This window comes from Magnetospirillum sp. LM-5 (assembly GCF_902729445.1).
Classification (GTDB): domain Bacteria; phylum Pseudomonadota; class Alphaproteobacteria; order Rhodospirillales; family Magnetospirillaceae; genus Magnetospirillum.
The window spans coordinates 1-56,042 of record NZ_CACVCE010000008.1 but is presented as its reverse complement, the minus strand read 5'-3'; the positions used below and the strand labels follow the sequence as shown (position 1 = coordinate 56,042).

Annotated in this window: 54 protein-coding genes and 1 other RNA gene (2 of these 55 only partly in view); 25 read left to right on the top strand and 30 right to left on the bottom strand. The window is 66.0% G+C overall.

The window, feature by feature from the left end; all coding sequences use genetic code 11:
- Window position 1, top strand: a 1-nt sliver of a protein-coding gene (gene cbiM, locus MTBLM5_RS18710; protein WP_217424974.1) for a cobalt transporter CbiM. Its footprint begins 1,115 nt before the window's first position; just 1 of its 1,116 coding nucleotides falls inside the window; its start codon lies beyond the left edge, outside the window; the stop codon is cut by the window's left edge — 1 of its three bases falls inside, at window position 1.
- Window positions 1-810: the 3' portion of a cobalt ECF transporter T component CbiQ gene (cbiQ, locus tag MTBLM5_RS05160; RefSeq protein WP_254430917.1), read on the top strand. 3 nt of this gene lie to the left of the window's left edge; the window shows 810 of its 813 coding nt (coding positions 4-813); the start codon falls outside the window, past its left edge; its stop codon occupies window positions 808-810. Before cbiM ends, cbiQ begins: the two co-directional genes overlap by 4 nt.
- Entirely contained in the window at window positions 807-1,448 is a 642-nt protein-coding gene (locus tag MTBLM5_RS05155; RefSeq protein WP_173974718.1) for an energy-coupling factor ABC transporter ATP-binding protein, read from the top strand. Before cbiQ ends, MTBLM5_RS05155 begins: the two co-directional genes overlap by 4 nt.
- On the opposite strand, the gene MTBLM5_RS05150 is transcribed toward MTBLM5_RS05155, so the two are convergent.
- The 3 genes from MTBLM5_RS05150 to MTBLM5_RS05140 form a co-directional block, all read right to left on the bottom strand.
- Window positions 1,443-1,946: a CYTH domain-containing protein gene (locus tag MTBLM5_RS05150; RefSeq protein WP_173974717.1), complete on the bottom strand. Its 504-nt coding sequence runs from the start codon at window positions 1,944-1,946 to the stop codon at window positions 1,443-1,445. The genes MTBLM5_RS05155 and MTBLM5_RS05150 overlap by 6 nt on opposite strands.
- A 121-nt stretch (window positions 1,947-2,067) precedes the next feature.
- Complete coding sequence (nikR, locus tag MTBLM5_RS05145; RefSeq protein ID WP_173974716.1) at window positions 2,068-2,592, bottom strand: nickel-responsive transcriptional regulator NikR; 525 nt, start codon at window positions 2,590-2,592, stop codon at window positions 2,068-2,070.
- A gap of 126 nt (window positions 2,593-2,718) precedes the next feature.
- Window positions 2,719-3,729 carry an endonuclease/exonuclease/phosphatase family protein gene (locus MTBLM5_RS05140; RefSeq protein ID WP_173974715.1) on the bottom strand — a complete coding sequence of 337 codons (1,011 nt, stop codon included), beginning with the start codon at window positions 3,727-3,729 and terminating at the stop codon, window positions 2,719-2,721.
- Window positions 3,730-3,912: 183 nt separating this feature from the next.
- Between MTBLM5_RS05140 and MTBLM5_RS05135 the strand changes: the two genes are divergently transcribed.
- From MTBLM5_RS05135 to MTBLM5_RS05125, 3 genes are all read left to right on the top strand, one after another.
- On the top strand, window positions 3,913-4,917 hold the full coding sequence (locus MTBLM5_RS05135; RefSeq protein WP_173974714.1) for a cysteine synthase A: 1,005 nt from the start codon (window positions 3,913-3,915) through the stop codon (window positions 4,915-4,917).
- 32 nt (window positions 4,918-4,949) lie between these two features.
- Entirely contained in the window at window positions 4,950-5,789 is an 840-nt protein-coding gene (gene sseA / locus MTBLM5_RS05130) for a 3-mercaptopyruvate sulfurtransferase (protein WP_173974713.1), read from the top strand.
- A gap of 136 nt (window positions 5,790-5,925) precedes the next feature.
- The gene (locus MTBLM5_RS05125) at window positions 5,926-7,944 is read left to right on the top strand and encodes a methyl-accepting chemotaxis protein (protein WP_173974712.1); all 2,019 of its coding nucleotides are present in this window, start codon (window positions 5,926-5,928) and stop codon (window positions 7,942-7,944) included.
- Between the two features lie 273 nt (window positions 7,945-8,217).
- Here MTBLM5_RS05125 and serA read toward each other — a convergent pair whose 3' ends face one another.
- The 6 genes from serA to MTBLM5_RS05095 all read right to left on the bottom strand — a co-directional run bounded on the left by serA (window position 8,218) and on the right by MTBLM5_RS05095 (window position 14,999).
- The gene (gene serA / locus MTBLM5_RS05120) at window positions 8,218-9,795 is read right to left on the bottom strand and encodes a phosphoglycerate dehydrogenase (RefSeq protein WP_173974711.1); all 1,578 of its coding nucleotides are present in this window, start codon (window positions 9,793-9,795) and stop codon (window positions 8,218-8,220) included.
- 66 nt (window positions 9,796-9,861) lie between these two features.
- Window positions 9,862-11,040 (bottom strand): phosphoserine transaminase, encoded by a 1,179-nt coding sequence (locus MTBLM5_RS05115; protein WP_173974710.1) that lies wholly within the window; start codon window positions 11,038-11,040, stop codon window positions 9,862-9,864.
- Between the two features lie 194 nt (window positions 11,041-11,234).
- Window positions 11,235-12,329, bottom strand: a complete 1,095-nt coding sequence (locus MTBLM5_RS05110; RefSeq protein ID WP_254430916.1) for an OmpA family protein — start codon at window positions 12,327-12,329, stop codon at window positions 11,235-11,237.
- Between the two features lie 127 nt (window positions 12,330-12,456).
- Window positions 12,457-13,254: an inositol monophosphatase family protein gene (locus MTBLM5_RS05105; protein WP_173974709.1), complete on the bottom strand. Its 798-nt coding sequence runs from the start codon at window positions 13,252-13,254 to the stop codon at window positions 12,457-12,459.
- Window positions 13,255-13,336: 82 nt separating this feature from the next.
- Window positions 13,337-13,900 (bottom strand): elongation factor P, encoded by a 564-nt coding sequence (efp, locus tag MTBLM5_RS05100; protein ID WP_173974708.1) that lies wholly within the window; start codon window positions 13,898-13,900, stop codon window positions 13,337-13,339.
- Between the two features lie 37 nt (window positions 13,901-13,937).
- On the bottom strand, window positions 13,938-14,999 hold the full coding sequence (locus MTBLM5_RS05095; protein ID WP_173974707.1) for a lysine-2,3-aminomutase-like protein: 1,062 nt from the start codon (window positions 14,997-14,999) through the stop codon (window positions 13,938-13,940).
- A 26-nt stretch (window positions 15,000-15,025) separates the two neighbouring features.
- Here MTBLM5_RS05095 and epmA point away from each other — a divergent pair, with 26 nt between their 5' ends.
- Window positions 15,026-16,069, top strand: a complete 1,044-nt coding sequence (epmA, locus tag MTBLM5_RS05090) for an EF-P lysine aminoacylase EpmA (RefSeq protein ID WP_173974706.1) — start codon at window positions 15,026-15,028, stop codon at window positions 16,067-16,069.
- A gap of 97 nt (window positions 16,070-16,166) precedes the next feature.
- On the top strand, window positions 16,167-17,318 hold the full coding sequence (locus tag MTBLM5_RS05085) for a PAS domain-containing sensor histidine kinase (RefSeq protein WP_173974705.1): 1,152 nt from the start codon (window positions 16,167-16,169) through the stop codon (window positions 17,316-17,318).
- On the opposite strand, the gene MTBLM5_RS05080 is transcribed toward MTBLM5_RS05085, so the two are convergent.
- From MTBLM5_RS05080 to MTBLM5_RS05065, 4 genes are all read right to left on the bottom strand, one after another.
- Window positions 17,296-17,592 (bottom strand): Hpt domain-containing protein, encoded by a 297-nt coding sequence (locus MTBLM5_RS05080; protein ID WP_173974704.1) that lies wholly within the window; start codon window positions 17,590-17,592, stop codon window positions 17,296-17,298. The two genes, MTBLM5_RS05085 and MTBLM5_RS05080, sit on opposite strands and share 23 nt — an antisense overlap.
- Window positions 17,589-19,316 carry a bifunctional diguanylate cyclase/phosphodiesterase gene (locus MTBLM5_RS05075; protein ID WP_173974703.1) on the bottom strand — a complete coding sequence of 576 codons (1,728 nt, stop codon included), beginning with the start codon at window positions 19,314-19,316 and terminating at the stop codon, window positions 17,589-17,591. The genes MTBLM5_RS05080 and MTBLM5_RS05075 overlap by 4 nt, the downstream gene beginning before the upstream one ends.
- A gap of 102 nt (window positions 19,317-19,418) precedes the next feature.
- Complete coding sequence (locus tag MTBLM5_RS05070; protein ID WP_173974702.1) at window positions 19,419-21,065, bottom strand: putative transporter; 1,647 nt, start codon at window positions 21,063-21,065, stop codon at window positions 19,419-19,421.
- Between the two features lie 67 nt (window positions 21,066-21,132).
- On the bottom strand, window positions 21,133-21,732 hold the full coding sequence (locus MTBLM5_RS05065) for a ribonuclease T2 (protein WP_173974701.1): 600 nt from the start codon (window positions 21,730-21,732) through the stop codon (window positions 21,133-21,135).
- 100 nt (window positions 21,733-21,832) lie between these two features.
- On the opposite strand from MTBLM5_RS05065, the gene MTBLM5_RS05060 reads away from it, so the two are divergent.
- A complete protein-coding gene (locus MTBLM5_RS05060) occupies window positions 21,833-23,032 on the top strand; it encodes an alanine--glyoxylate aminotransferase family protein (protein ID WP_173974700.1) in 1,200 nt (399 codons plus the stop codon).
- On the opposite strand, the gene MTBLM5_RS05055 is transcribed toward MTBLM5_RS05060, so the two are convergent.
- Both MTBLM5_RS05055 and MTBLM5_RS05050 read right to left on the bottom strand, forming a co-directional pair.
- Window positions 23,033-23,737, bottom strand: coding sequence for a cytochrome c biogenesis CcdA family protein (locus MTBLM5_RS05055; protein ID WP_173974699.1), 705 nt, complete (start codon window positions 23,735-23,737; stop codon window positions 23,033-23,035).
- 4 nt (window positions 23,738-23,741) lie between these two features.
- The gene (locus MTBLM5_RS05050) at window positions 23,742-24,101 is read right to left on the bottom strand and encodes a thioredoxin family protein (protein ID WP_173974698.1); all 360 of its coding nucleotides are present in this window, start codon (window positions 24,099-24,101) and stop codon (window positions 23,742-23,744) included.
- 110 nt (window positions 24,102-24,211) lie between these two features.
- Between MTBLM5_RS05050 and MTBLM5_RS05045 the strand changes: the two genes are divergently transcribed.
- Genes MTBLM5_RS05045 through MTBLM5_RS05035 form a run of 3 tightly spaced genes read left to right on the top strand, consistent with a single transcriptional unit; the run spans window position 24,212 to window position 25,763 of the window.
- A complete protein-coding gene (locus MTBLM5_RS05045; protein WP_217424973.1) occupies window positions 24,212-24,748 on the top strand; it encodes a sigma-70 family RNA polymerase sigma factor in 537 nt (178 codons plus the stop codon).
- The gene (locus tag MTBLM5_RS05040; protein ID WP_173974697.1) at window positions 24,745-25,395 is read left to right on the top strand and encodes an NrsF family protein; all 651 of its coding nucleotides are present in this window, start codon (window positions 24,745-24,747) and stop codon (window positions 25,393-25,395) included. Before MTBLM5_RS05045 ends, MTBLM5_RS05040 begins: the two co-directional genes overlap by 4 nt.
- A gap of 50 nt (window positions 25,396-25,445) precedes the next feature.
- Window positions 25,446-25,763 carry a HigA family addiction module antitoxin gene (locus tag MTBLM5_RS05035; protein ID WP_173974696.1) on the top strand — a complete coding sequence of 106 codons (318 nt, stop codon included), beginning with the start codon at window positions 25,446-25,448 and terminating at the stop codon, window positions 25,761-25,763.
- Window positions 25,764-25,765: 2 nt separating this feature from the next.
- Here the strand turns inward: MTBLM5_RS05035 and MTBLM5_RS05030 are convergent, their stop codons facing one another.
- From MTBLM5_RS05030 to MTBLM5_RS05010, 5 genes are all read right to left on the bottom strand, one after another.
- A complete protein-coding gene (locus MTBLM5_RS05030; protein WP_173974729.1) occupies window positions 25,766-26,584 on the bottom strand; it encodes a TIGR00282 family metallophosphoesterase in 819 nt (272 codons plus the stop codon).
- On the bottom strand, window positions 26,584-27,156 hold the full coding sequence (locus tag MTBLM5_RS05025) for a 5-formyltetrahydrofolate cyclo-ligase (protein WP_173974695.1): 573 nt from the start codon (window positions 27,154-27,156) through the stop codon (window positions 26,584-26,586). Before MTBLM5_RS05025 ends, MTBLM5_RS05030 begins: the two co-directional genes overlap by 1 nt.
- 7 nt (window positions 27,157-27,163) lie before the next feature.
- Window positions 27,164-27,319, bottom strand: a non-coding RNA gene (gene ssrS / locus MTBLM5_RS05020) — 6S RNA.
- Window positions 27,320-27,336: 17 nt separating this feature from the next.
- On the bottom strand, window positions 27,337-27,663 hold the full coding sequence (locus tag MTBLM5_RS05015; protein WP_173974694.1) for a cell division protein ZapA: 327 nt from the start codon (window positions 27,661-27,663) through the stop codon (window positions 27,337-27,339).
- Window positions 27,664-27,668: 5 nt separating this feature from the next.
- The gene (locus MTBLM5_RS05010; RefSeq protein WP_254430915.1) at window positions 27,669-27,896 is read right to left on the bottom strand and encodes a hypothetical protein; all 228 of its coding nucleotides are present in this window, start codon (window positions 27,894-27,896) and stop codon (window positions 27,669-27,671) included.
- Between the two features lie 147 nt (window positions 27,897-28,043).
- Between MTBLM5_RS05010 and MTBLM5_RS05005 the strand changes: the two genes are divergently transcribed.
- Entirely contained in the window at window positions 28,044-28,661 is a 618-nt protein-coding gene (locus tag MTBLM5_RS05005) for a GAF domain-containing protein (protein WP_173974693.1), read from the top strand.
- A 4-nt stretch (window positions 28,662-28,665) separates the two neighbouring features.
- On the opposite strand, the gene MTBLM5_RS05000 is transcribed toward MTBLM5_RS05005, so the two are convergent.
- Entirely contained in the window at window positions 28,666-31,827 is a 3,162-nt protein-coding gene (locus MTBLM5_RS05000) for an AsmA-like C-terminal domain-containing protein (RefSeq protein ID WP_254430914.1), read from the bottom strand.
- 156 nt (window positions 31,828-31,983) lie between these two features.
- Here MTBLM5_RS05000 and MTBLM5_RS04995 point away from each other — a divergent pair, with 156 nt between their 5' ends.
- The 7 genes from MTBLM5_RS04995 to MTBLM5_RS04965 all read left to right on the top strand — a co-directional run bounded on the left by MTBLM5_RS04995 (window position 31,984) and on the right by MTBLM5_RS04965 (window position 40,322).
- Complete coding sequence (locus MTBLM5_RS04995; protein WP_173974691.1) at window positions 31,984-34,959, top strand: bifunctional [glutamine synthetase] adenylyltransferase/[glutamine synthetase]-adenylyl-L-tyrosine phosphorylase; 2,976 nt, start codon at window positions 31,984-31,986, stop codon at window positions 34,957-34,959.
- A gap of 13 nt (window positions 34,960-34,972) precedes the next feature.
- Window positions 34,973-35,431 carry a peroxiredoxin gene (locus tag MTBLM5_RS04990; RefSeq protein ID WP_173974690.1) on the top strand — a complete coding sequence of 153 codons (459 nt, stop codon included), beginning with the start codon at window positions 34,973-34,975 and terminating at the stop codon, window positions 35,429-35,431.
- On the top strand, window positions 35,428-36,222 hold the full coding sequence (locus MTBLM5_RS04985) for a ferritin-like domain-containing protein (protein ID WP_173974689.1): 795 nt from the start codon (window positions 35,428-35,430) through the stop codon (window positions 36,220-36,222). Before MTBLM5_RS04990 ends, MTBLM5_RS04985 begins: the two co-directional genes overlap by 4 nt.
- Window positions 36,219-38,183 (top strand): tetratricopeptide repeat protein, encoded by a 1,965-nt coding sequence (locus tag MTBLM5_RS04980; RefSeq protein WP_173974688.1) that lies wholly within the window; start codon window positions 36,219-36,221, stop codon window positions 38,181-38,183. The genes MTBLM5_RS04985 and MTBLM5_RS04980 overlap by 4 nt, the downstream gene beginning before the upstream one ends.
- Window positions 38,184-38,318: 135 nt before the next feature.
- Complete coding sequence (locus tag MTBLM5_RS04975) at window positions 38,319-39,299, top strand: radical SAM/SPASM domain-containing protein (protein ID WP_173974687.1); 981 nt, start codon at window positions 38,319-38,321, stop codon at window positions 39,297-39,299.
- A gap of 112 nt (window positions 39,300-39,411) precedes the next feature.
- Complete coding sequence (locus MTBLM5_RS04970; protein ID WP_068501182.1) at window positions 39,412-39,915, top strand: GNAT family N-acetyltransferase; 504 nt, start codon at window positions 39,412-39,414, stop codon at window positions 39,913-39,915.
- Complete coding sequence (locus MTBLM5_RS04965) at window positions 39,912-40,322, top strand: Rrf2 family transcriptional regulator (RefSeq protein ID WP_173974686.1); 411 nt, start codon at window positions 39,912-39,914, stop codon at window positions 40,320-40,322. Before MTBLM5_RS04970 ends, MTBLM5_RS04965 begins: the two co-directional genes overlap by 4 nt.
- Here the strand turns inward: MTBLM5_RS04965 and MTBLM5_RS04960 are convergent.
- Window positions 40,313-40,969 carry a COQ9 family protein gene (locus MTBLM5_RS04960; RefSeq protein ID WP_173974685.1) on the bottom strand — a complete coding sequence of 219 codons (657 nt, stop codon included), beginning with the start codon at window positions 40,967-40,969 and terminating at the stop codon, window positions 40,313-40,315. The genes MTBLM5_RS04965 and MTBLM5_RS04960 overlap by 10 nt on opposite strands.
- Window positions 40,969-41,493 (bottom strand): peptide deformylase, encoded by a 525-nt coding sequence (gene def, locus MTBLM5_RS04955; protein ID WP_173974684.1) that lies wholly within the window; start codon window positions 41,491-41,493, stop codon window positions 40,969-40,971. Before def ends, MTBLM5_RS04960 begins: the two co-directional genes overlap by 1 nt.
- A gap of 118 nt (window positions 41,494-41,611) precedes the next feature.
- On the opposite strand from def, the gene rpsU reads away from it, so the two are divergent.
- Complete coding sequence (gene rpsU / locus MTBLM5_RS04950; RefSeq protein WP_002726599.1) at window positions 41,612-41,815, top strand: 30S ribosomal protein S21; 204 nt, start codon at window positions 41,612-41,614, stop codon at window positions 41,813-41,815.
- A gap of 322 nt (window positions 41,816-42,137) precedes the next feature.
- Window positions 42,138-43,172: a methyl-accepting chemotaxis protein gene (locus tag MTBLM5_RS19045; RefSeq protein ID WP_173974683.1), complete on the top strand. Its 1,035-nt coding sequence runs from the start codon at window positions 42,138-42,140 to the stop codon at window positions 43,170-43,172.
- Window positions 43,173-43,208: 36 nt separating this feature from the next.
- Here the strand turns inward: MTBLM5_RS19045 and MTBLM5_RS19040 are convergent, their stop codons facing one another.
- From MTBLM5_RS19040 to MTBLM5_RS04930, 4 genes are all read right to left on the bottom strand, one after another.
- Window positions 43,209-43,334 carry a hypothetical protein gene (locus MTBLM5_RS19040; protein ID WP_256367159.1) on the bottom strand — a complete coding sequence of 42 codons (126 nt, stop codon included), beginning with the start codon at window positions 43,332-43,334 and terminating at the stop codon, window positions 43,209-43,211.
- 116 nt (window positions 43,335-43,450) lie between these two features.
- Window positions 43,451-44,851, bottom strand: coding sequence for an NAD(P)(+) transhydrogenase (Re/Si-specific) subunit beta (locus tag MTBLM5_RS04940; RefSeq protein ID WP_173974682.1), 1,401 nt, complete (start codon window positions 44,849-44,851; stop codon window positions 43,451-43,453).
- A gap of 13 nt (window positions 44,852-44,864) precedes the next feature.
- Window positions 44,865-45,266, bottom strand: coding sequence for a proton-translocating transhydrogenase family protein (locus tag MTBLM5_RS04935; RefSeq protein WP_173974681.1), 402 nt, complete (start codon window positions 45,264-45,266; stop codon window positions 44,865-44,867).
- Between the two features lie 12 nt (window positions 45,267-45,278).
- Complete coding sequence (locus tag MTBLM5_RS04930; protein ID WP_173974680.1) at window positions 45,279-46,406, bottom strand: Re/Si-specific NAD(P)(+) transhydrogenase subunit alpha; 1,128 nt, start codon at window positions 46,404-46,406, stop codon at window positions 45,279-45,281.
- A 386-nt stretch (window positions 46,407-46,792) separates the two neighbouring features.
- Between MTBLM5_RS04930 and MTBLM5_RS04925 the strand changes: the two genes are divergently transcribed.
- Complete coding sequence (locus MTBLM5_RS04925) at window positions 46,793-47,932, top strand: porin (protein ID WP_173974679.1); 1,140 nt, start codon at window positions 46,793-46,795, stop codon at window positions 47,930-47,932.
- A 5-nt stretch (window positions 47,933-47,937) separates the two neighbouring features.
- On the top strand, window positions 47,938-49,278 hold the full coding sequence (locus tag MTBLM5_RS04920) for a diguanylate cyclase (protein WP_217424972.1): 1,341 nt from the start codon (window positions 47,938-47,940) through the stop codon (window positions 49,276-49,278).
- Window positions 49,279-49,294: 16 nt separating this feature from the next.
- On the opposite strand, the gene MTBLM5_RS04915 is transcribed toward MTBLM5_RS04920, so the two are convergent.
- The 3 genes from MTBLM5_RS04915 to MTBLM5_RS04905 all read right to left on the bottom strand — a co-directional run bounded on the left by MTBLM5_RS04915 (window position 49,295) and on the right by MTBLM5_RS04905 (window position 54,176).
- Window positions 49,295-50,833, bottom strand: a complete 1,539-nt coding sequence (locus MTBLM5_RS04915; protein ID WP_173974678.1) for a SpoVR family protein — start codon at window positions 50,831-50,833, stop codon at window positions 49,295-49,297.
- A complete protein-coding gene (locus tag MTBLM5_RS04910; protein WP_173974677.1) occupies window positions 50,820-52,112 on the bottom strand; it encodes a YeaH/YhbH family protein in 1,293 nt (430 codons plus the stop codon). Before MTBLM5_RS04910 ends, MTBLM5_RS04915 begins: the two co-directional genes overlap by 14 nt.
- 120 nt (window positions 52,113-52,232) lie before the next feature.
- Entirely contained in the window at window positions 52,233-54,176 is a 1,944-nt protein-coding gene (locus tag MTBLM5_RS04905) for a PrkA family serine protein kinase (protein WP_173974676.1), read from the bottom strand.
- A 329-nt stretch (window positions 54,177-54,505) separates the two neighbouring features.
- Here MTBLM5_RS04905 and MTBLM5_RS04900 point away from each other — a divergent pair, with 329 nt between their 5' ends.
- Window positions 54,506-55,834, top strand: coding sequence for an NAD(P)H-dependent oxidoreductase (locus MTBLM5_RS04900; RefSeq protein WP_173974675.1), 1,329 nt, complete (start codon window positions 54,506-54,508; stop codon window positions 55,832-55,834).
- Window positions 55,835-56,042: the final 208 nt, after the last annotated feature.

Below are 56,042 nucleotides of genomic sequence, written 5' to 3'. Positions count from 1 at the left end.
AGCCTGCCGCACGCCCATTCCCGAACGGCGCGCCCGATGCTGGGCGGCGAGGCGCACGGCCATGCCAGCCTGCACGACGATTGCGAAGGCCACGGAATAATCGGCCATCTTGATCCGCGCACCCGGCTGGTGGCGGCCGGGCTGTTCGCCCTGATGGTGGTCAGCCGCGATCAGATCTGGCCGCTGGTGCTGGCGGTTGGGCTGGCCCTGGCCGCCGCCCTGCTGGCCCGCCTGCGCGCACTGCCGACGCTTCGACGGATGCTGGCGATGGACGGCTTCATGGTGGTCGCGGTGGCGCTGCTGCCCTTCACCGTGCCGGGCGATCCCGCTTTCTCGGCGTTCGGCCTGACCGGTTCGAGCGAGGGACTGCACCAGGCGGCACTGATCCTGCTGAAGGCCAATGCGGTGGTGTTGATGCTGCTGGCCCTGGTCGGATCGATGAACACGATCGCCTTGGGCCATGCCTTGGCCCGGCTGGGCCTTCCCTGCAAGCTGGTGCAATTGTTCCTGTTCACCGTGCGCTATCTCGACCTGCTCCACCGCGAATATGCCCGCCTGCGCAATGCCATGAAGGCGCGCGCCTTCACCATGGGCACCAACCGCCACACCTGGCGATCGGTCGGCTATCTGTTCGGCATGCTGATGGTCCGCAGCCTGGAGCGCTCGGACCGCATCCTGGCGGCGATGCGGCTGCGCGGGTTCGACGGCCATTTCCCCTGCCTGGAGGAACCCAGCCGGTTCGGCCGACCCGACGGATTGTTCGCCCTGGCCTCGGCCGCGTCGGTAGTGCTGATGATGAGCCAGGGATGACCCTGTTCCGCCTGGACGACATTCATTTCAGCTATCCGTCCGGCGCCCCGGTGCTGAATGGCGCCCATTTCACCCTGGAAGCGGGCGAGCGTGTGGCCCTGGGCGGGGCCAACGGCTCGGGCAAGACCACGCTTTTCCATCTGATGGTCGGCCTGTTGCGGCCGCAGGCCGGCACAATCGAGGCCTTCGGCACGGCCCGAACCTCAGAGCGCGACTTCAAGGAAGTGCGGGCCAAGGCCGGCCTGTTGTTCCAAGACAGCGACGATCAATTGTTCTGCCCGACGGTGATCGAGGATGTGGCCTTCGGTCCCTTGAACCTGGGCGCCAGCCGCGCCGAGGCCCGGGCCGTCGCAATCCGCACCCTGGCCGAGCTGGGCCTGGCCGATTTCGAGGACCGCATCACCCACAAACTGTCGGGCGGCCAGAAGCGGCTGGTGGCACTGGCCACCGTGCTGGCGATGCAGCCCCAGGTGCTGCTGCTGGACGAGCCGACCAACGGGCTGGACCACGACACCCGCGCCCGTCTGACCGCCATCTTGCAGGGCCTGCCCCAGGCGATGGTGATCGTCTCGCACGATGGCGATTTCATCACCCGCCTCGCCACCCGCGCGGTGGCGCTGGAGGGCGGCAGATTATAGCCCCCGTGCCGCCACCGCCGCCCAGGCCGGCTCGAGCGACGGGGCCCGCGCCAGCCGGCTGTTGCTGAGCTCGGCGATACCCGTCACCTCCTGGCCCAGCCAGTCCGGCGACTGGAATTGCTGCAGCGGATGGGCCAATTCGACTTCGGCCACCACCAGGCCGGCATGGCGGCCCTGATATTCGTCGATTTCCCAGGTCAGGCCGTCATGCTCGACGACACGGCGCAGCTTCTCGATCGGCGGGTGCGGACACAAATCCAGCATGGCCAGGGCGACCGTCGGCAGTAATGGCCATTCGGTCTCCCACCGGCTGCCCAGCAGCGCCGGGGTCTTGACCGTCACCGTCCCCAGGTCCGGAGTCCAGCGGATGCGCAGCGTCAGCCCCGACAATGTCGGCAGGTAGCCCTGGCGAATCGCCTGGGGCCTCACATGGCAGGGCCAGGCCGAGCCAACCAGGAAACGACGTTCGGTTTCGGGGCTGCCGAAGGGGGACAACATGGCGGCATACTATCGCGCCAGGTGGAACAGCGCCAAGTCCGCTCGGGTGACGACCCGATGAAATCGAGTGTCCTGCCCCAGAAATTCGCATGCGAGTTCCTGGGATAGGCAGGCCACCACACTAAGTTTTCGGCCGGGAATGGACGTGCGGGGTGGCGTGCCCGTGGTCATGGCCATGGTCGTGCCCATGCCCATGGGAATGGTGGTCGTGACCATGGTGATGATGGTGGCCGTGGCCGACGCGGGTCTCGACCGGCACGGCGTTCAGCTTGCCGTGGCGCACCCCGGTCTCGGCGGTGATGGCATCGGCGAAATGTCGGACCTCGGCGGTCTGACCGCGCAGGATCGCCACCTCCATGCAATTCTCGTGATCGAGATGAACATGCAGGGTCGATAGGGTCAAATCGTGATGGTCGTGACTGGCCTGGGTCAGCCGACGCGACAATTCCCGTTCGTGGTGGTTGTAGATATAGGACAGGCAGGCGACGCAATCGCCGCCCTGATCCTCGGTCAGGCGCTCGGAATCCAGGGTCTGGCGCAGGATGTCGCGCACCGCCTCGGACCGGTTCTGATAGCCGCGGCGGCGGATGTAATCGTCGAACTGCGCCAGCAATTCCTCGTCCAACGAAACGGTGAAGCGGTCCATTTGCCCCTCGGGTCCGGTCTTGGCCTGGTGTGCGGCCTGCTTATCCCAGAAACTCGCATGCGAATTTCGGGGGCAGGACACTGGCGACAGGATACGTCGCCCCCTGCCCCAGGACCAGGAACAAGATCAGCCCCCGCCGGCCTTGCCGGGCTTGCCGGCCTTGGCGACCTTACCGCCATTGGCGATCCACTTTTCCATCAGGTCGGTCTTGATCTGAATCCACAAAGGCAGATGGTCGGACATCTGGAAGGTGAAATTCTTCTTGTCGGCGATGTCGGGAAACAGCGGCTTATGATCGCCGGCATAGAAATCCAGCACCCCGCCCATGCCGGTGACGGCGTTGGCGGCGCTGGGCGAATGCAGCAGCTGGTCGTAGGCCTGATCGCAATCGACGTTGGTGGCCAGTCCCAGCTTGGCTTTCTTGGCGGCGGACGACACGAAGCCCTTGGGCACGCCGAAGCCGCACTTCAGCAATTCGTCCATCATCGCTGTGCTTTCGATGTTGAAATCGCCCATGACGAACCAATCCTTCTCGGTCTCGGCCTCATCGTTCTGGCGCGTGGCGATCCAGTCGGCGAAGGCGCGGATCTCGGCGGTGCGGTTCTTCGCCGTCCCCCATTGCATGTGCACCGCGCACAAGATGAAATCGAAGCTGCCGGCCTTGAACGACGCCATGTAGGGCGATCGCCACCAGTCGGGATAATCGGAAACATAGGCCCCGGTGGCCGGGTCCTTGTGGCGCTGCGGGTTGGCCTCGGCGGCCAGGCCGGTGAAGCGGACCGAACGGGAATCGTACAGAAAGCCGATACGCTCGCGGTTGCCGGCATCGTCGGACCGGAAGTCGCAATAGACCACCTTCCAGTAATCCCCCAGCACCGCCATCAGCCGCCCCAGATCGCCTAGGCGGTCGCGCAATTCGACCAACGCCACCAGATCGAACTGGTTGACGATCTCGGCGATGAGATGGATCGCCACCGGGTCGCGATCTTCCTTGCCGAACTCGCGGACGTTCCAGGTGGCGATGTTCAGGCTCTGGTCGAGCACCGAGGGCGGAATCTTCGCCGCCGCGATGCGGTTTCGCAGCACGTCCAGCCGCCGCAGGAAGTCCGGATCATTGCCCAAAGCACCGTGAAACATCGCCCCCTCCTCGCCGCCACCGCCAGATGTCACTACCTTAACAAAAGTTTTCTACGATAATAAATACCTTTGATTGCAGCGCTGCCGACGCGCGGCGGGTATTTCACACTAATTCTGGCTTGAAGCAGTCACATTCCATCAGATATGATTGGTGAAAGTGTGAATTAACATGAAAGACCAGCCATGCCCGACATTCGCGACGGTTTCCTCGATTCCATCGGCAACACGCCCTTGATCAAGCTGAGGAAGGCCTCGGAACTGACCGGCTGCACCATCCTGGGCAAGGCGGAGTTCCTGAATCCGGGCGGCTCGGTCAAGGATCGCGCCGCGCTGGCGATCATCCAGGACGCCGAGGCCAAGGGCCTGCTGCGCCCCGGCGGCGTCATCGTCGAGGGCACCGCCGGCAATACCGGCATCGGCCTGACCCTGGTGGCCAACGCCCTGGGCTATCGTTCGGTGATCGTCATGCCCGAGACGCAAAGCCAGGAAAAGAAGGACATGCTGCGGCTGATCGGGGCCGATCTGCGGCTGGTGCCGGCGGTGCCCTATGCCAATCCCGGCAATTACGTCCGCTATTCCGAGACCTTGGCGCGCGAGCTGGAAACCACCGAGCCCAACGGCGTGCTGTGGGCCAACCAGTTCGACAACGTCGCCAACCGCCTGGGGCATTTCAACACCACCGGCCCGGAAATCTGGACCCAGACCGACGGCAAGGTCGATGCCTTCACCTGCGCGGTCGGGACCGGCGGCACCCTGGCCGGCATCGGCATGGCCTTGAAGGAACGCAACAAGGATATCCGCATCGTGCTGGCCGACCCGATGGGCTCGGCGCTGTACAATTACTATGCCCATGGCGAACTGAAGGCCGAGGGCGGCTCGATCACCGAGGGAATCGGCCAGGGCCGCATCACCAAGAACCTGGAAGGCGCGCCCATCGACGACCAGGTCCGCGTCACCGACGAGGAAGCCTTGCCGCTGATTTTCGATCTGGTCCGCCAGGAAGGCCTGGTGCTGGGCGGTTCCAGCGGGATCAACGTGATGGCGGCGATCAAGGTGGCCCAAACATTAGGCCCAGGTCATACGGTGGTGACAGTGCTGTGCGATTATGGTACCCGCTATCAGAGCAAGCTGTTCAACCCAGCCTTCCTGGCCGAGCGCAACCTGCCGGTTCCGGATTGGCTGACGTGAAGACCAAGAATCGACCATAAAGGGGGAGCCTCATGTCCAACGCGATCGTCACCACCGACTGGCTTGAGGCCCACCTGAAGGCTCCCGACGTCCGCGTCGTCGATGCCAGCTATTACCCCAAGATCGCCAATCGCAACCCGCGCGAAGAATACGATGCCGAGCACATTCCCGGCGCGGTGTTCTTCGACATCGACGACATCGCCGACCAGGCCAATCCGCTGCCGCACATGCTGCCGGCGCCCGAGAAGTTCGCGAGCCGGGTGCGCAAGCTGGGCCTGGGCAACGGCCACAAGATCGTCGTCTACGACACCACCGGCTTCGCCAGCGCCGCCTGCCGGGTGTGGTGGATGTTCCGCTATTTCGGCCACCGCGACGTCGCCATCCTGGATGGCGGCTTCCCCAAGTGGCTGCGCGAGCAGCGCGCCGTCGAGGACATGCCGCCGATGCCGCGCGACCGCCACTTCATCCCGCACGTCAACCACACCTTGCTGCGCGATTTCGACCAGGTGAAGGCCAATATCGAGCTGGGCCGCGAGCAGACCGTCGACGCCCGCGCCGCCGGCCGCTTCAACGGCACCGACCCGGAATTGTGGCCGGTGAAGAAGGGCGGCCACATCCCCGGTTCGGTCAACCTGCCCTTCGCCGACCTGATCGACGAACGCGAGCGCACGCTGAAGCCCCTGGACCAGATCAAGGCCCGCATCGATGCCGCCGGCATCGACATGCACAAGCCGGTCATCACCACCTGCGGCTCGGGCGTCACCGCCTGCGTGGTCGCCTTCGCCCTGCATCTGTTGGGCCACCAGGACGTGTCGGTCTATGACGGCTCGTGGGCCGAATGGGGCAACCGCGATGACGCCCCCGTGGCCTGAACCGATTCTGACGCGACCGTTCATCCTGCGGTCATCGTTGTTCCACCAAGGTACCTGCGGCTCCCGTCCTCGAGGCGGGAGCCGTTGCGTTTATGGCCCCCGCCATGGGGCTTGCCATATCCAGGGGGAACTCGACATGCGCCGTTTTCTGGACACGACCATTTCCGAACGACTTTACGCCCTGGCCGCCGTCGTGGTGCTGGGGACCTTCGTCAATCTGGCGATCTGGCTGCAAACCCGCGCCACCCAGGACCACGCCTTCGACACCCACCAGATCGAGACCGCCGACCTGCGCGACGCCGTCGCCATCGATTTCTGGCTGTTGAAGGCCCGCTATTTCGAAAAGGAATTCCTGATCCGCCCGGACGAGAAATACGATGCCGAGATGGCCGGCGCCCGGCGCAGCATCGAGTCCATCCTGGCCAGCGCCACCAAGGACGCCGCCACCGATGAGGAACGCGCCATCGTGGCGGCGATCGGGCAAGGCAGCAAAGCCTATTTCGCCGCCTGGGACGGCTTCGTGGCCGACTGGCGGACGCTGGGGATGGCCGCCGACCAGGGCCTGCGCCGCGCGCTGGCCGATGCCTTGGGCCAGCTCGAGCAGACCCATCACCAGATCGTCGCCGCCCGTCCCCAGTCCGAGGACGAAGCCATCGAGCGGGCCCTGACCGAGCTGTTGTGGCGCACCGCCGAATTGCGCAGCTCGGCCAGCGACAAGGCCTATGGCGCGACAATCGGGGCCGCCAAAGGTCTGGCCGCCGCCATCGCCCAGTCGCGCGAGCTTTCCACCCCCGAACGCGAGCGCCTGACCCAGGCCAACGCGACCTTCACCGCCGCCCTGCAGGGCGCGGGCGAGTTGATGCTGAAGGTGACCGGCCAGGCGCGGGCGTTCAAGGACCTGTACGCCCCGGCCAAACAGGGCCTGGACCAATTGATCGCCATTACCACCGAGACCCAGGCGCAATCGCGCCGGCAATATGACGAGGCCCACGATTTCGGCACGGTGGCCATGGCGGTGACCTCGGCGGCGACCCTGGTGGCGGTGATGGCGATGGTGATGATGATCATCCAAAGCGTCAGCGGCCGCATCCGCAGCCTGGCGGCCCGCATGCGCGACGTCGCCGACGGCCGCCTCGAGAGCGAGGTTCCCTTCACCCAAGGCCGCAGCGAAATCGCCGCCATGGCCCGTGCCCTGGTGGTGTTTCGCGCCAACGCCCAGGCCCTGGCCGAAGCGAGCGCCCAACGCGAGCGGGTCGAGCAGGACAATGCCGAACGGCGCCGCCGCGACATGGCCGCCCTGGCCGACCGTTTCCAGTCCACCGTCCAGGGCATCATCCAATCGCTGACCCGCATGGCCGACGACGTCCATAGCGGCGCCGGCACCCTGACCAGCGTCACCCAGCAGACCCGCATCATGTCGAGCGGGGCGGAAGGCTCGGCGCAACGGGCCACCTCGGGCGTCGAAACGGTGGCGGCGGCGGCCGAGCGCCTGTCGGCCTCGATCAATCAGGTGGCCCGCCAGGTCGATCAGACCGTGCTGGCCGCCGACCGCTCGCGCTCCAGCGCCGACGCCACCGCCGCCAAGATCGAATCCCTGGCGCAAACCGCCGAACGGATCGGCGACGTGGTCAAGCTGATCAGCGCCATCGCCAACCAGACCAACCTTCTGGCCCTGAACGCCACCATCGAAGCGGCGCGAGCGGGCGAGGCCGGCAAGGGCTTCGCGGTGGTGGCCGGCGAGGTCAAGAACCTGGCCAACCAGACCAGCCGGGCCACCGACGACATCACCGCCCAGGTTCGCGCCATCCAGGACGAGACCAACGCCGCCGTCGGCGAGATCGCCGCCTTCGTTCGGGAGATCGGCGAGGTCGATGCCATCGCCCGGTCGGTGGCCGAGGCGATGTGTCAGCAAGACGGCGCCACCAAGGAAATCGCCGACAGCATGCAGGTCGCCGCCCAAGGGACGTCCGAGGTATCGGGCCAGATGGCCACCCTGTCGGCGGCGGCTGACGACGCGGGCGTCGCCGCCGATCGCCTGTTCGGCCTGGCCGACACCTTGTCGACCACCGCGCGAGCCTTGAACAGCGAGGTTGACGGGTTCCTGGACGAAGTCCGCTCGGGCCAGATCGTGGGGCAGTCCATGGCGGCAGGGTGACCCATCGGGATTTCACCCCAGGCACCCGTTGACCTCTCGGTAACCTGTTCCCATGTAAGCTAGGAACGGATCAACCCAGGGACAGGAGCTCGCCATGCATCAGCACCGTAAGGCCATTGCCGTGGCCCGCCGCCAAGCCGATTGGCGCTCGCTTGCCCTGTCCCTGCTGGCAATGGGTGCCGCCCTGTTGAGCGCGATCATCTAGCCTTGCCTGCTTGCCCATGAAAAAGGCCGCCGAGGGTACCCCCCGGCGGCCTGTTTTCTTTTAGGGCTTTAGAACGACAGCGCCTTGGCCTGGACCACCTGCGGCAGCTTGCGCACTTCGTCCAGCACCTTGTCGCTGATCGGCTGGTCGACCTGGGTCAGCAAGATGGCGTCGCCGCCCGATTCCGACCGGCCCAGATGGAAGGTGGCGATGTTGATGCCGTGGCTGCCCAACAGCGTACCCAGGGCGCCGATGAAACCCGGCTTGTCCTGGTTGGTGACGAACAGCATGTGCTCGCCCAGTTCGGCCTCGATGGGGATGTCCTTGATCGACACCACGCGGGGCTTGTCGCCGCCGAACAACGTGCCGGCCACCGAACGGGTGCGGGCCTCGGTGACCACGGTGACGCGGACCAGGGTGTGGTAGTCGCCGTCACGCTCGTTGCGGCTTTCCGAGATGTCGATATCACGCTCGCGGGCCAGCACCGGCGCGTTGACCATGTTGACCGCTTCCACCATCGGCTTCAGCAGGCCTTCCAGGATGACGGCGGTCAGCGGCTTGGTGTTCAAGGTGGCGACATGGCCCTCGAACTCGATCCTGACCGCCTTCAGGGCGTGCTCGGTCAACTGGCCGGCGAAGCTGCCCAATTGCCCGGCTAGCTTCATGTAGGGGCGCAGCTTGGGCGCGTCCTCGGCCGACACCGACGGCATATTCAAGGCGTTGGTCACCGCCCCGGTCAGCAGATAGTCGGCCATCTGCTCGGCCACCTGCAGGGCCACGTTTTCCTGCGCTTCCGAGGTGGACGCCCCCAGATGCGGGGTGCACACCACCTTGTCCATGCCGAACAGGCCGTTTTCCTTGGCCGGCTCGACCTTGAACACGTCCAGGGCGGCGCCGCCGACCTGGCCGGATTCCAGCGCCACCTTCAGATCTTCCTCGACCACCAGGCCGCCACGGGCGCAATTGATGATGCGCACGCCCTTCTTCATCTTGGCGATGGCCTTGGCATCGATGACGTTGCGGGTGGCCTCGGTCAACGGCGTGTGCAGGGTGATGAAGTCGGCACGGGCGAACAAGGTGTCGAGATCGACCTTCTCGATCGACAGGTCGCGGGCGCGCTCGACCGACAGGAAGGGATCGTAGCCGACCACCTTCATCTTCAGGCCCAGGGCGCGGTCGGCGACGATGGCGCCGATATTGCCGCAGCCGATGATGCCCAGCGTCTTGCCGGTGAGTTCCACCCCCATGAACTTCGACTTTTCCCACTTGCCGGCATGGGTCGAGGCGTTGGCCTGCGGGATGTCGCGGGCCAGGGCGAACATCATGGCGATGGCGTGCTCGGCGGTGGTGACCGAATTGCCGAACGGCGTATTCATCACCACGATGCCACGCGCGGTGGCGGCCGGCACATCGACATTGTCGACGCCGATGCCGGCGCGACCGACCACCTTCAGGTTGGTGGCGGCGGCCAGGATGTCGGCGGTGACCTTGGTGTTCGAGCGGATCGCCAGACCGTCATACTGGCCGACAATGGCCTTCAACTCGTCGGGAGCGAGGCCGACCTTGACGTCGGTCTCGATGCCGCGATCCTTGAAGATCTGCACGGCGGCCGGGCTGAGCTTGTCGCTGATCAAAACCTTGGGCATGGATATTCTTCCCCGGATGTGGAGCGGGCGCCGCCGGTTGATCCGACGGCGCCCGTCTTCTTTGGATTATTGAGCCTTGGGCCCGAACTCGGCTTCGACTTGGGCGAAGGCCCAGTCCAGCCAGGGCAGCAGGGCCAGGATGTCGGCGGTTTCCACCGTGGCACCGCCCCAGATGCGCAATCCAGGGGGGGCGTCGCGATAGGCGCCGATATCGTAGGCCACCCCTTCCTTGTCCAGAAGGGTGACGATCTTCTTGGCGGCGGCCGCCTTGTCGTCGTCGGACAGCTTGGCGAAGAAGGCAGCCTTGATGGCGACGCAGATCGAGGTGCAGGACCGCACCTTGGGATCGGAAGCCAGGTTGGCGGCCCAGGACGATTTGTCCATCCAATCCTGCACGGCCTTGAAGTTGGCTTCCGAACGATTGATCAGCGCCTTGAGGCCACCGATGGATTCGGCCCACTTCAGGGCGTCCAGCTGGTCTTCGACGGCGATCATCGACGGGGTGTTGATGGTCTCGCCCTTGAAGATGCCGTCGATCAGCTTGCCGCCCTTGGTCATGCGGAAGATCTTCGGCAGCGGCCAGGCCGGCTTATAGCTTTCCAAGCGGGCGACAGCCCGGGGCGACAGGACCAGCATGCCGTGCGCGCCCTCGCCACCCAGCACCTTCTGCCAGGACCAGGTGACCACGTCCAGCTTGTCCCACGGCATGTCCATGGCGAACACCGCCGAGGTGGCGTCGCAGATGGTCAGGCCCTTGCGGTCGGCCTTGATCCAGTCGCCGTTGGGGATGCGCACGCCGCCGGTGGTGCCGTTCCAGGTGAACACGACGTCGCGGTCGCAATCGACCTGGGCAAGGTCAGGCAGTTGACCATAGGGCGCCTTGAAGACGCGCAGGTCTTCCAGCTTCAGCTGCTTGGCGACATCGGTCACCCAGCCTTCGCCGAAGCTTTCCCAGGCCAGCATGTCGATGCCGCGCTCGCCCAACAGCGACCACATGGCCATCTCGACCGCGCCGGTGTCGGACGCCGGCACGATGCCGATGCGGTAGTCGGCGGGAATGCCCAGCACCTTGCGCGACCGTTCGATCACGTCTTCCAGACGGGTCTTGCCGATCTTGGCACGATGCGACCGGCCGACCGGCGTGTCGGCCAGAGCCTGGACAGACCAGCCGGGACGCTTGGCGCAGGGACCAGAGGAGAAATTGGGATTGGCGGGCTTGGTAGCCGGCCGCGGAAGTTCGCTCATAAAAATAACCCTCCCTCGCAGAAGGGACGCGGCCCGTTGGGGGGCCTTGACCCGGCCGGGAGTGTAGCAGCCGTCCGTGCCCAGGCAAGGAGAGTCTTTTTGAACGATGCTAGGGTGGAGTGATTTAGGGCCGCGCCTCGCGCCCAAAGCCCGCCCGGCGTCTGAGGGGGCCCGGAACGGGCCGCGCTTCGCGCCTAACGCCCGACCAGCACCGCATCGACGCGATCGGGCGAGCCGCCGTCGGTCTTGTTGCCCAAGGCCCGCATCTCGACGCGGGTCGAGCGTACGCCCTGGTCCAGCAGGAACTTGCGCACCTCGATGGCCCGCGACAACGACAGGCGCCGCGCCTTCGAGGCATTGGCCTCGTCGCCCGAGGCATAGGCCAGCAATTGCAGGCTCAGTGCCTCGTCCTTTTCCATCCGCTTGGCCAGCGAGATCAATTCGGACTTGGCGGAATCGGGCAGTTTGAAATCCTCGCCGGCATAGCGCATCGACAAGGTGTCGCCCTTCAGGGCCACCGCCGGGCTGGTGACTGCGGCCACCTGCGGCACCACCGGAGCGGGCGCGGGCGCGGCCACCGGCGGGGTCAGAACCGACAGCGGCATCGGCGCAGGCACCGGAGCCGGCGCTTCGACTTTGGCGACCGGGGCAACGGGGGCGACCGGGGCGACGGGGACAACCGGCATCGGCGCGGCCACCTTGGGAGCCGGCACTTCCGGCAGCGAAATCTGCGGACCCGCCGGCTTGGCCGGCTCGAGTTTCACCTCCGGCTTGGCCGGTTCGGGCTTGACCACCGGAAGCTCGGCGACTTGCGGCTTGGGCGGCACCGCCGGCTTGGCGACGGGGGCCGGGGCCGGAGCCGGAGCCGGCTTGGTCTCGGCGACCTTGGGCTCGGGTTGCTTGATCTCGACCGGCTTCTGGGTCGCCTGAATCAGTTCGGCGATGGCGGGCTTTTCGACCTTGGCGGCAATCGGCTGCGCCTTCGGCTTGGCCGGCGCCGCCGGCTTGGCTGCGGCGGGCTTGGCTGCGGCTTGCTGGAACGGGCGGAACTGGGGCTGGGCCTTTTGCTGCTGGCCCGGCATCTTCAGCGCGGCCTGGGTGGCCGGGTGGTTCTCACGGCGCAGCATGGCGGCGAGATTGGGGTCCTGGCCCAGTTTTTCCAGCACCGTCCAGTTGACCTCGACACTGGGGCGGGCGTCGCCGCCGACGACATATTGGGCCGACGCCACCGGAGCCAGACCACCCATCAACGCCGAAAGCGCGAAAATCCGCCAAGTCGCCTTTGCCATCACAGAACAACCCCGCTTTGCACGCCAATCGCGCGACAGACTAACCGATGCCCAGCCGGCGTACAACAATACGATCACACTAGGCTAAGCGCGACCATGCACGGGAAATATTTATAATTTCCAAATATCAGCCACGAGCCTTGCGCAGCAACGAAACCAGTTTGGAATGCAATTGGTCGTTGGCGGCAACGATATCTCCGGTCGCCAGCATATCGCCCTTGCCGTCGAAGTCGCTGACATAGCCGCCCGCTTCCTTGACCAACACGATGCCGGCGGCGATGTCCCACGGCTTGATGCCGGATTCCCAATAGCCCTCGCAACGGCCGGCGGCGACATAGGCCAGGTCCAGGGCGGCCGAGCCGAAACGGCGCACGCCGGCGGTTTCCTGCATCACCGCGGTCAGTTCCTTGATGAAGACGTCCTGACCCGGGCGGCCGCGATGGGGAATGCCGGTGGCCAGCACCGATTCCTCGAGCTTGCGCCGGGCCGAGACGCGCAGGCGCCATTCGTTCAGATAGGCCCCGGCCCCCTTCTCGGCATGAAACAAGGAATCCGAGATCGGTTCATAGACCACGCCGGCGATCAGCTCGCCGTCGCGTTCCAGCCCGATCGATACCGCGAACTGGGGAATGCCGTGCAGGAAGTTGGTGGTGCCGTCGATGGGATCGACGATCCACCGGTGGCTTTTGTCGTCGCCGCCGACCTCGCCGCCTTCCTCCAACAGGAAACCAAAGGCCGGGCGGGCCTTGGACAGCTCGGCGCGGATGGTCTTTTCCGCCTTCAGGTCGGCCGAGGACACGAAGTCCGAGGTCCCCTTCATCGACACCTGCAGCTTCTCGACCTCGCCGAAGTCGCGCACCATGCCGCGGCCGGCCTTGCGGGCGGCGCCCATCATCACGTTGAGAACGGGGGAACGAACGATCACCGGCGGATCTCCTGAGGCTCGAAAAACAAGGCCGCTCCCCGGGGATGTACCCTGGGAGCGGCCAGAAAGACAACTGCGATGACTACTTGGCGCGCTCGACGTACGAGCAGTCGCCGGTCATCACCACGATCTTCTCGCCCTCGGCGATGAAGGGCGGCACCAGAATCTTCAGGCCGTTCTCCAGCTTGGCCGGCTTGTAGGACGACGACGCGGTCTGGCCCTTGACCACCGGGTCGGCCTCGACCACCGTCATGATCACCTTTTCCGGCAGCGCCACCGACACCGGCGAGCCTTCGATGAAGTCCACCGCGACCACCATGCCGTCCTGCAGGAAGGCCTTGGCCTCGCCCAGGATCTCGGCCGGCAGGTTGAACTGCTCGAAGTTTTCCTGGTCCATGAAGGTGATGGCGTCGCCGTCGGCGAACAGGAAGGTGCATTCCTTTTCTTCGACGTTGCACTTCTCGACGGTGTCGGCGGTGCGCCAGCGTTCATTGGTCTTGGTGCCGGTACGGATGTCGCGCATCTCGACGGTGATGAAGGCGCCGCCCTTGCCGGGCTGGACGATGGCGGTCTTCAGCACGGCCCACTGGCGGCCGTTATGCTCGATGATGTTGCCGACGCGAATCAGATTGGCATTGATCTTCATGATATATCCACGGCTTTCCGGAAAATTGGCGCGGACCCTAGCAGGTTGGCCCGCCCTTCGCAACCGGATAGGCATGGACGGCACCGTCGGCGTCGCGCACGCCTTCCTCGACCAGCCAGTCGGGGCCGATCGGCACCTTGCCGGCCCCGCCCGGTATGTCCAGCACATAGGTCGGCTGGGCGATGCCCGACAGGCGGCCGCGCAAGACCCGCATCAAGGCCTGGCCCTCGTTGATGGTCGGACGCAGGTGGCTGGTGCCCGGTACCAGATCGGGGTGATGCAGGTAATAGGGCCGCACCCGGGCGCGGATCAGGGCGCGGAACAGCGTCTCCAGCACCCCGGCATCGTCGTTGACCCCCTTCAGCAGCACGGTCTGGGCGATCAGCGGGATGCCGGCATCGGCCAACCGGGCCAGGGCCGCCCCCGCCCCGCCGGACAATTCGCGCGGATGGTTGACGTGAACCGACACCCAGGCGGGCGGCCCGGATCGCAAGGCGGCCACCAACTCGGCCGTCACCCGTTCCGGCGTGGCGATGGGAACGCGGGTGTGGAAGCGGATCAGCTCGACATGGCCGATGGCGGCCGCCCGCGCCGCCAGGTCGGCCAGGCGGGCGGCATTCAGCATCAAAGGGTCGCCGCCGGTGAAGATGATTTCCCGCAGGTCGGGCCGCGCCGCCACATAGGCGAAGGCGGCATCCAGCTCGGTGGCCGACAAGGTGGCGTCGGCATCACCGACGCGGTCCTTCCGGAAGCAGAAGCGGCAATAGACCGGGCAGACCAGGATCGGCTTGATCAGCACCCGGTCGGGATAGCGGTGCACCAGCCCCTTGACCGGACTATAGGCTTCGTCGCCGATCGGGTCGGCGCGGTCCTCGGCGCCGGTGACCAGCTCGTCCGGGCTGGGCACGAACTGGCGCGCGATGGGGTCGTTTTCCTCGCCCGCCACCATCAGCGCCGCCAGGGCCGGCGGCACCGCGATCGCCGTGGTTTCGGCCAGAAGGTCCAGCGCGGCCGACGGCCGGGCCAGGCCCGCCTCGACCAGCTCGGCGGCGGTACGCAGGGTGCGACGGTGACAGACAGGGGGCTTCGCTTGTAGCATCGCCGCCGGTTCTAAAGGATTTTGCCATGACAGGTAAAGAAAGCTGGCGCCCCGACATCTTCGCCGCTCGCCGCCCCGCCCTCGAGGTGCGCGGCCGGGTGATGCGGACGGTGCGCGCCCATTTCGAGGCGGCTGGCTTCACCGAGGTCGAAACCCCCTGCCTGCAGGTCAGCCCGGGGCTGGAACCGCACCTGAAGGCCTTCGCCACCCGGCTGGAAAGCCCGTGGGGCGAACCGGCCGCCCCGATGTACCTGCACACCAGCCCCGAATTCGCCATGAAGAAGCTGCTGGTGGCGGGGATGGAGCGCATCTTCCAGGTCGCCCGGGTGTTCCGGAACGGCGAACGCTCGGCCACCCACAGCCCGGAATTCACCATGCTGGAATGGTACCGGGCACCCGGCACCATCGCCGACATGATCGACGACACCACCGCCCTGGTGCGCGACTGCGCCAAGGCGGCCGGAACCGAGCGATTGGTGCGCGGCCAGCGCTGGTGCGACCCGTTCCAGCCGTGGCGGCTTCTGTCGCTGGCCGAAGCCTTCGAGCATTATTGCGGCATCGACCTTCTGGCCACCACCCCCGACCCGTGGGCGCCCGACACCGCCGCCCTGAAGGCCGAAGCCGGGCGCATCGGGGTGTCGGTGTCCGAGACGGATCGCTGGGACGACGTCTTCTTCAAGATCCTGCTGGACCGCATCGAGCCCCATCTGGGCGACGGCGTGCCGACCATCTTGCATTCCTATCCGGTGTCGCTGGCGGCGCTGGCCCGGCCCAGCCCGGCCGACCCACGGGTGGCCGAACGGTTCGAGGCCTATGCCTGCGGCGTCGAATTGTGCAACGCCTTCGGCGAACTGACCGATGCCGCCGAGCAACGCCGCCGCTTCCAGGCCGACATGGACCTGAAAGAGGCGCTGTACGGCGAACGCTACCCCATCGACGAGGACTTCCTGGCCGCCCTGGAAGCCGGCATGCCCCCATCGGCCGGCAACGCCCTGGGCCTTGACCGACTGATCCAACTGATCGCTGGGGTGGAACAACTGGACGGGGTCCTTTGGCTGCCGGTTGCATAGTCGAAAATAGTCCCGCCCCTGCGGAAATTTCATACCTTGGTATTACTAGAATCGGAATAAGATGATCGCGGGTCTTTCCTGGGGGGAGCGCCGGACATTGGACGATTCGTACCCGTTGTCGACCATCGATTTGTGGCAACAAGACGTTGCCGAAGAAATTCTGACCGACTTCCTGGAAGCCATGCCCGCCCATGCCGCGCTGCTGGACCAGAACGGCACCATCATCACCGTCAACAAGCCCTGGCGCGCCTTCGCCTCCAGTTACGGCGGCGCCGACGGCGCCTATGTCGGGGCCAATTACCTGACGGTGACCGGCGCCACCGACGACCCGGACGCCCTGATGGTCGCAGGCGGATTGGTCGCGGTCATGAAGGGCGGCCTGTCGAATTTCTCGCACGATTACCCCTGCCACGATGCCAACAATCAGCGCTGGTTCCGCTGCCTGATCTCGCCGTTGCGCCATGATGGCCGGGTGAAGGCGACGGTGGTGATGCATATCGACATCAGCGCGCAGAAGCGGGCCGAGGCCCTGGCCCAGGCGGCCAACCGGGCCAAGTCGGAGTTCCTCGCCAACCTGTCGCACGAATTGCGCACGCCGCTGAACGCCATCATCGGCTTCTCCGAGATCATGATGATGGGCAGCGACCATTACCGGGAATATGCCGGCGACGTCCACACCGCCGGCAAGCACCTGTTGTCGCTGATCAACGAGGTGCTGGACCTGTCGAAGGTCGAGGCCGGCAAGTACGTCTTGCGGGAAGAGCCGGTGATCTTGGCCGAAATCGTCGGCCAAAGCCTGCATCTGGTCGAGGCCAAGGCCACCGATGCCGGCCTGACCCTGGCGGCCCACGCCGAAGGCTCGCTGCCGGCGCTGGTGGCGGACGCCCGGCTGATCCGTCAGATCCTGCTGAATCTGCTCTCGAACGCCATCAAATTCACCCCGCCCGGCGGAATCGTGTCGACATCGGTGGCGGTCGCCGACGATGGCTGGATGGAGATCGCCGTCACCGACACCGGCATCGGCATCGATGCCGACGACATCGCCCGGGTGATGGAACCGTTCGGCCAGATCGATTCCGAATTGGCGCGTGCCCATGTCGGCGAAAGCACTGGCCTGGGCCTGCCTTTGGTGAAAAGCTTCGTCGAGTTGCACCAGGGCGAACTGGTCGTCAAAAGCGCGCGGGGACAGGGAACCCGGGTGATCGCGCGCTTCCCGCCGCGCCGGGTCAAGAGCCTGGGGTATCTCTGAGACTGGCAAGCTCGGCCACCCGGGCCGAAATCGCCGCCAGTTGCAAGGAATCGGGCCTTCCCCCCGCCTCGATCGCCGACAGTTCGGCGAACAAGATGTCCTCGCCGAACATCGCGCATTTGCCACGCATGGCGTGCAGATGTTCGGCCAACCCGTCGTCGCCGCTCTCGGCCAGGGCCAGCAGGCGCGCCAGGTCGCCTTGCATTTCTTCGATGAAGCGGCCCAGCAATCCTTCCAGCCCGGCCGGAATGGCCGGCGGCACCACCCGGCTCACCGATGGCCCTTCACGAATTCGCGGAAGCGATCGGCGGCCAGCGGCGGACTGAAACGGTAGCCCTGGACCAGGTCGCAGCCGCGCTCGGCCAGGAACACCATCTGGTCCAGCGATTCGACGCCCTCGCCCACCACCTTCATGTTCAGGGAATGGCCCAGTCCGATGATCGCCTCGATCAGGCGGGCGTCGTCGGGATTGGTCAGGGCGTCGGCGACGAAGGTGCGGTCGATCTTCAAGATATCGACCGGGAATTGCTTCAGGTAGGACAGCGAGGCATAGCCGGTGCCGAAATCATCGACGGCGATGTGGGCGCCCAAGTCGCGGATGCGCTGCAGCTTGGCCGCCACCTCGGCGCCCGAGGTCAGGATCAGGCTTTCGGTGATCTCGACCGTCAGCAATTCGGGCGCCAGGCCGCTATCGGCCAGGGCGGCGCGCACCAGTTCGGCGATGTCGGTCTGCTGGACCTGGCGGGCCGAGACATTGACCGCCACCTTCAAGGGCGCCTGGTCCAAATCCCGCCATCCCGCCGCCTCGCGGCACGCGGCCCCCAGCAGCCAGCGGCCGATGGGCAGGATCATGCCCATCTCTTCCGCCAGCGGCACGAACTGGTCGGGACCGACGGCGCCGATATAGCGGTTCTGCCAGCGCAGCAAGGCCTCGGCGCCGGCGACACGGCCGGACTCGACATCGATCATCGGCTGGTAGACCAGCGAGAATTCGTCGTGCGCCAACGCGTCGGACAATTCGCCGGCCAGGCGGGTGCGCGCCTGGGCACGGGCGTCCATGTCGGGGGTGAAGAACCGATAGGTGGCGCGGCCGGACTGCTTGGCCTGCTGCAGCGCGCTGGTGGCGTTGCGCTGCAGGGATTCGACGTCCTCGCCGTCGCCGGGCCACAGGCTGGCGCCGACCGAACAGGACAGCAGGATCTGGTGGCCTTCGACCATCAGCGGCTCGTGCAGGCATTCCATCAGGGCGCGCACCACCGTCTCGACCTGATCGACGCTGTCGATGCCGGGCAAGACCACGGTGAACTCGTCGCTGCCGAAGCGCCCCAGGGTGTCGCCGCGCCGCAACGCCATCTGGAGGCGGCGCGCCACTTCCTTCAGCACCATGTCGCCGATGGTGTGACCCAGGGTGTCGTTGATGGTCTTGAAACCGTCCAGTCCCAGGAACAGCAGGGCGGCGCGCCGGTTCTCGCGCCCGGCCACCACCAGCGACTGCAGCAGGCGATCAAGGATCAGGCTGCGATTGGGCAGTTCGGTCAACGGGTCGTAATTTTTCTGGCGCCACAGCCCCTCGGTCGCCTCGCGCATTTCGGTGACGTCGCGGGCGACATAAAGATGGCGGCTGACCTTGCCGGCCTCGTCCTTCAGCACCGAGATCCGCATCTGCTCGCTGAAAATCTCGCCGGAACTGCGGCGGTTCAACACCTCGCCTTCCCAGTGACCGTCCCTGGCCACGGTGCGGCAGACCTCTTCGAAGAATTCCGGAGGATGCAGGCCGGCCCGCAGGAAGTCCGGCACCCGACCGGCCACCTGGGCCAGGGTCAGGCCGGTGGCACGGGTGAAGCCGGCATTGACCGAGACGATGCGATGGTCGGCGTCGGCGACCGCGACCGAATCGCCCCCCAGGTCGATGGCGGCGGCATAGGCCCGAAGCTCGGCGTTCTCGCGCTCAAGATCCGCGATCCGACGGAAAAGGGTATCGTCGCCGCTGCTCACCATCACGCCCCATGGTCAAACGCCCTGGCCGAAAGGATGGCGTGTGCGCGAGCGGAATGCAAGAACCCTCTTAAGCGTATTTTTTATATTTATCACATCCTTAGATTACATCCACAGCGCCAGAGCCACCACTTGCGGGGCGACGATGCGCAGCACCATCACCAATGGGTAGACGGTGGCATAGGACAGGATCGCCGCCTCGGACGATGCCAACCCTTGCGCGAAGGCCAGGGCCGGCGGATCGGTCATCGAGCCGGCCAGCAGGCCGCACAAGGTCAAATAGTTCGTCTTCAACCACAGATGGCCGACCAAGGCGACGGTGGCCAGCGGCACCAAGGTCACCGCCGCGCCCCACATCAGCCAGGTCAGGCCCGGCCCGTGGACCAGGGTATCGACGAAGCCGCCCCCGGCCTTCACGCCGACGGCGGCCAGGAACAAGGTGATGCCCAGGTCGCGCATGACGTGGTTGGCGGCCGGCGTCATGAACCACACCACCGGTCCGAAATGGCCCAGCCGCGACAGCAAGATCGCCACCAGCAACGGCCCGCCGGCCAGGCCCAGCTTCACCGCCGACGGCAGGCCCGGCAGCATGATCGGCACCGACCCCAGCACCATCCCCAGCGCGATACCGACGAAGATCGGCACCATCTGGGTTTCCTGCAGGGCCTTGGCGCGGTTGCCCAGGATCTTGGACATGGCCGCCATGCCGGACGGCTCGCCGACCACGGTCAGGGCATCGGCGAATTGCAGACGCAGATGGGCGTCGGGGACCAGATCGTGGCCGGCACGGTTGACGCGGCTGACCACCATGCCGTGGCTGCCGCGAAAATCCAGTTCGCCCAGGCTTTTGCCCAGGACCTCGGACCGGGTCACCACCATGCGTTCCCACACGACGTCGTGCGATTCCATGGTCTTCAGGTCGATCGTCGCCACCGGTCCCAGCAGGCGGGTCAGCCGGCCAAGGCGCGATTTCGGCCCCACCGCCAGCACCACGTCGCCTTTGGCCAGGATGTCGTCGGCATGGACGATGTGCTGGCTGCCGTCATGCAGGACCCGCGACAACACCACGCCCAGTTCGCGCAATTCATCAAGGTCGCGCACCCGGCAGCCGAACACCGCCGGGTTGGCGATCTCGATATTGATGGTCATGACGGTGGGGTGCGCCGCCTCGCGCGCCGCCAGGAAGGCCGCCGACGCCGCCTTGGGGTCGATGCCGAAGATGAAGCGCAATCCCAGCATGGTCAGCAAGATGCCGACGATGCCGAACGGATAGGCCACCGCATAGGCCTGGCCCAGCACGATGCTGGCACCCTGGGCGCCCAGTTGGCCCATCACCTCTTGGCCGGCGGCCAGGCTGGGGGTGTTGGTCACCGCCCCGGCCAGAACGCCCAGCGCCGCCGGCAACGGCAGGCCGGCGAACAGGTGCAGGCCGGCGGCCACCAGCGTCCCCAGCAGCACCACCGACGCCGCCATCAGGTTCAGCGCCATGCCGTCCTTCTTGAAGGCCTGGAAGAAGCCCGGCCCGACCGACACGCCGATGGCATAGACGAACAGCACCAGCCCGAATTCGCGGGCGAAGCTCATCATGGTCGCATCGATGGTCAGGCCCAGATGGCCCAGCCCGATGCCGGCGAACAGCACGCCGCCGACCCCCAACCTGACACCGGCCACCTGGATCTGGCCCAAGCCCAATCCCAGCGCCGCCGCCACCGACAACACCAGCAACGCTTGCGCCGCGCCGTGCAATTCCATACCCACCCCCGAAATATTGCAGCGCAGCAACGGTGCGCCAGGGCGGGGATGATGGCAAGGGAAAAGGCTATTTCAGCGGAACCACCGTCACCTTGCCCTTGCAGGTGTCGCGCACACCCCGGCCGCACGGCGCGAAACCCAGTTCGCGGGTCAGGCACACCCTGATCTCGGTCAGGACACGGCCCCGGCAGGTGACCGCCAGCATGTCGCCGGTCAGTCCCGGATTGACGGCGGAAAAGGCTTGCTCGATCTCGGGCACCGACAGAGTTTGGGCCTGGGTGGGCCGGCGCAGCGGCTCGGGGATCGCCAGCCGGTCGAACACCTGGCGGATATCTCTGAAATAGGCGGCGGCCGGGCGGCCGTCGCAGGTGCCGTGGCGTTTCCATTCATGCTCGATCAGTTTGCGGCTGGGCATGACCGGCAGCATGTCCCGGACCACCGGTTCGGGGACCTTGGTCGGCACGGCACAGCTTTCCGGCCAGCCGCCGGCCCGGTATTGCGGCCACAGGCCATGGACGACGAAGCCGAAGCGGCTTGGGCCGCATTGGTCGGGATCGTCCTTGCCCTCGCACCAGGCGGGCGACCACGACAGCGCCAGCACATAGGAATCGAAGTGGCCCGGTTCGGCCGGGGACTGGGCCTTGGCCGGCAGTGATGCCGCCAGCATAAGGATTGCCGCGCACAGCCCAGACCTGCCGAGACAGACCCTTGACAAGAAGGCGCCAACCGCCCTGAATGCGCGCTTCTCAACTGGAACAGAAAAAGCCATGCGTCACCCTCCGCCGTCCGTCGTGCCCCTCGACCGTATCCTGCCCGACGAGCCCCTGTTGATGATGGGGGCCGGTCCGGTGCCGATTCCGGCCAAGGTGGCACATGCCAACTCGATCATCATCAACCATCTGGGCGATACGATGAATCGGGTGGTCGAGCAGGTCAAGGCGATGACCCGCTACGTCTTCCAGACCAACAACGCCCAGATCCTGGGTGTCGCCGGTCCGGCCTCGGCGGCGATGGAAATGGCGGTGTGCAATCTGGTCGAGCCGGGCACCAAGGTCCTGGCGGTGATCAACGGCTATTTCAGCCGTCGCCTGGCCGAGATGGCCAAGCGCTGCGGCGGCGACGTGGTGATCCTGGAGATCGAGGACGGCTGCACCGCCATGCCCGAACAGGTGATGGCCGCGCTGCACCGCGAGGCGCCGACGGTGATGACCATCGTCCAGGGCGAGACCTCGAACACGGTGTGGAACCGCTATCTGCCGGAAATCAGCCTGGCCGCCCACGAGATGGACTGCCTGGTGGTGGTCGATGCGGTGTGCACGCTGTCGACCATGCGCTTCGACATGGACGAATGGGGCGTCGATGCCGTCATCACCGGCGGCCAGAAGGGCCTGTCGTCGATTCCCGGCGTGTCGTTGCTGGGATTCTCGGAATCCGCCTGGAAGCGCATCGAGCGGCGCAACGCCCCCATGGCCCATTGGTGCCTGGACGCCCGCCTGGCCGACCAGTTCTGGAACAAGAATTCCTATCACTACACCGCGCCGGTGTCGGGCATCCTGGCCCTGCACGAGGCGCTGCGGCTGATCTGCACCGAGACCCTGCCCGCCCGTTTCCACCGCCACGAGCTCAGCTCGAAGGCGCTGCAGGGCGGCCTGCAGGCCATGGGCCTCGAGCTCTTGGTGCAACCGGTGGCGCGGCTGAATTCGGTGGTCGGCATCCAGATCCCCGACGGCGTGTCGGGCGACGAGGTGCGCCGCCACATGTCGCAGGTCTACAAGGTGGAAATCGCCGGCGCCTTCGGGCTCAACATCCTGCGCATCGGCCAGATGGGCGAGCAGTGCCGGGCGCACGCCATCTTCCGCGCCCTGCATGCCTTCGGCAGCTCGATGGTCGCCAATGGCGGCCGCGTCGATCTGCCGGCCGGCGTCGCCGAGCTGGAACGCATCCTGGCCGACGGCCAGGTGACCTGATCAGAACATCACTGTCAGGGTCACCAGCCAGTCGGGCATGATCGCTACCAGGGCGGTCTCGACCTGCTTGTCGGCGCCGGTCAGCACCAACAGGGCCACCGCCACCAGCACCGCGCCCATGGCCGGCTTGGCCCGTTGGGCGAAGGCGCCCAGTTCCTTGCGCCGGCGGCCCAGCCCATAGGCCAGGGCCAGGACCGGCGTCACCGCCCCCAGGGCGAAGGCCAGCATCACCAGGGCGGCCCGGCCCAGATCGTCGCCACTGGCAGCCAGTCCGACCGCCGCCCCCAGGGTCGGGCCGGTGCAGGGCGACCACACCGCCCCCATCAGCAGGCCCAGGGCGAACTGCCCGCCGATTCCGTCGCCGGATACCCGGGCCAGCAGACCGCCACCAGAACCGGCCAGCGGCTGGACCAGGGCGGCGAAGCCCCGCGACAGGGCCGGGACCAGCAGAACCAGGCCGAACAGCCCCATCAGCCAACCGGCACCAGTGCGTACCGTCCCGCCATCCAGCCCCAGGGCGAAACCGGCCGAAGCCAGCAGCAGCCCCAGACCGGCGAACGACACCGCCAGACCGGCGGCCAGGGCCAACGGTCCCAGGCGGTGGGCCTGCAGGGCGCTGGCCAGCAGCACCGGAATCAGCGGCAGGACGCAGGGCGACAGGGTGGACAGCATTCCCGCCAGATAACCGGCGATCAGCGTGCCCATGGGATCAGCGCAGCAAGGCGCGGATCTTGACCGGATCGGTCTCGCCGGCCGAGCGGGCCTTTTCCGTCCGCCCGTCGAAGGCGATCAGGGTGCTTTGGCTGCTGACCCGGAAGTCGCGCAACACGTCTTTCTGACTGTCGAAATCGACCAGGAAGACCTTCAGGTCGGCCCGTTCCTTTTCCAACAGCGACACCACCGGCGCCTGGGCCTTGCAGGTCGGGCACCACGGCGCGGTGACATGGACCAGGATGGGCTGCCCGGCGGCTTGCGCCTTGGCGAAGCCCGCCTGGGTGAACTTCTCGGAGGCCGTTGCCGGCAAGGCCAAAAGGACCAGGACAAAAACGGACGCGATCAGACGGATCATGGCATTTCCTCCGGGGTGGTAGTCGATATTTAGGGGTTCGCCCCGGCCAGCCAAAGGTTACGCGATAATTTGCGGTTGCCGACCAGCCTGGCTGGCCGTCCAATAAGCCCATGGAACAGGACAGCCAATGGCGGGAATGGATGGCGGCGGCGCAGGCCGGCGACAAGGCGGCCTATGGCCGGCTGCTGGCCGATCTGGTTCCGGTGGTGCGCCGACTGGTCGGCCGGCGCTGGCGGGGCGCCGCCGATGCCGAGGACGTGGTGCAGGACGCGCTGCTGACCCTGCATGCGGTGCGCCACACCTATGACCCGACCCGGCCGTTCCTGCCGTGGCTGGCGGCCATCGTCGAGCGCCGCGTCGCCGACGGCATGCGCAAGCGCTATCGCCGCACCGGCCGCGAGGAGGAATTCGACGCCGCGGCTGAAACCTTTTCGGCCATCGAAACGAATATCCATGCACTGGATGCCGAGCCGCTGCGCCGCGCCGTCGCCGACCTGCCGGCCGGCCAACGCCAGGCGATCGAGCTGGTGAAGCTGAAGGAAATGTCGCTGGCCGAGGCCTCGGCCGCCAGCGGCCAAAGCGTCGGCGCCTTGAAGGTCGCGGTTCACCGCGCCATCAAGGCGCTGAAGGAGAAGCTGGACCGATGAACACCGACACGCTGATCCGAGATCTGACCGACCACCTGATTCCGGTCGAGCCGCTGCCCGGCCCGGCCGTCCGCCTGGGCCGCTGGCTGGCCCTGGCGCTTCCGGTGCTGGCGGTGCTGGTGTGGCTGGAAGGCCCGCGTGCCGACCTCGCCCAACGCCTGGGCGATCCCCGCTTCGCCCTGGCCCTGGCCGCCGCCCTGGCCACCGGCATCAGTGCCGGCTGGGCGGCGCTGGCCTCGACGGTGCCGGGACTGCCGGGCATCCGCCAGGCCGTTCCCCTGATCCCGGCCGCCTTGTGGCTGGCGGTGACCGGCGAGGGCTGCTGGCGGCAATGGCTGGCGCTGGGGCCGGATGCGCTGTCCGGCATCGGCACGCCGCAATGTTTCCCGGAAATCGTGATGGCCGGCACCCTGCCCGCCCTGGCGCTGGTGTGGCTGGCCCGCAAGGGCGCCAGCCTGCACCCGGCCCGCACCGCCGCCCTGGCCGCCCTGGCGGCGGCCGCCCTGGGGGCGGCGGCGCTGGAGCTGTTCCACCATTCCGAGACGGCCATCATCGGCCTGGTCTGGCACCTGGGCGCGGTGGCGGCGATGTCGGGCCTGGCCGCGCTGGCCGGCGGAAGGCTGTTCAGGTTGAATGCCAAGGCTTGACAATGTGTCGATCAAGGTCGATCTGGAACAATACCATTGAGGTTGCCCCCATGACGAGCGCACCATCCCCCCGTCGCACCCGCTGCCCCGCCCATCCGGGGCGGCTTTTGCAGGATGTGGTCTTGCCGGAACTGCGCCTGTCGATCACCGATGCGGCGGCCCAATTGCGCATCTCGCGCCAGACCTTGCACCGCATCCTGGCCGGCAAGGCGGCAATCACCCCGGAAATGGCGGTGCGGCTGGGCAAGTTCTGCGGTAACGGCCCTGGCCTGTGGCTCAGGATGCAACAGGCCCACGATCTATGGCTGGCCGAGCAGGCCATGGCGGAAGAAATCGCCCACATTCCCGGCCACGGCCGGGCGGCCTGACCTCACCAATCGGGCCAGGTCTCGGCCAGCCGGGCGCCCAGGCGCAGCGGCGCCACCCTGACCGCCAGGCCGGTGCGGTCGTCGGTTTCCACCACCACGCCGCACAAGGTGCCGGGGCCTTCGGCCGGCGACAGCCGCTCGCCCGGCATCTTGCGGACGAATTTGTGGATGGCGGCGTCCTTCTTCATGCCGATCACCGAATCGTAATCGCCGCACATGCCGGCGTCGGTCTGATAGGCGGTGCCCTTGGGCAGAATTTGGCAATCAGCGGTCGGGATGTGCGAATGGCTGCCGACCACCAGCGAGGCGCGGCCGTCGGCGGTATGGCCGATGGCCATCTTCTCGGAAGTGGCCTCGGCGTGGATGTCGACGATGATCGCCTCGGCCCCGCCCGGTCCCAGCCGCATCCGGTTCAGTTCCCGTTCCAAGGCGGCGAACGGGTCGTCCAGCGGGTCCATGAACAGCCGGCCCATCACCTGCACCACCATCACCTTGCGGCCGCGGGTGGCCGGATAGATCCCCACTCCCTTGCCCGGCGTCCCGGCCGGATAGTTCAAGGGCCGGAGCAGGCGGGCATCGCCATCGATATAAGGCAATATCTCGCGCTGGTCCCAGCTGTGGTTGCCCAGCGTCACCACATCGACACCCGCCGCATAGAATTCTTCGCAGAATTTGGGGGTGATGCCGAAGCCGTGGGCGGAATTCTCGCCATTGGCGACGACGAAGTCCAGCGCCAGCCGGCTGCGGATTTCCGCCATCCGCGACACCACCACATCCCGGCCCGAACGGCCGACCACGTCACCGACATACAAGATCCGCATCATTCCTCCGCGAGGATCAAACCACACTCGGTCAGAACCGCATCCAATCGCTGATCATCCGCTTCGGCCGGCAGGCTGTCCAGCCGTTGGGCGGCGAAGGCCAGACCTACGGCCCGAACCGGCCCGGCCAAGCGCAGGGATTGCAAGGTACGGTCGTAATAGCCGCCGCCATAGCCTAGCCGGTGCAGACGTTCGTCGAAGGCCAGAAGCGGCACCAGCAGCACCCGCGGCACCAAGATTTCGGCATGGGCGAAAGGATGCAAGGTGCCATGGGGACCGGGCTCCAGGGCTTCGCCCGGCTGCCAGGACCGAAAAACCAAAGGCGCCGCCCTGGTCTCGACCACCGGCAGGCACAGGCGACAGCCCATACCGGCCAGAATGTCCATCAGCGGGCGGGGGTCGATCTCGTCGGCCATCGGCCAATAGCCCGCCACCACGGCGCTGTCGGGAATGGCCAGGTCATCGATAAAGCCGGCCAAGGCCTGCCCGGCATCGGGGCGGACGGCAAAGGCCGCGGCCCGCCGATGGCGGGCCAGAATGCGCAGGGCGGGCTTGTCGAGAGGTGAGGTCATGCGGGAGCGGTGCCGCCTCGGCCGTTGGCGTTGTAAGTCCTCCGTGGCCTGCGTGAACAGGTGGGCGCCATGTGTCGGGGCCAGGGCCCCGACAGGGACAGCTCCCATGAGGATCATTATCGCCCCAGGGACATTAGCTGCCTGACGAACCGCGCAGCGGGCCGCTCCCTAGGGTTCAAACTAGGACCTTTCCAGACGATCCGCAATGCTTTCGATCCGGCCGGCCAAAGCCTCGATACCGGCGGCCATGCGATTGTCGCCCTCGGCGACGGCGGCAAGGTCGGTCCCGGCCGCCTTGACCAGATCGCGCGCCTCGGTCAATTCGTCGGCCAGCATCAGACCGACCATCACCAGCAGGCGGGAATCGGGAACGGTGCCGATCTGGCGCAGCAATTCCTGCGCCTTGTCATCGACCATGCGGCCCAGTTGCTGGATGCGCGTGGTTTGCGAATCGTCGCAGCCGATCTCGTAGACACGGCCGTTGACGGTAACGGAGACGACGGCCACCGGCTTCACTCCTCGAGCAGGGTGCGCAGGTGGAAGATCGCCTGGTCAAGCCGGGCCGAGACCACCCGGTTGGTGTCGGCCAAGGCGGCCTGCTGGTCGCGGGCGTCGCGCAATTCGCCGGCCAGCAGCAAATCGCCGGCGCCGACACGGGCGGCGGCCGATTCCAGCCGGTCGATGGCGGTCCCCAGGCGATCAATCGCCGCCTCGGTGCGGTTGAATGCGGATTCGGACACCAAATACCTTCCCCGGCCAGGATTTTCCAATCTCGGCAAGAGCCTACGGCCCGCCGGAAGGCGAGTCAACGGCCCGCCGGTCCAGCCCCCTTGCAATCCAATACCGACGGCATAACATGAAGGTCTGTAAAAGTCTGGAGGGTCACCATGGAACTGCCCGTCAACGAGGCCGAGCGCCTAGCCTGCCTGCTGCGTTACGGCATTCTGGACACCGAGCACGAGGAATGTTTCGACCGGCTGACCCGCATGGCGGCGGTCGCCTTCGAGGCCCCCGTCGCCTTGCTGTCGCTGGTCGATGCCAACCGCCAATGGTTCAAGTCGGCCGTTGGCCTGGAGGCGAAGGAGACCCCGCGCGAGATCTCGTTTTGCACCCACGCGATCCTGGGCCGAGAGGTGATGGTGGTCCCCGACGCCCCGGTGGACCCGCGTTTTCGCGACAATCCGCTGGTGACCGGCGCCCCGTTCATCCGCTTCTATGCCGGTGCGCCGCTGGTCACCAACGACGATCTGGCCCTGGGCACCTTGTGCATCATCGACCGCCAGGCGCGCTCGCCCCTGTCGGATCGGGACGCCCGCCTGCTGAAGGAGCTGGCGGCGATGGCGGTTGACGAATTGGAGGCCCGGCGGGAACGGCGCGATATGCAGCGCCTGCGCCGCGACGCCAAGACTTGCATCACCAGCCTGCTGCCGGCGGCCCGCAGCCTGCAACAGGCGCGCAACGCCGAGGGGATCGCCCTGGCGGAAAGCCTGCTGACCAGGCTGTGATCGCTTATTGCGCGGGCGCTGTCTCGGGCGGCGGCTTCTTGGCCGGGGCCGGGCGTTTCCGGGCCTCGGTTTCCGAGCCGTCGTCGAAGATGTTGAACAGGTTGCGCAAGAAGCCGGGCGTCAGCGCCGACAGCGGATTGACCCACACGTCGGGATCGGCGGTCGGCCCCTTCATGCGGTAGTTGAAGGCGACCAGCCCGCCGCCCTTCTCGCCGCCGGTGACCAGCCAGCCCAGCACCGGAATCTTGCCCAGCGCCGAATTCAGCGCGTAGGCCGGCACCACCGTCCCTTCCAGGGCGATGCGGCTGGCATCGACGTCGATCTCGCCCGAGCCGGTGATGCCCAGCGCGGCGCCATAGGCGCGGGCATCCTTTACCGCCAGCAAGCCGTCGGTCAGGGTGAACGGCGCGTCCAGCGTCGAAAAGCCGACGCCTTCGCCCTTCAGCACGTCGACGATGCCGGACAGCGCCGCCACCGTCAGCAATCGGGCCAGGGCCGGCGCCTTGACGATGTTGTAATCGGTGATACGGACCAATCCGGACAGCGGCTGGTCTTCCTTGCTGTCGTCATAGGCGCCCTCGACCTCGAGGCTGCCGCCCATCAGATGCTCGTAGCTGTCGAAGGCGCGCAGGGTCTCGCCGGCATCGTCGGACGTCACCTTGACGGTGCGCCGCTTCGGCCCACCCGGCCTGATCTCGGCCAGGAAATGCTTGTCGCCGGGCAAACCGCCCTTGACCGTCACCGTGTGCCAGTCGTCGCCGTCACGGGCCAGGGCGACACTGGCATTGGTCAGCTTGCCCGACTTGGACAACCACATGGTCTTGATCTGGCCGTTGACACTCATCGGCGGCAGGTCGGCCTTGCGCTTCCTGGCGCCGTCACGGGCGCGCGCCTCGGCATCGCCGGCCCGCTCGTCTTCCTTGCCGACGATCGGCTCGGCGTTGAATTGCTCGCCCTTGGCGGTGATGTCCAGGCCGGCGCCGTTGGGGCGGAATCCGATGGCGCCCTCGATGTCGGTGCGCCCGCCATAGGCCAGCCGGGCGAACTCGACCCGGCGGATCTTGCCGTCGCTCCCGAACCCGACCGAGCCCTTGGTCGACAGGTCGCCGGCATTGACCGCGAAACGCGGGATGGCGGCCAGCTTGTTGTTGTCCAGGCGGATCGACAGTTCGGCGCCGCCGGTGGTCCGCACCTCTTTGCGCCACCCCAGGCCGGGCAGCTGCATGGCGGCGGTGGACAGGTCGGCGCGCACCTCGATATCGCCCTTGCCGCCGCCATACAAGGTGGCGTTCACCTGGGCCGCCACCGGGCCGGTCAGGAAGGGCGCCACGAACGGCACCGTGTCCAGGCCCAACAGCCGCCGCTGGGCTTCGTCGATGGCCGGCGCCTTGACGTCATAGCGCGAGCGGAAGGGCGCGTTCTTCGAGAAGTTCTCGCGCCATTTCAGCTCGCCGGGGATCGAGCCCAGGACGATCGGCCCCTTGGCGTCCAGCCCCTTGGCATCGACGGTCAAATCCAGTTCGCCGTCGGTCAGGTCCAGGCCCATCACCACCTGCGGCAGACTGACCTTCTTGACCTGGGCGGTGACGTTGACCGCCACGTCGTCGAGACGCAAATTCTTCAACAGCGGGAACTTCAGGCGGACCCGGGCCTGGGCGTCGCCGCCGACCGTCTGCGGGTCGATACCCAGCGCCTGGGCATAGCGAAGCGGCTTGCTGTCGATCACCTTCAAGGCGTCGGCGGCCGGCCCATGGATGGTCAGGTCGATGTCGGCGAACTGGTCGGGCTGGTCCAGGCCGCCCAGGATGATCAGCCCGTCCTTTGCCTTCAGGCCATAGACGTCGCCGGCCTTGACGTTGATGCGGAAATCCTTGGTGTCGAAGGTGGCGATGGCGGCGGCGTTCTTCACCGCCGGCATCGGGCGCAGATAATCGACGGTGACGCCGTCGCCCTTGATCTCGCCGCCGACATGGTCGATCACCAGATCCTCGAAGGTGCCCAGCGCCGAACGGCCGGAAATCGACGCCTTGGCCTCGCGGGCGATGCCCTTGGACATGTTGGCCAGCACCCAGTCGCGGGCGTTGGGGGCGACGATGGCCGGCCACAGCCTTGGCAGTTCGTCGAAGGGCACGTTGGTCAAGGTGGCATCCAGCGTGACCTGGCTGGCCCCGCCCAGGCCCTCGGCCTTGGCGGTCAACGACAGGACCGGCCCGCCGAAATCGATGGCCAGTTCCTGCAAGACCACCTGGCTGAGCCCGGCCCGGGCCGCCAGCTTCAACGACACGCTGTCGACGGTGCGATGCATATCGACGGGTGCCGGCAGATCCAGGGTGCCGGCGCCACCGGCCATCTCGATTTCCAGGTCGGGAAGGCTGCCGTCAAGGTGCCCCTTGACCCGCACCATGCCGGCCAGCGGCAGGTCCAACAGCTTCAAGGGGGTCAGCGGCCCGCCGATCCGCGCCAGGGCGGCCGGGCGGATGCCGCTGATGAACAGCTCGCCATTGATGGAATTGTCGGCCTTGGCATAGGTCGCCTCGGCCTCAACCGAGCCCTGCTCGCCGGCCAGGTCCAGCGCCATCGCCGCCGACACCGTCAGGCCCTGCGGTATCCTTTTCATGGTCAGATCGACATCGGGGGCGTGCCATTGCACGCCTAGCAGGCGGTCATCGACCATCAGGTCGGCGTCGATGATGGCGGCACGCTGGAGGTGGCGGCCGGGCTGGCTGGGGTCGGGCTCGCCGACCAGCGCTTCCAGCAGGCGGCGCACCGGATCGGCGGAGCCGGTATCGGCAACCGGGGCCTCGATTCCTTGATCGACGCCGATCCCCCACTGGATGTTGCCGTCGGTACCGCGGACCAACATCAGGCGGGGACGATAAAGGCTGACGGAATTCGGCGCGATGACGCCCCTGACCAGGGCCCGTCCGTTCAAACTGAGCGCCATTTCCGGGATGACCGCCACCAGCTGGGGCGACTCGCCCGCGAAGGCCTGCACGCCGATGGCGCGAATCTCCAGCCGGTTGCCCTTGCCCGACAGCGCCAGCACGGTGTCGTCCAGGCGCACGGAAAAGCCGCCATCCCTGGCGGTCAGCGCTTCCTCGATGTAGGGCGTCAGGAAAGCGAGCGAGATCGGCCCCTCGGACAAACGCCACAGGAGCAGCGGCAACGCGACCAACAAACCGACAACAAGGGCACCTAGAAGTTGGAACAGACTTCTGACCGCGCCGTGAACCACTAGACCTTCGCCTCCAAGACCGACTTGACCCTGCCGCGTTGCTTCGGCCAAGTTGGGAAGCAATCACACCCGCAAGGACATAACAAGGTGAAGTTTCCAATCGATGAACGGGTTTTGCCCGCCGCCGGCGACCCGGCCCGGCAGGCGCTCGGTTTCGAACGCTGGGAGGAAACCGCCGCCCAATGCGACGATCCCTCCTTGGCCACCAGGATGCGGGCACTTTCGGGCGATTTGAAGGCAGCGACGCTGCTGGGCGCCCTGTTCGCCCATTCGCCGTTCCTGACCCATTGCGCCGCCTTCGAGCCGGCTTTCCTGTGCGACGCCTTCGAGACCGGGCCGGACCAGGCCCTGGCCGACCTGATGGAATCCATGACGGCCCAGTTGGCCTGCGAGACCGACCAGGCCCGCCTGATGACCGCCTTGCGCACGGCCAAGCGTCGCGTCGCCTTGCTGGCGGCGGCCGCCGACATTTCGGGCGCCTGGCCGCTGGAGATGGTCACCGGGGCGCTGTCCGACCTTGCCGAGCTGGCCTGCCGCCAGGGCCTGGCCTTCCTGCTGCGGCGCGAGGCCCAACGCGGCAACCTGGTGCTGGCCCATCCCGAAGACCCCGAGAATGATTGCGGGATCATCGTGCTGGGCATGGGCAAGTTCGGCGCCCGCGAACTGAATTATTCGTCCGACATCGACATCATCGTCTTCTACGACCACGAGAAGCTGGATTATCGCGGCCGGAAATCGCTGCCCGAATGCATGATCGCCCTGACCAAGGATCTGGTGAAGATTCTGGACGAGCGCACCGTCGATGGCTACGTCTTCCGCACCGACCTGCGCCTTCGCCCCGATCCCGGCGCCACTCCGGTCGCGGTGTCGCTGGTGGCGGCGGAAAGCTATTACGAGGGCTTCGGCCAGAATTGGGAACGCGCCGCCATGATCAAGGCGCGACCGGTGGCCGGCGACGCCGCGGCCGGGGCCGCCTTCATCCGCTTCCTCAAGCCCTTCATCTGGCGCAAGTCGCTGGATTTCGCCGCCATCCAGGACATCCATTCCATCAAGCGCCAGATCAACGCCCATCGCGGCGGGCGCGCCATCGCGGTGGCCGGCCACAACATCAAGCTGGGCCGCGGCGGCATCCGCGAGATCGAGTTCTTCGCCCAGACCCAGCAATTGATCTGGGGCGGCCGCCAGCCCGAGCTGCGCAGCTCGCGCACGCTGGACTCGCTGCACGCTTTGGCGGCGGCCGGCCATGTCGATGCCCGCGCCGCGGCCGAGCTGGAAGAGGCCTACCGCTTCCTGCGCCAGCTGGAACACCGGCTGCAGATGATCGACGACAAGCAGACCCAAACCCTGCCCGATTCCCCCGAGCGGCTGGCCGAGATCGCCCGCTTTTGCGGCTTCGACGGTATTGACGCCTTCGCCGCCGCCCTGACCCGGCGGCTGCAGACGGTCGAGACCCATTATGCCGGCCTGTTCGAGGAGGCTCCGGCCCTCAGCGTCGGCGGCAATCTGGTGTTCACCGGCGGCGAGAACGACCCCGAGACGGTCGGCACCATCACCGGCATGGGCTTCGCCAACGCCGATTCGGTGTGTTCGACCATTCGCGGCTGGCACCATGGCCGCATCCGCGCCACCCGCTCGACCCGGGCGCGCGAGCTGTTGACCGAGTTGACGCCAACCCTGTTGTCGGCGCTGGCCGCCACCGCCAGCCCCGACGACGCCTTCATGCGCTTCGACGAGTTCCTGTCGCGGTTGCCGGCCGGCGTGCCGGTGTTCTCGCTGTTTTATTCCAATCCGTCGCTGCTGGACCTGGTGGCCGAGCTGATGGGCAACGCCCCCAAGCTGGCCCAGCATCTGGCCCATCGCCCCAATTTGCTGGATTCGGTGCTGACGCCGGCCTTTTCCGAGCCGCCGCCGCCCTTCGAAGCGCTGGCCGCCGATCTGGAAAAGGCCCTGGCCGAGGCCACCGATTACCAGGAGGTGCTGGACATCTCGCGCCGGTGGGCGGCCGACCGCAAGTTCCAGGTCGGTGTGCAGACCCTTCGGGCCATGCTGGCTCCGGAAAAGGCCGCGCGCGCCTTCGCCGACATCGCCTGCGCCGTGCTGGATCGCCTGTGCCCCTGGGTCGAGGCGGAATTCGCCCGCGCCCACGGCCATGTCCCCAATGGATCGTGGTGCATCCTGGCCCTGGGCAAGATGGGCGGCCACGAGATGACCGCCACCTCGGACATGGACCTGATCCTGGTCTATGACTGCCCGGACCCGGCCGCCGAATCCGATGGCACCCGCCCGCTGGCCGCGCCGGTCTGGTTCGCCCGCCTGACCCAGCGCATCGTCAACGCCCTGACCGCCCAGACCGGCGAAGGAACCTTGTACGAGGTCGACATGCGGCTGCGGCCATCGGGCAATTCCGGCCCGATCGCCGCCAGCATCGAGGCGTTCGAACGCTATCAGACCGATTCCGCCTGGACCTGGGAGCACATGGCCCTGACCCGGGCGCGGGTGGTCACCGCCAAGGGCGATGTCGGCGCCAAGGTCGAAGATCTGATCGCCCGCACCCTGGGCCGTGCCCGCGATCCCGACCGGCTGGTGATGGACGTCGCCGAGATGCGCGAGCGCATGGCCCGCGAGCACAAGGCCGCCAGCCACTGGGAGGTCAAGCATCTGCGCGGCGGCCTGGTCGATATCGAGTTCACCGCCCAGTACCTGCAATTGCGCCACGGCGCCACCCACCACAGCATCTTCGGCACCAACACCAAGGATGCCCTGGACCGGGCGGCGGCGGCCGGCCTGCTGGCCGATGCCGACCGCGATTGCCTGGTCGAGGCCTGGCGGCTGTGGTCGGCGGTGCAATTGGTGCTGCGCCAGACCATCGCCGGTGATTTCGACGAAAAGACCGCGCCTGGCGGCCTGAAGGACGTGCTGGTCCGCACCACCGGACTGGTGGATTTCAAGACCCTGGTCGATCGCATGGACGATTGCGCCCAGGCCGCCCTCGAGGTGTTCGACCGCCTGGTCGGCCAGCCCGGACGGCAGGTGCGCGAACGCATCGGCCCCGAGGAAACCTGAAAGGAACAACAAGATGAGCGTCAGTGTTGGACAAGCAATCCCCGCCTTTGAAGCAATCACCGACGAAGGCCCAAGGTCGCTGGCCGATTATGCCGGCCGCAAGCTGGTTCTGTACTTCTATCCCAAGGACGACACCTCGGGCTGCACCACCGAGGCCAAGCAGTTCCGCGATTCCATCGCCGAATTCGAAAAGGCCGGCGCCGCCATCCTGGGGGTGTCCAAGGACAGCGTCGCCAGCCATGCCAAGTTCCGCACCAAGCATGAACTGCCCTTCCCGCTGGCGTCCGACGAGGACGGCCGCTTGTGCGAACTGTTCGGGGTGTGGAAGCAGAAATCCATGTATGGCCGCACCTATATGGGCATCGAGCGTTCGACCTTCCTGATCGATGAAAAGGGCGTGCTGATGGCCGAATGGCGCAAGGTCAAGGTCACCGGCCACGCGGCCGACATCCTGAAAAGGATGGCCGGATGACCAGCCTGTCCGAGGCCGCGATCAGCGTCCTCGCCACCAATGATGCCACCCGGAAATGTCAGCTGACCCGCGCCCTGGCCGAAGATTGGCGACAGGGCCGGATCACCGCGATCGGTGATTGCCCGCCGCCGGCCCGGCCGGCCCGGCCGGCCCGGCCGGAATTGTTGCCCCCGCGCGAGATGCCCAAGCGGGCCTATGGCGGCGACAAGGGCCGCATCGGCCTGCTGCACGCCCTGGCCCATATCGAGCTGAACGCCATCGACCTGGCCTGGGACATCGTCGCCCGCTTTCCCCAAGACGCCATGCCCAAGGCCTTCTATGACGATTGGGTCCAGGTGGCGCTGGACGAGGCCGTCCATTTCGAGATGCTGGCCGATCTGCTGGCCCAATTGGGCGCCGCCTATGGCGACCTGCCGGCCCATGACGGGCTGTGGCAGGCGGCCGAGAAGACCGCCGACGATCTGGCCGCCCGCCTGGTGGTGGTGCCGATGACGCTGGAAGCGCGCGGCCTCGACACCACGCCTTCGACCATGGTCAAGCTGGCCGCCAACGGCGACACGCTGACGCCGCCGGCCCTTCGCGTGATCTACGAGGACGAGATCACCCATGTCGCCGCCGGGGTCCGCTGGTTCACCCATCTGGCCGAGGCCCGGGGCCAGGATTCCAAGGCCCTGTACCAATCGCTGCTGACCGCCCGCTTCCCCGGCGGCCTGAAAAGCCCGTTCAACCATGACGCCCGTGCCCAGGCCGGCTTTGCCCGCGACTGGTACGAACCGATGGCGACCCGATGAGCGAAGCGGACGACCGACTGGCCGCCGCCCTGGCCGATCACCGCGCCGGCCGGCTGGACCAGGCCGAGCCGGTCTATCGTGCGGTCATCGCCGCCTGCCCCGACCATGCCGAGGCCCATCACCTGCTGGCGGTGGCGTGCCTGCAACGGGGCAAACCCGCTGAAGCAATCCCCCTGGCGCAACGCGCCGTCGCGCTGGCGCCCGATCACGCCAAGGCGTGGAACACGCTGGGCAACGCGCGTCACGCCTTGGCCGACCTGGACGGCGCCCTGCAGGCCTTCCGCCAGGCCTTCGCCGCCGATCCCACCTTGGGCGACGCCGCCTATAACCTGGCCACCTTGCTGGCCGACGGCCCCGAGCCGGCCACCTCCATCGAGCTGTTCGAACAGGCGGCGACATTGTCGCCCCATGATCCGCGCCCGCTCAACAATCTGGGCCGGGCGCTGCTGCGCCTGGGCCGCGCCGACCGGGCCGAACAGGCCCTGCGCCGCGCCCTGGCCCGGGCGCCTGCCTTCGCCGATTCGCTGGTCAATCTGGGCCAGGCGCTGCACAAGCTGGGCCGGCCGGCCGAGGCGGCAGCCACCCTGCGCCAGGCGCCGAAATCACCGGCGCAACTGACCAATCTGGGCAATGCCCTGGAAACCCTGGGCGAGATGGATCAGGCGGTGGCCTGCTTCCGCGAGGCCATTGCGCTGGCCCCCGAGGTGGCTCTGCCGCACCATTCGCTGCTGGTCACCCTGCCCTTCATGGATGGGGTCAGCGCCGTCGAGGTGGCGGCCGAGTTCAAACGCTTCGGCCAGATGCGCGAGCCGGCCCTGGCGAAACTGGCAAGGCCGGCCCTGGTCGATCGCGACGCCAACCGGCGCTTGCGCATCGCCTATCTGTCGCCCGCGCTGTACCACCATGTGCTGCGCCAGAATATCGGCCCGGTGCTGGCCCATCACCATCGGGACGAGGTCCATGTCTCGGTCTATGCCCATGTGCCGGCGCCCGACGACGAAACCCTGCGCATGCAAGCCGATGCCGATGCCTGGTGCTTCGTCCACGCCATGAGCGACGCGCAGGTGGCCGAACGCATCCGCGCCGACCGCATCGACATCCTGGTCCACCCCATGGGCCATTGGAGCGACAACCGCATCCTGGTCTGCGCCCGAAAGCCCGCCCCGGTGCAGATCAGCTATCTGTGCAACTCGCCCAGTTCGGGCCTGGCGGCGATGGACGCCACCATCGTCGATCCGTGGCTGGATTATGACGGCCGCGCCAAGGATTGGTGCGTCGAGAAGCCGGTCTCTCTGGCTGGCGGCTTCCAGGTCACCCGTTACGATGCCAGCCCCGACATCGGCCCGCCGCCCAGCCGGGCCAATGGCTTCGTCACCTTCGCCAGCTTCAACAACCCGGCCAAGCTGTCCGATGCCACCCTGGCCCTGTGGGCTTCGGTGCTGGCCCGCGTGCCCGGCTCGCGCCTGCTGCTGAAGGGCGGCGGCCTGGACGATCCGGACCTGGCGGCCAGGGTCCGCCACCGGCTGGCCGCCCACGGAATCGGGCCGGAACGGCTGGAACTCCTGGGCCGGGTGCCGGGCTACGATCAGCATCTGGCCACCCTGAACCGCGTCGACATCATGCTCGACACCATTCCCTTCACCGGCGGGCGCACCAGCGAGGACGCGCTGTGGATGGGGGTGCCGGTGGTGACGCTGGTGGGGCCGGGCGTTTATGGGCGCTATACCTTCAGCCACCTGAACCGGATCGGCTGTCCCGAACTGGCCGCCTTCACCGCCGCCGACTATATCGACAAGGCGGCGGCCCTGGCCGCCAGCCCCGACCGGCTGGCCGATTATCGAGCGTCGTTGCGTCCGGCCATGCAATCCTCGTCCATCATGGATTTCGACGGCCATTGTCGGCAGTTCGAGGGTGCGATGCGTGACCTGTGGCGCCAGTGGTGCGGGGTCACGGTTCGGTAACCCTTCCGTGCTAGTGTGGTGGTTCCGAAGTTCGCATCAAAATGCGGACATCGGAATCACCACACAACTCAACAGATTAGTGGCCTGCTCATCCCAGAAATTCACTTGCGAATTTCTGGGGCAGGACACTAGATCATGGTCCGTGTCAAGGAAAGGCCAGCCGCCATGATCACCGAACGCATCGACGCCATCACCCGCATCCCGCCCGCCTATCGCACCCCGACGCCGCCCTGCCCGCCCAGCGTCAAGATCGAGCTGACGGCGCGCTGCGACCTGTCCTGCTTCTTCTGCGCCACCAGCCAACGCCTGCGCGACAAGCGCGACATGGATTGGGACTTCCTGGTCCGCCTGATGACCGAAATGCGGGAAGCCGGCGTCCAGGAACTGGGCATGTTCTATCTGGGCGAATCGATGCTCTATCCCCGCCTGGCCGAGGCCATCGCCGTGGCCAAGCACGATCTGGGCTATCCTTACGTGTTCCTGACCACCAACGGCCGGCTGGCCACCCCGGAAAAGCTGAAGTCCCTGTTCGAGGCCGGGCTGAATTCGCTGAAATTCTCGTTCAACTGGGCCGATGCCGACCAGGCCAAGGAAATCACCCGGGTCGATTGCTTCGACACGGTGGTCGCCAACATCCAGGCATCAAGGGGGGTGCGCGACGAGGTGGCGGCCCGCACCGGGCATTCCTGCGGCCTTTACGCCTCGTCGATCCAGTATGACGGCGAACAGCGCGAGCGCATGGCGGCGGCCGTGGACAAGATCGCCCCCTTCGTCGATCAGCATTACTGGCTGCCGTTGTACGGTCAGGCCGGCCTGACCACCGGCGAGCGCGGCACCATGCCGGTGGCCGGCAATGTCGGCCGCGCCGAGGCGATGCGCGACCCGCTGCCCTGCTGGGCCTTGTTCACCGAAGGCCACGTCACCTGGGACGGCCATCTGTCGGCCTGCTGCTTCGACCATGACGGCCGCTTCAACATGGGCGACCTGACCAAGACCCCCTTCCTGGAGGCGTGGAACTCGCAGCCATTCCAGGATTTGCGCGCCGCCAACCTGGCCAAGGACGTCACCGGCACGGTGTGCGACGATTGCATCGCCTATCGCCGCCACGAAGGTTGAGAGTCAAAACCTTAATCAACGTCAAGAAATCCGCATTTCCGTGCCGATTTACCATTGTCATTCTTCTTGCCCTGCCATAGAACAGAATCAAGAACAACGAGGGGTGTGACGCATGTCCACAGGACAGTGTCGTGCGGGTGACCGTACCTATGTGATCCGCCTGGCGCGGCCGGAAGACCTGCCGCAGGTCGTGGCTCTCGACGTCGAGATCACCGGCATCGAGAAGCCCGAATACTGGAACGATATCTTCGGGCGTTATTCCTGTTCGGGCGACGAAACCAATCCCCGCGCCTCGAAGACCCGCCTGAACCGCTTCTTTCTGTGCGCCGCCGACGGCGACAAGGTGCTGGGCTTCATCATCGGCGAGATTCGCGCCTGGGAATTCGGCTCGCCGCCGTGCGGCTGGGTGTTCGCCATCGGCGTCGATCAGGAAGCGCGCGGCATGCGCGTCGCCGAGATGCTGTTCCAGGCGGTGTGCGACCGCTTCCGCAAGGCCGGCGTTACCAAGGTCCGCACCATGCTGGCCCGTGACGATACCCTGGTGATGAGCTTCTTCCGCAGCCAGGGCCTGATGGCCGGCCCCTTCATCCAGCTGGAAACGGATCTGGCGCCATGAAACTGCAAAAGGCCACCCGTTGCGCCCTGTTCGCCGTGCTGGAGCTGGCCGCCGACCCGGCGCGGCAATTGTCGGCCAACGAAATCGCCGAGAAGTTCGGCATCTCGACCAACCACCTGGCCAAGGTGCTGCGTTCGCTGGGCCGGGTCGGCCTGGTCGAGGCGGTCCGGGGTGCCGGCGGCGGCTATCGCTTTTCCGGCAACGCCCGACGCACCACGCTTTTGGACGTGATCCAATTGTTCGAGACCATCGACCCCATCGCCCAGGGCGAGCGCGAGGATGGCGACGACACCCCCGAGGGCCAGGGCCTGTGCCGGGTGCTGACCGAGATCGAGGACACCGCGCGCGCCACCTTCGCCTCGATCAGCCTGGATACCATGCTGAAGCTGGTGTCGCGTTACCGCTGAGCCGGCCTTGCCGCCGGCCGGCCCGGGCGACGCGCCCGCCCCCCGGTCCCGGTCAGCCAGCCTTCCACCTTTCGCCGCATCTGGGTGACCCGGCCGACATCGGCCAGCCGGCGGCGCAGAAAGGCCAGGCTGTCGGCGCCATCGTCCGACGAATCGTCCAGCCAGTACAGCATGGTCGCGCTATAGACCGCCGTCAGGGTCGCCCGCTTGGTGTACCACGAGAAATCGTGCGAAGTGTCGCCGGCCGCCCGCCAGATGGCATCGATGGTGCGGCAGGTGACGCGGGTCGCCGCCAGCGCGTTGCCGGGCAAAGCCAGCAGGGCCATGGCGCGGCGGATCGCCTCGCGGTGGGGCTGCCAGCGTTCCAGCCGCACCGCCACCGCCTTGAATACCCGCTCGGGCACCTTCAACGCCGCCATGTCGGTGCCGGCCAGATCCTCGACCATCATCTGGTCGGCCAGGGCGACGAAATGCTCGACCGCCGCGACCGGGCCGGCCAGGAAGGCCCGCTCAGGCATACTGGGGTCCAGGCCCAGATCGGTGGCGGCGGCCTGCAAGGCGGTCATCGACCAGCCCTCGAACACCGCATGGGGCAGGACGGCCAGCACCAGCTGGTCCCTGATCTTGTCAAACTCAGGCTCACTCATCACGCCAACTCCTCTTGTGCCCGGCGGACCTCGTCGGCGAAGCCGAAGCTGGCCAGGCCGTCCATCCGCATCGGGTACAGCACCCCGTCCAGATGGTCGCATTCGTGCTGAACCACGCGGGCGTGGAAGCCCTGGGCATCGCGCTCGAGCCACGCCCCCGACGGCTGATAGCCGCCATAGCGGATATGGGTGAAGCGCGGCACCTTACCCGTCAGGCCGGGCAGCGACAGACACCCTTCGTAGCCGAGATGGCGTTCGCCGTCGAGCGGTTCAACCATGGGGTTGATCAACACCGTCAGCGGCACCGCCACCCCTTCGTTGCGATAGGCCGGGGCGTGGAACACCACCACCCGCAACGGCACATGGACCTGCGGCGCCGCCAGCCCGGCGCCGCCGGCATCTTCCATGGTTTCGATCATGTCGCCGATCAGGCGCAGGACCTCGGGATCGGTGGGATCGGCGACCGGATCGGCGATGCGCGACAAGACGGGGTGGCCCATGCGGGCGATCTTCAAAATGGCCATGGCTTTTTTTGAATCAATCCCTTCACAAGGCGGCAAGCCTGTGGTATCAACCCGCTTCCCGGACGGCCTGTCGCCGTGCGTCGGGACGAAATTCAGCGTAGAGGAGCGGTGACGTAACGTGCAAGTTCTCGTTCGTGACAACAACGTCGATCAGGCCCTTAAGGCGCTCAAGAAAAAGATGCAGCGCGAGGGTGTCTTCCGCGAGATGAAGCTTCGCCGCAACTACGAGAAGCCCTCGGAGCGCCGCGCCCGCGAAAAGGCCGAGGCCGTGCGCCGCGCCCGCAAGCTGGAGCGTAAGCGCCTGGAGCGTGAGGGCTTCTAAACAGCCCTTGCACCCGATATTTTTATCGGGCCAGGTTATCAGCTGACCAAAGTCAAATGCTAAAGAGCGCCGCGATGCAACACTCGCGGCGCTCTTGGTGTTTGCGGCACCGTTTGCCTCGGGCTTCTCCCCCCTGTCCCCGTCCCCCGACATCCGGCCCGCAGCACCAAGAGTACGCCTCCCGTCTGCCCATTTCTTGATCAAATTGCTGCCGCCGATGGCATGCCTAAAATGCATGCATGTGCGCATTCTGTGCATTGGCCTTCCCGCGTGCCCCCGCATACTCTGCCCGTGGGGTCAGATCACAGGGAAGGCGCCGCGCATGTCGTCGATTGCACAGCTTTTGGAAATCACCGATTCGGTCGCGGCCGTCACCGATCAGAAGATCGACCGCATTCACGGCATCACCCGGCGCTCGCGCATGCTGGCCCTGAACGCCTCGATCGAGGCCCAACGGGTCGGTCAGATGGGCCGTGGCTTCGCCGTCGTCGCCGACGAGGTCAAGGCGGTGTCGGGCGAGATCGCCCAGTTGACCGATTCCTTGCGCGGCGAATTGAAGGGCCAACTCGAGACCCTGTCCGAATTCGGCCGTCATCTGGCGGCGGAAGTCGATCGCGTCCGGGGCGAGCGCCTGGCCGACCTGGCCCACAATGCCGTCGAGATCGCCGACCGCAACCTCTATGAACGCTCGTGCGATGTCCGCTGGTGGGCCACCGACCCGGCCGTCGTCGACTGCGCCGCCGCCCCCGATCGCCAGGACCTGGCCCACCATGCCGCCAAGCGGCTGGGCATCATCCTCGATTCCTACACCGTCTATCTGGATCTGTGGATCGCCGATTCCAGCGGCCGGGTCATCGCCAATGGCCGCTCGGGGCGCTATGCCAAGGTGGTCGGCACCGACGTCTCGGGCCAACAATGGTTCAAGGACGCCATGGCCACCGCCCATGGCGGCGACTTCGCCGTCGCCGACATCAGCCGCATCCCCTGCCTGGGCGGGGCGATCGCCGCCACCTATGCCACCGCCATCCGCGCGGGCGGCGAGGCCGACGGCCAGCCGATCGGCGCCATGGGCATCTTCTTCGACTGGGAGGCCCAGGGCCAGGCCATCGTCGATGGCGTCCGCCTGGGCGCCGAGGAGAAAAGCCGCTCGCGCTGCCTGCTGCTGGACCGCGACCACCGCATCATCGCCGATTCCGACCGCCATGGCTTGCTGTCCGAGCATTTCCCGCTCGAGACCAAGGGCCAGACCCAGGGCTATTACCAGGACGGCGACAGCCTGATCGGCTTTGCCCTGACGCCCGGTTACGAGACCTATGAAGGCCTGGGCTGGTACGGGGTGATCATCCAGGGGGCGTAGGGAACTTCCCCAAAGTCCGTGGCGATCCGTGTCCTGTCACTTGTGGCAGGTCTTGCTGACCGCGATGCAGCTCTTGCCGCAGGGCTTGCCCTTCGTGCAGGTCTTGGCCAGGGCCGGACCGGCAAGCGACAGCGCGACAATGACCGTAAGCAGCAACTTCATGGCGCACCTCGCCGAAACAAAGACTACTTTACCTAGCACCTCTTTCGGTTGACACGCAACGAAAACGGGCCGCACCCGAAGGTGCGGCCCGCCATTTTTCAGAAAGCGCCGAAGGATCAGCCGAGCGCGCCGACGATTTCTTCCGTCACCTTCTTCGCGTCGCCGAACAGCATCATGGTGTTCGGACGGAAGAACAGCTCGTTATCGACGCCGGCATAGCCCGACGCCATCGAGCGCTTGATGAACAGCACCGTCTTGGCCTTTTCGACATCCAGGATCGGCATGCCGTAGATGGCCGAGGTCGGGTCGGTCTTGGCCGCCGGATTGGTGACGTCGTTGGCGCCGATCACGAAGGCCACGTCGGCGGTGCCGAATTCGTGGTTGATCTCTTCCAGTTCGAACACCTCGTCATACGGCACATTGGCTTCGGCCAGCAGCACGTTCATGTGACCGGGCATGCGGCCGGCCACCGGATGGATGGCATAGCGCACATCGACCCCTTCGGCCTTCAGCATGTCGGCCATTTCACGCAGCGCGTGCTGGGCCTGGGCCACCGCCATGCCGTAACCCGGCACGATGATCACCTTGGACGAGTTCTTCATGATGAAGGCGGCGTCGTCGGCCGAACCGGCCTTGACCGCCTTGTCGCCGCCGGGGCCACCGGCCGCCGCAGCGCCCGAGGTCTCGCCGCCGAAGCCGCCCAGGATGACGTTGAAGATCGAGCGGTTCATGCCCTTGCACATGATGTAGGACAGGATCGCACCCGACGAGCCCACCAGGGCGCCGACGATGATCAACAGCGGGTTGCCCAGCGTGAAGCCGATGCCGGCCGCCGCCCAACCCGAATACGAGTTCAGCATCGACACCACCACCGGCATGTCGGCGCCGCCGATGGGCAGGATCAGCAGGAAGCCCAAGGCCAGGGCGACCAGGGTGATCAGCACGAACAAGGTGATCGAGCCGCCCGACAGGGCGAACATGATGATCAGCACCACCATGGCGATCCCCAGACCGGCATTCAGCATGTGCTGGCCGGGGAACACCAGGGGCTTGCCCGACACCAGGCCCTGCAGCTTGGCGAACGCCACCAGCGAACCGGTGAAGGTGATGGCACCGATGGCCACACCCAGGCTCATCTCGATCAACGAGGCGACCTTGATGCCACCGTCGGCGGCGACGATGTTATAGGCGGCGGGCGCGGCCAGGGCGGCACCGGCGACGAACACCGCGGCCAGACCGACCAGCGAGTGGAAGGCGGCGACCAATTGCGGCAGCGCCGTCATTTCGATCTTCTTGGCGACGACCCAGCCGACGCCGCCGCCGATGGCGATGCCCAGCGGGATCAGCAGGAAGGCGGCCTTCGGCGTGAAGATCGTGGTGGCGATGGCGATGGCCATGCCGACCATGCCCCAGGTATTGCCCGAGCGCGAGGTCTCGGGCGAGGACAGGCCCCGAAGCGCCATGATCATGCAGATCCCGGCGACCAGATAGGCGAATTGCGTGAGATTGGCAGACATCGTCCCGTCCCCCTTACTTCTGCTTCTTCTTGAACATGGACAGCATGCGCTGCGTCACCAGGAAGCCGCCGAAGATGTTGACGGATGCCAGGACCACGCCCAAGAAGCCCAGGACCTTCGAGGCCATGACGTCGGTCGAGGCGGCGATCAGGGCACCGACGATGATGACCGACGACACCGCGTTGGTCACCGCCATCAGCGGCGAATGCAGGGCCGGCGTGACCCGCCACACCACGTAATAGCCCACGAAGCAGGCCAGGACGAAGATGGTGAACAGGCTCATGAAGCCGATACCGTCACCGGTGGCCACCGCCAGTTGGGTGGCCTGCTGGGCCAGCAGGGCGGCTTTTTGAGCCATCGCCTCGGCGTCGGTGGCAAGCTTTGCCGCGCCGTCGACAAGTTCCTTGGGATCCATTGCCTTTACTCCTTAACCGGCCAACGCGGGATGAACGATCTGGCCGTCGCGCGTGACGCAGCAGCCCTTCAGGATCTCATCGTCCCAGTTGAACGCCAGGTCCTTGGTTTCCTTGTTCACCAGCGGGCTGATGAAGTTCAGCAGGTTCTTGGCATAAAGCGACGAGGCATCGACCGCCAGCCGCGCCGGCACGTTGCCGTGGCCGACCAGGGTGACGCCGTGCTTCTCGACAACCTTGTCGAACTCGGACAGCGGGCAATTGCCGCCGGCCTCGACCGCCAGATCGACGATCACCGAGCCCGGACGCATGCCCTTGACCATGTCCTCGGTGATCAGCACCGGGGCTGGACGGCCGGGAATCAGCGCCGTGCAGATAGCGATGTCGGTCTTGGCCAGGGTCTCGGCGATCTTGGCCGCCTGCTTCTTCTTGTAATCCTCGCTCATTTCCTTGGCGTAACCGCCCTTGGTCTCGGCGTCCTTGGTCGCTTCCGGGTCGACCTCGACGAACTTGCCGCCCAAGGATTCCACCTGCTCCTTGACGGCGGGACGCACGTCGAAGGCATAGACCACGCCGCCCATGCGCTTGGCAGTGGCGATGGCCTGCAGGCCGGCGACACCGGCGCCCAGGATCAGGAAGCGGGCCGGCGCCACGGTGCCGGCGGCGGTCATCATCATCGGCACCGCGCGCTTGAATTCGTGCACGGCGTCAAGAACCGCCTTGTAGCCGGCCAGATTGGCCTGGGACGACAAGATGTCCATGCTTTGCGCGCGGGTGATGCGCGGCACCAGTTCCATGGCGAAGGCGGTGACCTTGCGGGCGGCCAGCTTCTCGACCATCTCCTTGTTGGTCAGGGCGGCCAGCGCCGAAATCAGCACGGCACCCTCCTTCATGGACGCGATCTCGTCATCGGTCGGGCGGGCCACCTTCAGCACGACATCGCCGGCCAGGGCGGTCTTGGCGTCAGGCGCGATGGTCGCGCCGGCATCGATATAGACCTGGTCGGCGATCGAAGCGCCGGCGCCGGCGCCGGTTTCAACCAGCACGTCGAAGCCCATCTGGACAAACTTCTTGACGGTGTCGGGGGAGGCCGCGACGCGAGCCTCGCCGGCCCGCCGCTCCTTTGGTATGGCGATCTGCATTATCTGTGTTCCCCTGCCTCGAGAAACGGGACGTTTATATTAGTGGTTCGTTATACGCGGTCTCTGCCGCGTTGCCAATCTGGTTAGAAAGAAACTTTACACAGCTGGCAAGCCCCCGTCCCGGGTAATTATTGCGTTGCTGGAGCGGTTTTCGAAACGAAATGGCCCTCCGGCCATATTGCAGTGCAACATGGACATCCTGGGTACACCACAATTCCAGGGTTGGCGAGCGCTGTTTCGTCGCCTATGCCGTCTGAGTAGTTGACTGGGATGGTGCGGCACCGCCCATGCGGGTGGGGCGCGGTTGTTTATAAGGCGATCGTTCCAGACTGGACCACCCCCTTCTAAAGGTATAGTCTTCCTCCATCATAAGAGCGGCGGGGTTCATGCAACAAGCGAAGACGAAACTGGCCCTGGCGGTCGCCGCCGGATTTCTGACCCCTGCCCTACCGGCCGATGCGGCCGAGAAAATTCACCTGAAGCTGGGCGGATATTCCAAGTGGTGGCTGGTCGCCGCCCAAAGCGACAACGACTTCGAGACGGCCACCAACGCCGCCTATTCCAACACCGACGTCAAGGGCGACAACGAGGTCCATTTCATCGGCTCGACCGTGTTGGACAACGGCGTCAAGATGGGCGTCAAGATCGAGCTGGAAGGTGGCGGACACACCACCACCAACACCGACACCATCGACAAGTCGTTCGCCTGGGTGGAAGGCGGTTTCGGCAAGCTGGAACTGGGTAGCGACTATAACGCGGCGTCGCTGGCCCATGTCGCGGCGCCCGATGCCGCCGGCCTGTGGGCGGGGCCGCCGCAGGGCCTGGCCTCGGACACCATCATCCCCCGCCCCAGCGCGGTCAGCACCATGTACAGCGGCAACCAGACCGGTCTGGACCACGACGACAACGCCGAGAAGATCCTGTATTTCACCCCCGCCTTTCACGGTCTGACCCTGGCGGTGTCCTACACCCCCAGCGCGCTTTCCGAGGACGATTCGGCCCAAGCGATCCGATCGCAGGTCTTCGCCGCCGGGCTGTCCTATGGCGGGACGGTCGGGCCGGTCGCGCTGGCCCTGTCGGCCGGTTGGCTGGGCGGCCATCTCAGCTCGGCCAGCGCCGAGCAGAACGATGTCCGCGCCGTCTCGGTGGGCGGGCAGGCGACTTTCCTTGGCATCACCATCGGCGGCTCGTATGGCAACGAACGCCACGATCTGCGCCCCGGGGCGGCGAAGGCCGGCACCATCGACCATAGCGGCCGGTCATGGGATGTCGGACTCCAGTACGAAACCGGCCCGGCCAGCGTCAGCGCCGCCTATTACAATTCCAAAGTCGAAGGGCTGATGTCCAATCCCGACAGCGACCGCATCGACATCGTCCAGATGTCCGGCAAATACACGCTGGGGCCGGGCGTGGCGGTGATGGGGTCGGTGGGCCGGATCGTCTATGACGACGAGACGCCGTCCGGCGACGCAGCCAACCACAATCAGGGCTATGCCGTCATGACCGGCATGGGCCTGTGGTTCTGACCCCCATGCGCCGGCTGGCCCTGGCCTGCGGGCTGATCCTGGGCATGGCCGCCCAGGCGGCGGCCGCCGGCGAGGACGGGCCGGTCACCTTTTGCGTCGATCCCGACTGGCCCCCCTACGAGGTGATCGATGCCCAGGGCACCCACCAGGGCATCGCGGCCGACCTGCTGCGACGCGTGGCCGACCGGGCGGGCCTGCGCCTTTCGCTTCATCCGACCAAGGACTGGGACGAAAGCATCGCCGCCTCGCAGGCCGGGCTGTGCGATGTCCTGAGCTTCCTCAATCAGTCGCCCAAGCGCGACCAATGGCTGGTCTTCACCGACCCGGTGTTCATCGACCGCAACGTCATCGTCACCCGCGAGGACCATTCCTTCGTCGATGATCTGGCCGGAATTTCCGGGGAAACGCTGGTTCTGCCCAAGGGGACGTCGATCGAGGAACGGGTACGCCGCGACTTTCCGAACCTGAAGGTGGTCACCACCGACAGCGAGGCCGAAGCCTTCGCCATGGTGGCGCAGAAAAAGGCCGACATGACCATGCGATCGATGATCGTGGCGGTCTACACCATCAAGAAGGATGGGTGGTTCAATCTGAAAATCTCGGGTCAGGTGCCCGGCTACGAGAACAATCTGCGCATCGGCGTGCGCAAGGAACAGATCGCCTTGCGCGACCGATTGAACCTGGCGGTGGCCCAGATAACGCCGTCCGAACGGGCCGAGATCGCCAACCGCCACGTCGCCATCACCGTGCAGACCGGTATCGATTATCGGCTGCTGGCGCAAGTGGTGGCGTTTTTCTCGGTCATCTTGCTGACCAGCCTGTTCTGGGTTTCCAAGCTCAGACGGGTCAACCGGCAGCTGTTCATGCTGTCGCGGACCGACACCCTGACCCGGCTGGCCAACCGCGCCAGCCTGAACGAACGGATGGAACGCGAGTACGACCGCTTCATCCGCTATCGACGGCCGTTTTCGGTGATCTTGCTGGATATCGACTATTTCAAGGCGGTCAATGACCAGTTCGGCCATCTGATCGGCGACCAGGTCCTGGTCAAGACCGCCGAACTTCTTGGCCACACCGCCCGCGCCCCCGATGTCGTCGGCCGCTGGGGCGGCGAGGAATTCATGGTCCTGTGCCTGGAAAGCGGGACCGACCAGGCCCAGGCGCTGGCCGAGCGATTGTGCGCGGCGATGCGCACCCAGCCCTTCCCGACCGGCCAGACGCAAACCATCAGCGCCGGCGTCGCCACCTTGGCCGACAAGGACAGCATCGACGATTTGGTCAACCGCGCCGACAAAGCGCTGTACCAGGCCAAGAGCTCGGGCCGCGACCGGGTGGTGACGCTGTAGCCGCGGCAATAGCCCCCTACTCGCTCGGCCCCACATCCTCGTGCTGCTTCAGCACCACTTCAGTCTCGGCCGAGATTTCGATCAGGCGGACCTCGTAGCCCCATAGATTGGCCAATTGGCGCAGCGTGCGCACCGCCTCGGCCTCGTCCAGCAAGATGCCGTCGGCGACGCGGTGCTGGACCACCAGGCGGCGGTCGCCTTCCAGATCGACATCGACGATCTGGATGTCGGGGGCCATGCGGCCGATATCGTAGGACCGGGCCAGGGTCTGGCGCACGTCGCGATAGCCCCGTTCGTTGTGGATGGCCGCGACCTTGATCTCTTTCGCCTTTTCCTCGTCATGCAGGCGGAACAGCCGCATCTTGCGCATCACCGACGGCGACAGGTACTGCAGGATGAAGCTTTCGTCGCGGTAATCGGCCCAGGCGGCACGCAACGCCCCCCACGGGTCGCCGCACCCGGCGATGTCGGGGAACCAGTCGCGATCCTCGGCCGTCGGAGTCTCGGCGATGCGCTTGATGTCCTCCATCATGGCGAAGCCCAGGGCATAGGGATTGAGCCCCGAATAGCGCGGATCGTCGAAGGCCGGCTGGAACACCACGTTGGTATGGGAATGCAGGATTTCCAACAGCGCGCCGTCGGAAATCAGCCCCTTGTCGTGCAGGCGGTGGCAGATGTGGTAGTGGCACATCGTCGCACAGCCCTCGTTCATCACCTTGGTTTGGCGCTGCGGATAGAAATACTGGGCGATGTGGCGGACGATGCGCAAAATCTCGCGCTGCCAGGGCGCCAGCTTGGGCGCGGTCTTTTCCAGGAAATACAGCAGATTCTCTTCCGGCAGGCCCAGGCGGGCCTTGCGATCGGCCAATTCCCTTGATTCGTGCACCCCTTCCGGCGATTTCGGCAGCGTGCGCCACAGATCGTTATAGGTCTGCTCGAAATAGGCCTGGCGCTCGCGCTCACGCTGCAGGTCGGCGGCCAGGTCGGGCACCTTTTTGCGGGGATATTTATGCACGCCGTTGTTCATCAAGGCGTGGGCCGCGTCCAGCACCCGTTCCACCGCCGCATGGCCGTGGCGTTCCTCGGCCCGCATGATATAGCCCTTGGCGAAATCCATGTAATCCAGGATGCCCTTGGCGTCGGTCCATTGGCGGAACAGGCCGTTATTCTTGAAGAAGTGATTGTGGCCGAAGGCGGCGTGAGCGATCACCAGGGTCTGCATCGCCATGGTGTTCTCTTCCATGATGTAGCTGATGCAGGGACTGGAATTGATGACGATTTCATAGGCCAGGCCGCGCATGCCCTTGCGATACATCGATTCGTCGGCGGCGAAATGCTTGCCGAACGACCAGTGCTTGTACATCAACGGCATGCCGATCGAGGAATAGGCGTCCAGCATCTGCTCGGCGGTGATCACCTCGATCTGGTTGGGATAGGTGGACAGGCCCATCTCGGTGGTGGCGATCTCCTCGATGGCGTCGTGGACGCGGCGCACCTTGTCGAAATCCCAGTCGGCGCCGTCGAACAGCAAGGATGGGGCGTCAGAGGATGGCATTGACCCCCTCCCGCGAGAACAATTCCCTGAACACCGGGAAGATCTGGCTGCGCACCCGAACCTTGCGCATGGCCAGATTGCCGCCCGGCTTGGCCACCACCTTGTAGGTCCGCCACAAATCGGTCTCGCGGCCCAGCCAGTCCTTGTACTCGGCGCCGACCTCGATATAGGCGAAATACTGGGCGAGCGGCAGCAAATCGTGTTCCAGCAGCGCCGCCGAGGTCGCGTTGTCGGAACTGGTATTGTCACCGTCCGAGGCCTGGGCGGCATAGATGTTCCAGTCGGTCGGGCTGTAGCGCGCCTTGATGATGCGCTTCATCTCGGTCAACGCGGTCGAAACCACCGTGCCCCCGGTCTCGGTGGAATAGAAGAAGGTGTCCTCATCGACTTCCCTCGCCTCGTGGGTATGGCGGATGAAGACGATGTCGACGTGCTTGTAACGCCGATTCAGGAACAGATAGAGCAGCATGAAGAAGCGCTTGGCCAAGTCCTTCATGTGTTCGGTCATCGAGCCGGACACGTCCATCAGGCAGAACATCACCGCCTGGGTCACCGGCTTGGGCAATTGTTCGAAGCGGTTGTAGCGCACGTCGACCGGGTCGATATAGGGCACGCGCCGCGACTTGGTCAGCATCTGGTCGAACAGCAGGCGCAGCTCGCTCAGGAGTTCCGGATCGTCGCCCGATTCCTCGAGCGCGCGGATCTTGTCTTCCAGTTCCTTCATCTCGTCGGATTTGGGCCGCTTCAAGGCGATGCGGCGCGACAACGAGTTGCGCATGGTCCGCACCAGATTCAGGTTCGACGGCGAGCCGGTCACCGACCAGCCGGCCCGGGCCGGAATGAAGGATTCCGACTTGGCGATGTTGCGCTTGACCAGATCGGGCAGTTCCAGATCTTCCAGGAAGATGTCCAGGAACTCGTCGCGGGACAGGATGAAGTGGAAATCGTCCTCGCCGCCGCCATCGGGGCTGCCATCGGGACCGCCATCGCCGTCCTCGCCCTGTTCGGGCTTGGGGATGGTGTCGCCCTCGACATAGTCGCGGTTGCCGGGCAGCACATGATCGCGAGTGCCGCCCTTGGCGGAACGGTGGAAGCTGGGCTCACGCAATCCATCCATCGGGATCGACACCCGCTCGCCGCCGGCGATGTCGGTGATCGAGCGCCCGCCCGAGGCCTCGCGCACCGATTTCATGATCTGGGCGCGGGCGCGACGCAGGAAGCGCTGGCGGTTGGCCAGGCTTTTACCGGAAGGATTCAGGCGTCGGTCGATGATGTTCATGGGACCAGCTCCGGATCACCAGAGGCATTTTTTGAGACACAGATGAACACCGATGAACACCGATACTTATATAGATATTATCTGTGTTTATCTGTGTTCATCTGTGTCTCAATTCTCCTTTCACCCCGCCTGCTTGACCCGCATGTACCATTCCACCAGGCGGCGGACCTGGCGCTCGGTATAGCCGCGGCTGACCATGCGTTCGACGAATTCGTGGTGCTTCTTCTCGCTGTCGGAATCCTTTTTCGATCCGAAGCTGATCACCGGCAGCAGGTCCTCGACCTGACTGAACATCCGCTTCTCGATCACCTCGCGGATCTTCTCGTAGCTGGTCCAGCTGGGGTTTCGCCCCTTGTTGGCCGCGCGCGAGCGCAACGAGAACTTGACCACCTCGTTGCGGAAATCCTTGGGGTTGGCGATGCCGGCCGGCTTTTCGATCTTCGACAGCTCCTGGTTCAGCAATTCGCGGTTCAGCAACTGGCCGGTGTCGGGGTCCTTGAAGTCCTGATCCTCGATCCAGGCGTCGGCATAATCGACATAGCGGTCGAACAGGTTCTGGCCGTAATCGTGATAGCTTTCCAGATAGGCCTTCTGCACCTCGTTGCCGATGAATTCGGCATAGCGCGGCGCCAGCTCGCCCTTGATGAATTCCAGATAGCGTTTCTCGGTGTCGTCGGGAAACTGCTCGCGGCGGATCGCCTGTTCCAGCACATACATCAGATGGACCGGATCGGCGGCGACCTCCGCGGTGTCGTAATTGAAGGTCGATGACAGCACCTTGAAGGCGAAGCGGGTCGAGATGCCGTCCATGCCCTCGTCGACGCCGGCCGCGTCCTTGTATTCCTGCATCGGCTTGGCCTTGGGATCGGTCTCCTTGATGGACTCGCCGTCATAGACCCGCATCTTCGAGAACAGGTTCGAGTTCTCGTGCTCTTTGAGGCGCGAAAGCACGGTGAAGCGGGCCAGCATCTCCAGCGTCGAGGGCGCGCAAGGGGCCTGGGACAGTTCCGACGAGCTGATCAGCTTGTAATAGATGCGCTGTTCCTCGGTGACCCGCAGGCAATAGGGGACCTTGATCACGCAGATGCGGTCGATGAAGGCCTCGTTGTTCTTGTTGTTCTTGAAGGTCTGCCACTCGGCCTCGTTGGAATGGGCCAGGATGATGCCCTGGAACGGCAGGCCGCCGATATTTTCCGAGCCCGAGTAATTGCCTTCCTGGGTGGCGGTCAGCAGCGGGTGCAGCATCTTGATGGGGGCCTTGAACATCTCGACGAATTCCATCAATCCCTGGGTACAGCGGTTCAGGCCGCCCGAGAAGGAATAGGCGTCGGGATCGTTCTGCGAGAACATCTCGAGCTTGCGGATATCGACCTTGCCGACCAGGGTCGAGATGTCCTGGTTGTTCTCGTCGCCGGGTTCGGTCTTGCACACCCCGATCTGCTTCAAGCGCGAGGGATAGATCTTGACCACCTTGAAGCGCGCGATGTCGCCGGCGAACTCTTCCAGGCGCTTGACCGCCCACGGGCTCATCAGCCCGGGCAGGCGGCGGCGCTGGATGGAATATTTCTCTTCCAGCATCGGCCCCATGGTCTCGGGGTCGAACAGGCCCAGCGGGCTTTCGAACAAGGGGCTGACTTCCTTGCCGGCCTTCAGCACATAGATCGGCTGGTGCTCGATCAGGGCCTTCAGCCGCTCGGCCAGGCTGGACTTGCCGCCGCCGACCGGCCCCAGCAGGTACAAGATCTGCTTCCTTTCCTCGAGCCCCTGCGCCGCGTGGCGGAAATAGCCGACGATCCGCTCGATGGTCTCTTCCATGCCGAAGAACTCGGCGAAGGCGGGATAGACCTTGATGGTGCGGTTCATGAACACCCGGGACAGCCGGGCATCCTTGGCGGTATCGATGATTTCGGGCTCGCCGATGGCGGCGATCATCCGCTCGGCCACGCTGGCGGTGGTGATGGGGTCCGAACGGCACAGGTCGAGATAATCCGCCAGGCTCATCTCGACGTCTTTGCGGCCCTCGTACGAGCGCGCATAGTGGGTGAAGACATCATCGCCGTGCATCTCGGTCTCTCCCTTCGGGCCAACGACCGGGGACCTTTGGCCCCTTCGATATTGACATGGAGCCCGGGCAAGGAAAATTCGAGGGGGCGTGCGAAGATTTCTGATCATCGTCAGTCGCCGGCTTGCACCAACCGGCCCGCCCGGGCGAACAGATGAAGTCGGAGGCACCGCCCCCCTGCATCACCGGGCAATAAAGGACAAGTGTACAACAGACGTATTAAAAATTCGCTTTTGGCCAAGCCCGGCCAGCTTTGGCGGAAAGAGTCTGTTTTCAAAGGACACTCTGGACGATAGGCTTGATCCCAGACCATCGTTGGGGAGGCAATCCTTTGAGCCTGAGCGCCCTGCTCGCCGCCCGCACCGCCGACGGCAACCCGATCCGGGTCGGCCTGATCGGGGCGGGCCGCTTCGCCACCCAGTTCCTGGCCCAGGCCCGCCACATTCCCGGCCTGCATGTGGCGGCCGTCGCAGACACAGAATCCGAACGCGCCCACACCGCTCTGGCCCTGACCCTGTGGCCGCCGACCAAGGTGGTGGCCCGCTCGCTTGCCGACGCCATCGCCAACGGCTCGACCTGGGTGACCCACCAGCCGCTGGCCCTGACCGATCAGCCCGGGCTTGAGGTCATCATCGAAGCCGGCTCGAAGGCCGCCCTGGGCATCCGCCACGCCCAGGCGGCAATCAACGCCGGCATCCACGTGGTCATGGCCAACCTCGATTGCGACGCCCTGGCCGGGCCGCTGCTGGCCCGCCTGGCCGCCGACCGGGGCGTCGTCTACAGCCTGGCCTATGGCGATCAGCCGGCGCTGGTCTGCGAGTTGGTCGATTGGGCACGGGCCTGCGGTTTCGAGATCGCCGCCGCCGGCAAGGGCACCAAATGGCTTCCCGGCTACCAGGCCACCACCCCCGACACGGTGTGGAGCCATGTCGGCATCACCGCCGAAAAGGCCCGCGCCGCCGGGATGGAGGCCAAGGTCTACACCGCCCATGTCGATGGCACCCGTTCGGCGCTGGAAATGGCGGCGGTGGCCAATGCCACCGGCCTGACGCCTCCGGGCGGCGGCCTGACCTTCCCGCCCTGCGGCCACCACGACCTGGCCCGCGTCATGAGGCCCTCGTGGGACGGCGGCCGGTTGGAGCGCCTGGGCCAGATCGAGGTGGTGTCGTCCGAGGAACGCGATGGCCGCCACGTCGCAGGCGATCTGCGCTGGGGGGTGTGGCTGACCTTTTGCACGCCGTCCGACTATGCCACCGATTGCTTCGCCGATTACGGCCTGAGCACCGACGATAGCGGCCGCTATTCGACCCGCTGGCGCAGCCACCGTCTGGTCGGCATGGAATTGGCGGTGTCGGTGATCAACGCGGTGGTCAGGTCCGAAGATACCGGCTGCCCGCAAGGCTTCTCGGCCGACGTGGTGGCGGTGGCCAAGCGCGACCTGGCCACCGCCGAGATTCTGGACGGCGCCGGCGGCTTCACCGTCTGGGGCCGCTTGCTGCCGGCCATGGATGCCCTGGCTCAGCGGGCGGTGCCGATCGGGCTGACCGAAGGGGCGGTGATGCGCCGCCCGCTGCCGGCCGGCCAGGTGGTGACCTGGGACGACGTGCTGGTCGCCGACACCGAGATGCTGGATTTGCGCCGCCGGATGGAGGCGCTTTAGCGCCGAGCCCGGACGGAACGCGACGCCATCACCCCACACTCCGTCATGCCCGTGCTTGACACGGGCATCCCCGTGGCGCCGAACAAAATCGAATGGAAACAGCGCGTTATGCGGATGCGCGTGGATGGCCGGGTCAAGCCCGGCCATGACGACGAGGGGTTTGGGTGGTCCCGCGAAAATTAAACCGGACAGCCGCGGGTCAAGCCCC

Bases quoted from the DNA above. Each gene is read 5' to 3' on its own strand.
- MTBLM5_RS05155 (WP_173974718.1), top strand. From the start codon at position 807: ATGACCCTGTTCCGCCTGGACGACATTCATTTCAGCTATCCGTCCGGC.
- MTBLM5_RS05150 (WP_173974717.1), bottom strand. From the start codon at position 1,946: ATGTTGTCCCCCTTCGGCAGCCCCGAAACCGAACGTCGTTTCCTGGTT.
- nikR (WP_173974716.1), bottom strand. From the start codon at position 2,592: ATGGACCGCTTCACCGTTTCGTTGGACGAGGAATTGCTGGCGCAGTTC.
- MTBLM5_RS05140 (WP_173974715.1), bottom strand. From the start codon at position 3,729: ATGTTTCACGGTGCTTTGGGCAATGATCCGGACTTCCTGCGGCGGCTG.
- MTBLM5_RS05135 (WP_173974714.1), top strand. From the start codon at position 3,913: ATGCCCGACATTCGCGACGGTTTCCTCGATTCCATCGGCAACACGCCC.
- sseA (WP_173974713.1), top strand. From the start codon at position 4,950: ATGTCCAACGCGATCGTCACCACCGACTGGCTTGAGGCCCACCTGAAG.
- MTBLM5_RS05125 (WP_173974712.1), top strand. From the start codon at position 5,926: ATGCGCCGTTTTCTGGACACGACCATTTCCGAACGACTTTACGCCCTG.
- serA (WP_173974711.1), bottom strand. From the start codon at position 9,795: ATGCCCAAGGTTTTGATCAGCGACAAGCTCAGCCCGGCCGCCGTGCAG.
- MTBLM5_RS05115 (WP_173974710.1), bottom strand. From the start codon at position 11,040: ATGAGCGAACTTCCGCGGCCGGCTACCAAGCCCGCCAATCCCAATTTC.
- MTBLM5_RS05110 (WP_254430916.1), bottom strand. From the start codon at position 12,329: ATGGCAAAGGCGACTTGGCGGATTTTCGCGCTTTCGGCGTTGATGGGT.
- efp (WP_173974708.1), bottom strand. From the start codon at position 13,900: ATGAAGATCAATGCCAATCTGATTCGCGTCGGCAACATCATCGAGCAT.
- MTBLM5_RS05095 (WP_173974707.1), bottom strand. From the start codon at position 14,999: ATGCTACAAGCGAAGCCCCCTGTCTGTCACCGTCGCACCCTGCGTACC.
- epmA (WP_173974706.1), top strand. From the start codon at position 15,026: ATGACAGGTAAAGAAAGCTGGCGCCCCGACATCTTCGCCGCTCGCCGC.
- MTBLM5_RS05075 (WP_173974703.1), bottom strand. From the start codon at position 19,316: ATGGTGAGCAGCGGCGACGATACCCTTTTCCGTCGGATCGCGGATCTT.
- MTBLM5_RS05070 (WP_173974702.1), bottom strand. From the start codon at position 21,065: ATGGAATTGCACGGCGCGGCGCAAGCGTTGCTGGTGTTGTCGGTGGCG.
- MTBLM5_RS05065 (WP_173974701.1), bottom strand. From the start codon at position 21,732: ATGCTGGCGGCATCACTGCCGGCCAAGGCCCAGTCCCCGGCCGAACCG.
- MTBLM5_RS05060 (WP_173974700.1), top strand. From the start codon at position 21,833: ATGCGTCACCCTCCGCCGTCCGTCGTGCCCCTCGACCGTATCCTGCCC.
- MTBLM5_RS05055 (WP_173974699.1), bottom strand. From the start codon at position 23,737: ATGGGCACGCTGATCGCCGGTTATCTGGCGGGAATGCTGTCCACCCTG.
- MTBLM5_RS05050 (WP_173974698.1), bottom strand. From the start codon at position 24,101: ATGATCCGTCTGATCGCGTCCGTTTTTGTCCTGGTCCTTTTGGCCTTG.
- MTBLM5_RS05045 (WP_217424973.1), top strand. From the start codon at position 24,212: ATGGAACAGGACAGCCAATGGCGGGAATGGATGGCGGCGGCGCAGGCC.
- MTBLM5_RS05040 (WP_173974697.1), top strand. From the start codon at position 24,745: ATGAACACCGACACGCTGATCCGAGATCTGACCGACCACCTGATTCCG.
- MTBLM5_RS05035 (WP_173974696.1), top strand. From the start codon at position 25,446: ATGACGAGCGCACCATCCCCCCGTCGCACCCGCTGCCCCGCCCATCCG.
- MTBLM5_RS05030 (WP_173974729.1), bottom strand. From the start codon at position 26,584: ATGCGGATCTTGTATGTCGGTGACGTGGTCGGCCGTTCGGGCCGGGAT.
- MTBLM5_RS05025 (WP_173974695.1), bottom strand. From the start codon at position 27,156: ATGACCTCACCTCTCGACAAGCCCGCCCTGCGCATTCTGGCCCGCCAT.
- MTBLM5_RS05005 (WP_173974693.1), top strand. From the start codon at position 28,044: ATGGAACTGCCCGTCAACGAGGCCGAGCGCCTAGCCTGCCTGCTGCGT.
- MTBLM5_RS04990 (WP_173974690.1), top strand. From the start codon at position 34,973: ATGAGCGTCAGTGTTGGACAAGCAATCCCCGCCTTTGAAGCAATCACC.
- MTBLM5_RS04985 (WP_173974689.1), top strand. From the start codon at position 35,428: ATGACCAGCCTGTCCGAGGCCGCGATCAGCGTCCTCGCCACCAATGAT.
- MTBLM5_RS04980 (WP_173974688.1), top strand. From the start codon at position 36,219: ATGAGCGAAGCGGACGACCGACTGGCCGCCGCCCTGGCCGATCACCGC.
- MTBLM5_RS04975 (WP_173974687.1), top strand. From the start codon at position 38,319: ATGGTCCGTGTCAAGGAAAGGCCAGCCGCCATGATCACCGAACGCATC.
- MTBLM5_RS04970 (WP_068501182.1), top strand. From the start codon at position 39,412: ATGTCCACAGGACAGTGTCGTGCGGGTGACCGTACCTATGTGATCCGC.
- MTBLM5_RS04965 (WP_173974686.1), top strand. From the start codon at position 39,912: ATGAAACTGCAAAAGGCCACCCGTTGCGCCCTGTTCGCCGTGCTGGAG.
- MTBLM5_RS04960 (WP_173974685.1), bottom strand. From the start codon at position 40,969: ATGAGTGAGCCTGAGTTTGACAAGATCAGGGACCAGCTGGTGCTGGCC.
- def (WP_173974684.1), bottom strand. From the start codon at position 41,493: ATGGCCATTTTGAAGATCGCCCGCATGGGCCACCCCGTCTTGTCGCGC.
- MTBLM5_RS19045 (WP_173974683.1), top strand. From the start codon at position 42,138: ATGTCGTCGATTGCACAGCTTTTGGAAATCACCGATTCGGTCGCGGCC.
- MTBLM5_RS19040 (WP_256367159.1), bottom strand. From the start codon at position 43,334: ATGAAGTTGCTGCTTACGGTCATTGTCGCGCTGTCGCTTGCCGGTCCG.
- MTBLM5_RS04940 (WP_173974682.1), bottom strand. From the start codon at position 44,851: ATGTCTGCCAATCTCACGCAATTCGCCTATCTGGTCGCCGGGATCTGC.
- MTBLM5_RS04935 (WP_173974681.1), bottom strand. From the start codon at position 45,266: ATGGATCCCAAGGAACTTGTCGACGGCGCGGCAAAGCTTGCCACCGAC.
- MTBLM5_RS04930 (WP_173974680.1), bottom strand. From the start codon at position 46,406: ATGCAGATCGCCATACCAAAGGAGCGGCGGGCCGGCGAGGCTCGCGTC.
- MTBLM5_RS04925 (WP_173974679.1), top strand. From the start codon at position 46,793: ATGCAACAAGCGAAGACGAAACTGGCCCTGGCGGTCGCCGCCGGATTT.
- MTBLM5_RS04920 (WP_217424972.1), top strand. From the start codon at position 47,938: ATGCGCCGGCTGGCCCTGGCCTGCGGGCTGATCCTGGGCATGGCCGCC.
- MTBLM5_RS04915 (WP_173974678.1), bottom strand. From the start codon at position 50,833: ATGCCATCCTCTGACGCCCCATCCTTGCTGTTCGACGGCGCCGACTGG.
- MTBLM5_RS04910 (WP_173974677.1), bottom strand. From the start codon at position 52,112: ATGAACATCATCGACCGACGCCTGAATCCTTCCGGTAAAAGCCTGGCC.
- MTBLM5_RS04905 (WP_173974676.1), bottom strand. From the start codon at position 54,176: ATGCACGGCGATGATGTCTTCACCCACTATGCGCGCTCGTACGAGGGC.